A 57671-nucleotide genomic window follows, 5' to 3' on the forward strand; every position below is an offset into this window, starting at 1 on the left:
TTACAAAACTCGGTGATTGATTAGAGAATCTGTTTGATTTTCTAGCTATTTTTCGTTACAATAGTATTTGTGGAACTATGAAATTTTCTATCGTAAATAAACAAATGAGGTGTAAACATGGCAAATTTAGTATATAGTCCTAAAGACATTTTACAAAAAGAATTTAAAACGAAAATGATGAACGGGTATGACCCAATTGAAGTAGACGAATTTTTAGACAATGTTATTAAAGACTACGAAGCTTATAATAAAGAATTATTAAGCTTGCAAGAAGAAAACAGCCGCTTAATGGCAAAATTAGACCAATTATCAAAAGCCCAACCAACGCCTCGTGTTGCTCAAGAAGTACCAAAAAGTGCAGCAGTGACCAACTTTGATATTTTAAAACGTTTATCAAACTTAGAGCGTGAAGTTTTTGGTAAAAAGTTAGATGAAACACCTTCAACACCTGTAACGCCTTCTGCACCGTCAATGCCTGCAGAACCAGCGAATCATGATGTTGATAATGCACAAACACGTCAATTTTAGCAAGACAATTTAAGTCAAGTTTTCACGAGGAACAAAAAGCATTTGTTAGAATAGCGGACACTTGTTGTAGTGTGTAAATTTTTGCTGTTCGTTTAAACAGATTTGTAATTTTCGGGTGATCGCGGTTTGCTTATGCAAGCTGAGGAAAGTCCATGCTCGCACAAGCTGAGATGCTTGTAGTGTTCGTGCTTAGCGAAATCATAAGCTAAGGTACTCTTTTAGAGTAACGGCAGGAAAAATGACTAAGGTTTCGACTATGTCAAAGTATCCTTGAAAGTGCCACAGTGACGAAGCGATGTGGGAAACTCCATCGGTGGAACGCGGTAAACCCCTCGAGCGAGCAACCCAAACAATGGTAGGGGCGCTCTTCTAAAGGAAATGAACGAGTAGAAGAGGCAGAGTTTACTCTGCAGATAGATGATGACCGTCACCAATTTTTCCTGAAGAATTGGTGATACAGAACATGGCTTATAGAAAATTACAAGTAATTCAGGAAGACCTTCCAACGTAGTTGTGAAGGCTTTTTTTACGAAAAGAATAAAAAAATGTTAAAATAAAGAAACTGAGATAAAAGTAGTAAGCTGTCTGTTCTAAAGAGGCTGGGACAGGACCGTTTAGTTCAGAGAAAGCTGACAATTACAAAAAACAAGCGGAGCAGTAGTCGGCAGGACTGTTAGCTCCAGACAATAAAAAAGAGTCAAGAAGGAGTTTTTATGACGAAAGAAAAAACATTCAAACTTGTTGCAACGGCTGCTAGTGGCTTAGAAGCATTAGTTGGAAAAGAATTGCGTGATTTAGGGATTCCCTGTGAAGTAGAAAATGGCCGGGCCGTCTTTGAAGGAACAGTTGAAACAATTGCTACTGCCAATTTATGGCTACGAACAGCAGATCGGATTAAAATCGTCGTTGGCGAATTTAACGCCTATAGTTTTGATGAATTATTTGAAAAAGTTAAAGCACTTCCTTGGGAAGATTATTTGCCTTTAGATGCAGAATTTCCAGTTGCAGGTAAATCAATTAAGTCAAAATTGTATAGTGTTCCTGATTGCCAAGCCATCACCAAAAAAGCCATTGTTAACCGTTTAAGAGAAGTTTACCATCGTCCAGCGACGGTGCCTTTAACCGAAACAGGAGCTTTGTTTAAATTAGAAGTGGCTCTTCTAAAAGATAAAGTGACGTTGACGTTGGACACGACTGGACCAAGTTTATTTAAACGAGGCTATCGCATTGAAAAGGGGGGCGCACCTCTTAAGGAAAACATGGCAGCTGCTTTAGTGATGTTGACCAATTGGCGCAAAGATCGTCCTTTTTATGATCCAGTTTGTGGTTCTGGAACAATTTGTATTGAAGCAGCATTAATTGGCCATAACATTGCCCCTGGCTTTAATCGTAGTTTCACTTGTGAAACATGGGATTGGGTTGATCCAGCAATTTTTGAAAAAGTACGTAACGAAGCCGAGGCAAAGGCAGACTACGATGTTGAATTAGATATCTGTGGCTCAGATGTTGATGGGCGAATGATTGAAGTCGCACGAGCGAATGCTGAGGAAGTTGGTTTAGGTGATTCAATTACTTTTAAACAATTGGCATTAAAAGATTTTACAACCGAGAAGGAATATGGTGTAATGGTAGCTAACCCGCCTTATGGTGAGCGTTTAGGAGAAGAGGAAAGTGTTCGTCGTTTGTATAAAGAAATGGGCCATGTTTTCCGTCCGTTAACTACTTGGAGCAAGTATATACTGACGAGTGATCTTGCTTTTGAAGAATATTATGGTGCCAAAGCTACTAAAAAACGGAAGCTTTACAACGGAGCCTTACGAACAGATTTATTCCAATACTGGGGAACACGTCCACCAAGAAAACCACGGGAAGACTAAGAAAGCTGGTGTAAAAAAATGAAGGAAGCTGTATTTTTACAAGAAGTGAAAGAAATTCAATTACTAAAAAATGCCTTGACATTATTAGACTGGGATTCATCAACTGGGATGCCAGAAAAAAGTAGTCCTTTTCGAGGAGAAGTAGAAGGGTATTTAACCGGATTATATTTTGAACGAAGTATTGGCCCAGTTATTCAAGAAGCATTGGCCTATTTTGAGACACGCCCTGAAGAATTATCTGAATTAGGGAAACTGGTTTTTGAAAAAGTAAAAGAAGAATATGCTTTGAATAAAAATGTTCCAGCTGAACGTATGCAAGAATATGTTAAAGTATTAAACCAAGCACATACAGATTGGCTAAAAGCACGCGCTGCACAAGATTTCGGCTTGTTAGAAGAAACCTTAACGAAGGTCGTTGCGTTCCAAAAAGAGTTCATTCCTTATTGGCAAAAAGAAGAAAAAACTCCGTATGATGTGTTATTAAATCAATTTGAACCAGGGATGACGGTTGAGAAACTAGACCAAGTATTCGACCAAGTAAAACAAGGGATTCAAGAGATTCGGACCGTTTTAGCAGAAAAAGGTACGCCGCCTAGAACTGACTTTTTATCTAGAAAAATGACCAAAGAACAACAACGCCGTTTTGTGATTGGTGTGGTTGAACAATTAGGCTATGATTTTTCAAAAGGCCGATTAGATGATACAGTTCATCCATTTATGACAGCTCTAAATCGAAATGATGCGCGGATTACTACGCGCTGGGAAGAAAATAATTTCTCAATGGCAACATTTGGTGTGATTCATGAAGCGGGTCATGGGATGTACGAACAAAATTTTGATCCTAAATTTGACTTTACGCCGCTAAGCGAAGGTGCCTCTATGGGGATTCACGAATCACAATCGCTCTTTAATGAAATTATCATTGGTAGCAACCGGGCTTTTTGGCAAAAACAATACCCGTTTTTCCAAGAATGCGCAGAAGGCACTTTTGATGATATTGCTTTTGAAGATTTCTATGCTTCTTTAAAAGAAACGAAAGCAAGTTTGATACGGATTGATTCCGATAGTCTCACCTATCCTTTGCATATCATTATTCGTTATGAAATTGAGAAAATGTTGTTTAATGGTTCTTTGGAAGTCGCTGATTTGCCAAAAGTGTGGAACGAAAAATACCAAGAGTACTTAGGCGTATCACCTGAAAATGATTTAGAAGGCGTCCTTCAAGATGTTCATTGGTCTGGCGGTAGCTTTGGTTATTTCCCATCTTATGCCTTGGGTTATATGTACGCCGCACAACTATTTCACGCAATGAAACAAGAATTATCTGTTGATGAAATTTTAGCTTCGGAGGATTATTCTGATATCCGTAAATGGTTAACACAACATATTCATCAGTACGGCGCTTCACGTAAACCAAATCAATTAATTTATGATGCAACGGGAGAAGAATTGAATCCTAGTTATTTAATTGATTATATGAAAGCTATTTATTTTGATGTTTATCATGTGCAATAAGTGAAACAAGCAAGGGGAAGTGGACAACAACAATGTTATCAATTCGTGAATATTTAGAAGCTGGTGAAACAACAATCTCAAACTTACTATTTGATCATTACCAAAAAATTGGTTTGAAAGATGATGAATTTCTCTTTTTACTGCAACTTTTTCGTTCGCAAAATGCAGGCGATTTATTTCCAGACTTAATGGCGATTGCAGAGACGATGGGCAAAACGCCAGATACGATTTATAAGTTATTAAATCAATTGGTTTCTCGCGGATTTATTCGAATTGAAACACAACAAAACCAAAAAGGTCAAATGATGGATACGTATGATTTACTGCCTGTTTTTCAAAAGATTCAATTATTTTTACAAACGAGCAAAGAAAAACAAGTTGTCGCAAACCACGAAGATGAAATTAAACAGCTTTACCAAGGCTTTGAAAAAGAATTCGGACGTCCACTTTCACCCATTGAATTAGAAATGATTGGTCAGTGGTTGAACACGGACCATTATTCCCCTGAGTTAATCCGGTTAGCGTTGCGAGAAGCTGTTTTAAATCAGGCGTATAGTTTGAAATATATTGATCGTATTTTACTTGCGTGGGAGCGTAAAAATATTACCACCAAAGAACAAGTGGCTGCTGATCAGAAAAAACGAAAAGATTCTATGATTCAAAATGAGATTGAACAACAAGGTCAGACACAAGAATCGTTACCAAAGGTTACATTACACAATTGGTTAAATCCAGAAGACAGTGAATAAAAAGGAGGTGGGCCATGCTATCAAAAGAGAAAACGATGGAAGCTATTGAAATTATGTATGAGATGTTTCCAAATGCAGAATGTGAATTAAAACATAAGAATCCTTTTGAATTATTAATTGCTGTGATTTTAAGTGCGCAAGCAACCGATGTATCGGTAAATAAAGCGACTCCTGGTTTATTCGCAGCTTTTCCAACACCAGAAGCTTTAGCAGCTGCGCCGGTGGAGGAGATTATTGCTAAAATAAAAACCATTGGCTTATATCGCAATAAAGCAAAAAATATTAAAGCATGTGCACAACAACTTTTAGAACGTTTCAATGGAGAAGTTCCGCAAACCAGAGATGAACTGGTCAGTTTACCTGGCGTGGGGAGAAAAACAGCCAATGTAGTAATGGGAGATGCTTTCGGCGAACCGGCTTTTGCAGTAGATACACACGTGGAACGAGTGTCCAAGCGCCTTAGAATTTGTAAGCTAAATGCGAATGTTACTGAAGTTGAGCAGACCTTAATGCGTAAAGTTCCGAAAGAACTCTGGGTGAAAACGCACCATACCATGATTTTCTTTGGACGTTATCACTGCCTAGCAAGAGCGCCTAAATGTGAAGCCTGTCCGCTACTCTATATGTGTCAAGAAGGCAAAGAACGGATGAAAGGGAAATAACACATTTTTTCCTAAAAAAGCGAGCCACAAGTCCAACCGACTTGTGGCTCGCTTTCTTTTTTTGATTTTTAAGAAACGCAACAAATGATTGCGGTTTCTTAAAAATTGATTTAGTATAGACAGTGTGGTATATACTAGAAAATTTATTTTTTTGAAGAAAGATAGGCGATGAAATGACAGAAAATGCACCCAAATTTAAGCAAATTTCTGCAGAAATTGAAAAGAAGATTCGAGACGGTCTGTATGTAAGTGCACAAAAATTACCTTCAGAATATGATTTAGCTAAAGAATATAACTGCAGTCGCTTGACCATCCGTAAAGCGATTGATGATTTGATCCGCAAAAATATTTTGGTAAAACGACATGGTAAAGGTAGTTATGTGATGTCGCAAGCGAAAATTCAAAGTGGTCGCGCTGGCTTACAAGGTTTTACTGAGGCAGCCAAAGCTTACGGGAAAAAAAGCCAGACAGAAGTCATTTCCTTTGAAGAAGTAGTACATCCCGCTGAGAAAATTCGGGAGGCGCTCCAAGTGGGCAAAAATGAGGCGATTTATGAACTGATTCGCCGCCGAATGTTAGACGGCGAGCCAATGACAGTTGAAAAAATTTATTTGCCACAGGCATACGTACAAGGCCATACGAAGCAAGACTTTGAGGGCTCTCTTTTCTGCTTAATCGAGAAGAACGTCGAGATTGCTTATTCGCATCAAGAAATTGAAGCAATCTTAGTTGAAGCGGAAATTTCAGAATTATTGAATGTTCCTGTGGGCCAACCACTTTTACAAGTCCACTCTATCACCTATGCGCTTGATGCAACCCCCATTTTATATGATGTCTCTTTATATCGAGCAGATCGGTACACGTTTAAAAACACACTGACCCGCTATAGCCCGTCTGAAAACAACCAAGTGGAGCTAGGAGGTTCTTGGAACGAATGAAGATAAAAGAAGAAATAGCCGCTCAAAAAGATTTATTTTATGAAGACTTAAACAAAGTTATGGCGATTCGAAGTGTGAAAGGGTCGCCTAAAAAAGAGGCACCTTTTGGCGAAGGACCGAAAAGAGCCTTGGAAGAAACGCTGAAACTTGCAGAGCGTTATGGCTTTCAAACTGAGATTGTCAATGACGCAGTTGGCTATGCGCAATGGGGAACAGCGGAAGAATATCTGGGGATTATTGGTCATTTAGACGTAGTACCAGAAGGTTCTGGCTGGTCAGTGCCGCCCTTTCAATTAACGAAAAAAAATCAACGTTTGTATGGTAGAGGAATTCTAGATAATAAAGGTCCTATCTTGGCTTGCCTGTATGGAATGAAATTACTGAAAGAACTTGGTTACCAACCAAAGAAAACCATTCGCTTAATGTTTGGCACGGATGAAGAAAGTGGGAGTGGAGATATCCCTTTATATTTAGAGAAGGAAAACGCACCCGTTTTTGGATTTACTCCAGATTGTAAATATCCAGTAGTTTATGGGGAGCGAGGGATTGTTAATTATGAAATCACAACGACCATCCCAGATGATTCAAGTGAACAAATTGGTCAGATTATGGGTGATCAAGCAAAAGACCACGTACCTGATCAATTAAGTGTGGTGATTGCAGGAAAAACAACAGCAATCACGGGAAAACGTGCTCCTTCCAATGCGCCAGAACTAGGCAAGAACGCGATTACTTTATTGGCACAGAAAATTAGCGAGGAACAGTTAGTCAAAGGAAATTTATTACAGTATTTCGACTGGTTAACCGCTAGTTTTCACGAAAAGCACTATGGCGAAGGAGTAGCTCTGGACTTTAAGGATCAGGATAGCGGGCAATTGATTTTAACGCCCTATGCGTTGGAAAAACGAGGACAGCAATTGGTGTTATCATTGGCCGTGCGTTATCCTGTTTCTATTACAGAAAACGAAGTAACCACGCAGCTAACTAAGGCACTATTTCCAGAAAGTGAAGTGACCGTCATCCGCCGCCTCCCTAGTACGCTGTTTCCAAAAGATGAGCGCAATGTTCAAAAATTAACCAAGGTTTATGAACAAATTACTGGCTTAGATGGGACGCCAGTCACAACTACAGGTGCTACGTATGCTCGCTTTATGCCGAATATCGTTGCTTTTGGTCCATCATTTCCTGGTCAAAAAGGCATTGCGCATAACCAAGATGAATATATGGATGAAAAAGATTTACTGCTTAATCTGGAAATCTATATGCAAGCGATGATTGCATTAACAGAAGCGTAAAACCAATAGAAGATACACGTATGAGAAGAAGCCAATGTGTTTCGTAGAGGTCGCATACGTGTATCTTCTATTTTTCTGTATAAAATTTCATTTTCAGTATATACAAAACAGTATATACTAGTTTATAATGGTGGAGAAATGTAAGCGTTAACGAAAGGGCGGATGGAAAATGACTTGGGGTGCAATTGCGACATGGCGGATGGCACATGATGGGTTACTAAAAGCTACAGAAGAATTACAACAAGGAGGTGCTGCAGGCACGGCCGTGGAACAATTAATTAAAGAAGTAGAAGACTATCCTTTTTATAAGTCAGTGGGCTACGGCGGTTTACCTAATGAGGAAGGGATTTTAGAAATGGATGCTGCCTATATGGATGGAGACACATTTGCAATTGGTGCTGTGGCAGGAATTACAGATGTTAAAAATCCGATTTCAGTGGCTAAAGCATTAAGTAAAGAGAAGTTTAATAGTTTTCGTGTTGGCGCAGGTGCAACGAAATATTCAATGTTGCACGGTTTTGAAAGAAAGAATATGTTGACAGAACGCGCTAATCAATGGTGGCAAAAGCGTTTAAAAGAAATTCAGGAAAATCAGTTGAACCCCTATGATGGGCATGATACTGTCGGCGCTATTACGTTAGACCAAACAGGATCAATGGCAGCTGGCACTTCCAGTTCGGGACTCTTCATGAAAAAAGCAGGACGTGTTGGTGATTCACCACTGTCAGGTTCTGGTTTTTATGTTGATAGCGAAATTGGTGGTGCTGCGGCTACAGGATTAGGTGAAGATTTAATGAAAGGCTGTCTTTCTTATGAAATCGTCCGTTTAATGGGGGAAGGGTGCTCGCCACAACAAGCATGTGATCAAGCCGTCTATGCTTTTCATGAAAAATTGACCCAACGTTATGGGAAAGCAGGAGCTTTTTCACTGGTGGCCATGGACAAACAGGGAGACTGGGGCGTAGCTACGAATGTGGAATTTACTTTTACGGTTGGTACTGATATGCAGCAACCAGAAATCTATATTGCAAATCCAGGCAAGAATCATACCACAGAGATTCAGCCGATTTCACAAGAATGGTTAGCGGCCTATGAAAAAAGAATTAAAGCACCAATTGAATAGATGAGGAGAGTGAAGGAACATGAGTAAAAAACAAATTTATCTTTTTTGTGATGCAGGAATGTCTACAAGTATTATGGTGAATAAAATGATGGAAGTGGTTGAAAAACATCAAATGCCTTTAATGATTACTGCTTTTCCTATTGCAAGAGCACAAGAAGTGGTTGAAGCAGAGAAGCCTGTTGCTATTTTATTAGGACCACAAGTCCGTTTTTTATTAGAAAAAACAAAAGAACAATTTGCTCCGCAAGGGATTCCTGTCGCTGCAATTGCGCCAGAAATTTATGGCATGATGGATGGCGAAAAAGCATTGAAAGAAGCACTGCGGTTAATTAAGCAAAATAAAAAATAATAGATAGGAGTGACGACCGTGCAAAAATTTTTGGATTGGTTAGAGCGCGTATTGACCCCTTTGGCAAAAGTGATAGGAGAAAATAAGTATTTAGTAGCGATTCGTGATGGCTTCCTTTTATCAACGCCCTTGTTGATTGTTGGTTCGGTCTTCTTATTAATTGCTAATTTTCCTTTGCCGCAATGGGATACTTGGATGTCTCATTTGCTTGGTAAAGACTGGGCGACAATGATGTCTGTTCCAGCTAGTGCTAGTTTTGATGTAATGACCATTCTGGCCGTTGTCGGTATTGCCTATAGTTTAGGGAAACAATTCAATGTGGATGCAATGCAAGCAGGAATTATCGCATTGGTTTCATTTTTTATTGTAACGCCTTATCAAACATTATTTACACCGGAAAATAGTTCAAAGGTTTATGAAGTTACCAGTTTACCTTTAAAATGGATGGGTTCCAGTGGTTTGTTTTTAGGAATGATTGTCGCATTAATTGCGACTCGTTTATTTGTGGCCATTGTTCGTAAAGGGTGGACAATAAAAATGCCAGAAGGAGTGCCACCAACAGTGGTTAAGTCTTTTGAGGCCCTGATCCCGAGCTTTTTAGTTGTTACTCTCATGTTTTTAGTCAATTGGCTGGCTGCTTTAACTCCTTATGGTAATTTACAAGATGTTATTTTTGAATTTCTACAAACGCCCTTATTGAGTCTTGGTAATACCTTAGGTGCAATGAGCATTGCTTATTTGTTTTTACACTTCTTTTGGTTCTTTGGCATTAACGGAGGTAGCGTGGTTGGCGCAGTCTTTAATCCTGTTTTGCGGGCATTGTCTGTTGAAAATTTACAAGCATTTAAAGACGGTCATGAAATTCCCAACATCATCACTGGACAATTTCAAGATATGTTTGCAACATTTGGTGGCGCCGGTTCCACACTCTCATTAATCATTGTGATGGTCTTATTCTGTAAAAGTCAACGAATTAAAAAGCTTTCGCAACTTTCACTAATTCCTGGTGTTTTTGGGATTAACGAACCAATCATTTTTGGGTTGCCAATTGTTTTAAATCCAATCCTTTTAATTCCATTTGTCTTAGTACCCGCAATTAATATTATTATTGCCTATTTTGCTATGGATTGGGGCTTAGTTCCATTGACGAACGGTATTCAATTGCCGTGGACGACCCCACCAATTATCTCAGGATTTTTAGTCAGCGGTTGGCAAGGATCAATTCTGCAAGCTCTCTTATTGGTACTAGGAATGTTCATTTACTATCCTTTTATTCGAGTTATGGATGACCAATATTTACGTGAAGAATGGAAAGCACAAGAAGAAGAGAGTGAAGAAATTGATTTTGATTCCTTTGACTTCGATGATTTATAAATAAGGAGGAAATAGGCGTGAAAAAAATCCTTTTAGTCTTAAACCACAGTTTAGCAGGATTTGGCAGTGATGAACAAGCTCAGCTGAAACCAAGTGGTAAAAAAGCTCCCTTAGGCCCAGGGGTAACATTGCTACCATTTTTACAGAAGCAAGGAGCGGAAATTGTTGCGACACTTTATTGTGGAGACCAATATTATTTGGAAAACGAGGAAGAGGTAGCAAAGAAATTTATTGGCTTTGCAAAAAAGTTTCATGCCGATGCGGTTCTTTGCGGACCTGCCATGTATTATCCTAATTTTGGAGAAATGGCCGCTAGTCTAGCTTGTAAGTTTAATGCTGCGGGCATTCCTGCAATTGCAGCAATGGCAGAAGAAAATCCAGCAGTTAGTCACTATTATCAGCAAGTACCGATTGTGAAGATGCCCAAAAAGGGCGGCATTGGTTTAAATAATTCGTTTAAACAAATGGCGCAATTGGTCGTGGCAAAAGCAAATGGAAAAGAAACCAAACAGTTAGAAGAAACAAGTTGTTTTTAATTGTTGATAATCTAAAGAGAAATCCAGAATGAACGCATGATTGTGTTCGTTTTGGATTTTTTGCTTTTGTTTAGCGAATGTATGTTCTATAATAGGGAGGCAGATAGGTGGGATTACGTGAAATCAACGAGAAAAATTGCGGTGCGTCAAGTGGTCGAATTTATTTTAAGGCGGGGAAGTATCGATTCTCGCCATGTGAGTGAACATACACCACAAGAAGGTAGTCGCCTTCATCGAATGCTGCAAAAGGAAGCGGGGAGCCTTTATCAAAAGGAAGTATCTTTAAAAATTGAGGTGCCTTTAAATGGACATAATTATTGTGTAGAAGGTCGTGCAGACGGCATTTTTGTGAAAGAAACTGGGCAAGTGGTCATTGATGAAATTAAAACATCCGAGCCAGCGTTTGAAGAATTGCCGCCAGAAAAGGTCGAATTGTTTTGGTATCAAGCGATGTGTTATGGTCACATGTATTGCCAGCAAGAACAACTTTCTGAAATAATGCTGCAACTCACTTATTATCAGACCACTACAAAACAAATCACACGACAAGAACGCCATTTTACAGAAGCTGCATTAGCGGAGTTTTTTACTGATTTGATGAAGCGCTATGAACAGTGGGTAATTTTTAAAGAAGAGTGGCGTATTTTGAGAAATAAATCATTAAAAAATCTTAGTTTTCCTTACGGGGAGTATCGCAAAGGGCAACGAGAATTGGCGGTAGCCGTCTATAAAACAATTCTTAGTAAACAGCGGCTCTTCGTGGAAGCACCAACTGGAACAGGCAAGACAATGTCCACTCTTTTTCCAGCGATGAAAGCAATTGGTGAAGAAGAAGGTGAACGGATTTTTTATTTAACAGCTAAGACCATCACGCGGCAAGTGGCTGAAGATGCTGTCAAAGCGCTGTCCGAAAAACAAGCGCAAACTAAGAGTATTACGTTAACAGCAAAAGATAAAATTTGTTTTTTAACTGAACGAAATTGCACACCAGAACATTGCCCGTTTGCTGATGGCTATTATGATCGTTTAAATGAGGGACTGTGGGATTTATTGCAACATGAAAATCATTTAACGAGAGAGGTTATTGAACGGTATGCACAAAAGCACCAATTGTGTCCATTCGAGTTGTCGCTAGATGCAAGTCTTTGGTGTGATTTAATTATTGGCGATTACAATTATCTATTTGATCCAACGGTTTATTTGCGGCGCTTCTTTGAAGAACCCCAAAGTGCAGAAGAGAATATTTTTTTAGTGGATGAAACCCATAATTTGGTTAATCGTTCACGGGAGATGTATTCGGCCGCTATTTCTAGGAATGCGGTTTTGCAAATTCAAAAAAGATTGCAAAAAGAATCTGTTCAATTAAAAAGAGCTTGTCAAAAAGTCTTAACTACGTTTGATGATATTGAAGCAATCTGCGAAGAAAAAGACACGGATTTTTTTGCACAACGCGCGCCAATTGATTCATTAGTTAAACAGATACACCGATTAACAGAAGTAATTGCAGAATGGTTGCCAGAAAATCAACACATTGAGGAATTGGCGTCGATTCTCAGTTTTTATTTTGATTGTTTAAGTTATCTTCGAATCAGCGAGTATTATGACAACGGCTTTTATACGTCTATTTCTTTGCGAAACTATGACTGCGTTGTGAAACAATTTTGTGTCGATCCGGCTTATTTATTGTCACAACGATTAGATAAAGGGAAAGCGAGTATCTTATTTTCGGCAAGTTTAACACCTCTGAATTATTATCAAGAAGTGCTTGGTGGAGGTGAAGAAAGCCTACGTTATCGGATTCCGTATCCTTTTCCAGAAGAAAATCAATTGTTGATGATTGGTAGTTATCTTCAAACAACCTATAAAAACCGTGAAAAAAGTTATCCACAGATTAGTGAACTTTTAGGGAAGTTAAGTGAAACAAAAACAGGTAATTATTTAATTTTCTTCCCTTCTTATGCCTATATGGATGATGTCTATCAAGTATTTAGCCAACGCTACCCGCAAGTAAAAACTCAAATTCAGGGAACGGACTTAAACGAAAAAGAGCGAGAAGCATTTTTAGCTGAATTTAAAGAGAATCCTCAAGAAACTTTCATCGGTTTTTGTGTTTTAGGTGGTATATTTTCAGAAGGAATTGACTTGAAAGGTACCCGATTGATTGGTACGATAATTGTTAGTGTCGGGCTACCACAAATGAATCCGGAGCAAGAACTGATTCGCACTTTTTATCAAGAAGAGCGAGGGCAAGGGTTTCAATTTGCGTATCAAATTCCTGGCATGAATAAAGTCTTGCAAGCGGCTGGACGTGTCATTCGAGATGCGCAAGATAAAGGCTTTGTGTTGTTATTAGACGAACGATTTGAATTACCAAGTGTCCAGCGTTTCTTTCCGCCGCATTGGTTGGCGCATCGAAAGGCAAACACCAATGAACAACTCATTCAACAAGTGAAACAATTTTGGTTAAAAAATAAAGAAAATAAAGGAGGAAACAAATGAAGACCATTTTAGTCCTTCATACAGGTGGGACCATTTCCATGTCGAAAGTAGCAGGAGGAAGTGTTGCCCCGAATGAAAAAAATCCGTTGATGGAACAAGAAGCATTATTTTCTGGCAAGGTTCATTTAGTTGTTGAAGATATTTTTAATATTCCCTCACCACACATGACCTTAGAACGGATGTTTCAATTAAAAGAACGGATTCAAAAAGCTTATTCTGAACCAATTGATGGCGTGGTTATTACGCATGGAACAGATACATTAGAAGAAACAGCTTATTTTTTAGATATAACCTTAGAGAAAAAAATCCCCATTGTTTTAACAGGAGCAATGCGGTCAAGTAACGAAATCGGTAGTGATGGCTTGTATAATTTCATCAGTGCTATTTGGACTGCTTGTTCAGACGAATCGTACGATAAAGGTGTTTTAGTCGTGATGAATGATGAAATTCATACGGCGCGTTATGTGACAAAAACACATACAACGAACGTAGCAACATTTCGGACGCCAACTTTTGGACCAATTGGAACCATTGCGAAAGAACGTGCTTTTTTTGCGAAAGAGGTCTTACCACAAGAAGTTTGCGATGTTTCTTCTGTGAAAGGAAATGTTCACGTAGTGAAGGCCTATGCGGGGATGGGTGAACGGATGTTTGAATTATTAAACACCCCAGAAACGGATGGGTTAGTAATTGAAGCGCTAGGCGCGGGTAATTTACCGCCAGAAACGCTCCCAGCATTACAAAAGATGCTAGACAACGGGATTCCAGTCGTTTTAGTTTCTCGTTGTTCCAATGGCATTGCTGAAGATATCTATGATTATGCTGGTGGTGGCGTTGGCTTGAAAAAAATGGGGGTCGTTTTTGCCCGTGGTTTAAACGGACCGAAAGCGCGGATTCGTTTAATTGTTGGTTTAAACAGCGAAAAAAATCCTGCAGAGTTAAAAGAATTTTTGGAACAGTAACTAATTTTAAGGAGAAAATAAATGAAGCTGTTTGAACGCATTCATCAAGATACTGAAATTCGACAAATTTATGATGCAATTGGTCAAATGGAAGATGAAGAAGCTGGGTGGGCATACCACAATTGGTTTCATGTAACCAATGTCGTGGCCATGACGGAAATGATTTTGAAACAACTTGCTGTTTCAGAGGAGTATTTAGAAGCGGCAAAAATTGCGGCATTGCTCCATGATGTGGGTGCGCTACAAGGAAAAGCAGGACATGCGCTTCGGGGGAAACAATTTGCAGAAGCATATTTTCGTAAGCAAAAGATTTGTTTGCCTTATCAAGAAGAAATTTTATCTTCTATAGAAAATCATAGTAATGGCTTTGATTCGGAAGAGTTAATGACACTAGCGCTAATCATTAGTGATAAATTAGATATTACAACCTCTCGTGTTGCAAAGGCTGGTTATTTCGTGCCAGGAATGCGGCAATTTCAATTTTTAAAGAAAATTGAAATTATGCTTTCAGAACAAGAGGTTTGTGTCTCGTTTACGGCAGAAGAAGAACTGGATTTAGAAGAATTAAATGCGTTTTATTTTATGCCAAAGGTCTTCAAAGCAATTGACGCTTTTTCAGAAAAAATCCAACGCCGACCAATCGTTTTATTGAATAAACAAGAATGGCCGGTACCAAAACAAAAAAATCCTTCAACTGTTCATTAACAGTTGAAGGATTTTTTTAGCGATAATTATTAAACTCAAGAGCCATTGGTAAATCTAATTCTCGTAAAAGAGCCATGACTTTTTGTAAATCATCCCGACTTTTTCCAGTTACCCGAATTTTGTCTTCTTGGATTTGTGACTTAACTTTAATCCCAGAGTTTTTGATAGCTGTGTTGATTTTTTTTGCATTTTCTTTATCAATACCACTGATTAAATCACCATATTGGCGAGCGGTACCGCCTAAGGCTTTTTCACTTTCTGAGAAATGAATATTTTTAATCGGAACATTGCGTTTGACTAATTTTCCAAATAAAATATCCTTCACTTGCTCGACTTTATAATCATCTTCAGCTACGACTACTAATTTATCGTTTTCCAATTTAATATCAGCAATTGACCCTTTAAAGTCAAAACGATTTTTCAATTCTTTCAAGGCAATTTGAATCGCGTTTTTGACTTCCTCCATATTGACCTCTGAAACTACATCAAAACTTGCTTCTTTTGCAGCCATGTAAAAACCTCCTAAAATATTCTTTGCTTCATCATATCATGAAATAGTAAAAAAGGTTAGGCTAGAATCATTTTGAATAGAGAAATAAGAAGATCAATTTTTAGGGATATCTTCCCGCATTCTTTCATGGAAACGTTGCAAAAAAATTTTTTTCAATGTTCGCTTTTAGCCCCTTTTCTTTTAGGATAGAACCTGTTATTCTAAGTCAGAAGAATAGCGAAGGAGCGAAGAAAAATGAGTCGATTGGTTAGTACTTACCAAAGAAATGAATCGATAAAAAAAATAGCAGTGATGGCGATAACCGCTTTGACTTCTGCGGTCGGTTTGAATTTCTTTTTGATTCCGGCAAAAGTTTTTTCGGCAGGGATGAACGGAATTGCGCAAATCATTGCTACATTATTATATACAAATTTAGGAATCCATATTAATACAGGGATCTTCATTTTATTTTTAAACATTCCCGTCTTCATTCTAGGGTTTGTAAAATTAGGGAAACAATCAACGATTCTTAGTTTCATCAATGTTATTGGTATTTCCGTTGTCACTATGTTTGTGCCAATCGTAACAGTCACAACGAATCCTTTGATGAACGCAATTATGGGTGGTGTCTTAGTCGGCGTTGGCGCAGGGCTTTCATTGAAAATGGGCTTTAACACTGGCGGCATGGACATTATTTCACTGATTCTTTCAAAAACAACAGGGAAAACCGTTGGTAATTTTATGTTCTTATTAAATGGTATTATTGTGCTGTTGGCTGGTTTTGTATTTAACTGGGAAAGTGCGTTGTATACTATTATTTCTATTTACTGTTTGAGTCAGGTGGTCGACATGATTCATACCAGTCACCAAAAAGTCACAGCAATGATTGTCACCACGAGACCAGAAGCCGTTGCCTTAGAAGTTTCTCAACAAATCGCTCGTGGCATGACCTTGTTGCCTTCAATCGGCGGCTATTCAGGTGCAGAAGGTCGGATGATTATGATGGTCATTACTCGCTACGAACTCTATGATTTAGAACAAGCAGTTTACAGTATCGATGAGAATGCCTTTGTAAATATTTTACCAACACAATCGGTTTTAGGGCGTTTTGCCAATGAAGATGAACAACGGATTTTTCATAGTACAGGAACATTTCCTGAGCTTCAATCCTACAAGGTGAAACGTTATCCACCAAAGAAAAAATTAAAATAGCAAGTCGGCCTTCAGATCCCAAAGTGATAACGGGAAAACTGGAGGTTTTTTTATAAAAATGAAGGTTATGTGAAAGAATAGACAAAAATTTTCTGAAAAAGGGAATTTTACTAGAAAAGTGTCAGGAATTCTGCTAAAATAGAACCGTTGGTTAGGGAACACCTAACAAATAAAGTTTTTAAAAACTTAGGAGGAATTTTTTATGCCAGTAGTATCAGGAGCAGAATTCTTAAAAGCAGCACGTAAAGGCGGCTATGCAGTAGGTGGCTATAACACAAATAACTTAGAATGGACACAAGCGATTTTAGAAGCAGCAGAAGCTAAAAAAGCACCAGTTCTAATCCAAACATCAATGGGCGCTGCTAAATACATGGGCGGCTACAAAGTAGCTAAAGACATGATTACTAATTTAGTAGACTCAATGAATATCACAGTTCCAGTAGCAATTCACTTAGACCACGGTGACTACGAAGCTGCTTTAGAATGTATCGAAGTTGGCTATACTTCAATCATGTTTGATGGTTCTCACTTACCATTCGAAGAAAACTTAAAATTAGCGAAAGATGTAGTTGAAAAAGCTCACGCTAAAGGTATTTCTGTCGAATGTGAAGTTGGTTCAATCGGTGGTGAAGAAGACGGAATCATCGGTACTGGCGAATTAGCTGATATCGAAGAATGTAAACAAATGGTTGCTACAGGTATTGACTACTTAGCATGTGGTATCGGTAACATCCATGGTCAATATCCAGAAAACTGGAAAGGTTTAGCATTTGATCACTTACAAGCAATTGCTGAAGCTGTCGGTTCTGATGTACCTCTAGTATTACACGGAGGTTCTGGTATTCCTCAAGAACAAATTGAAAAAGCAATTTCAATGGGTATCTCAAAAGTTAACGTAAATACAGAATTCCAATTATCATTCGCTAAAGCAACGCGCGAATATATTGAAGCTGGTAAAGATTTAGAAGGTAAAGGATTTGACCCTCGTAAATTATTAGCACCAGGTAAAGCTGCAATCATCAAAGATGCAGAAGAACACATTGATTGGTTCGGTTCAGCTAACAAAGCTTAATCAACTAGTTACGTTAAAGACAGCCACAGCACGTGGCTGTCTTTTTTATTTTTTGTTATTTTTTCATTCTATTAAAATACCTGAGAAGTTTTCTTTTTTCTTAAGCTTGATTATGATAGAATGATTGGGTAGTTTATTTAGAAAACGTATATTACAGATAGGTGAGAATATAAATGAAAAAAATCGTAATCAATGGGAATCGTCCATTAAAGGGCGAAGTAACCATTAGCGGCGCCAAAAATAGTGTAGTCGCTTTAATTCCAGCTGCTATTTTAGCAGATTCGCCCGTGACTTTAGATGGCGTTCCTGACATTCAGGATGTTCACTCATTAATTGAAATTTTAGAAATTATGGGTGCTAAAATTACTTTTGAAAATAATACATTAATTATTGATCCAACAGAAGTTGTTTCTGTGCCAATGCCAAAAGGAAAAATCAATAGCTTACGTGCGTCCTATTATTTTATGGGCTCACTTCTTGGTCGATTTGGGGAAGGCGTTGTCGGCTTACCTGGCGGTTGTTACTTAGGACCTCGTCCAATTGATTTACATATCAAAGGATTTGAAGCATTAGGCGCTCATGTAACCAACGAACATGGGGCGATGTACTTGAGAACAGACGAAGCTGGCTTACAAGGAACCCGAATTTTTATGGATATGGTATCTATTGGCGCTACAATCAATGTCATGTTAGCCGCAGTTAAAGCCAAAGGCAAAACGATTATTGAAAATGCTGCGCGTGAGCCAGAAATTATTGATATTGCTACATTATTAAATAACATGGGTGCAAAAGTTCGAGGAGCTGGAACGGACGTTATTCGGATTGAAGGTGTCGAAGAATTACATGGTTGTCGTCACTCGATTATTCCAGATCGAATTGAAGCTGGGACTTATTTAGCTATGGCAGCAGCTATGGGTGAAGGAATCAAAGTTCGAAATGTTATTTATGAGCATTTAGAAAGCTTCATTGCGAAATTGCAAGAAATGGGCGTTAAGATGACAATTGAAGAAGACATGATTGAAGTTCATCCGTCACATGATCTGAAAATGACGACGGTGAAAACCTATCCGTATCCTGGTTTTGCCACAGACTTGCAACAACCGTTAACGCCATTACTTTTAAAAGCGCAAGGAACTGGTGAAATTATTGATACGATTTATGCTCAACGAAATAAGCATATCCCTGAGTTAGTGCGGATGGGGGCTGATGCTTCGGTTGAAGGCAATATGATTATTTTAAATGGTCCAAATCAATTGCACGGTGCAGAAGTAGTCGCCTCTGATTTACGGGCAGGCGCTTGCCTAGTCACTGCCGGCTTGATGGCTGAAGGTACGACCACGATTTATAATGTAGAATATATTTTACGTGGGTACGACCATATTATCGAAAAGTTAACTGCTTTGGGTGCTGATATTCAAATGCTAGAAACCGAAGAACAAGAAGGTCCGTTTGAGGTGGATCAATGAGCGACTATTTAACAATGGCTGAATTGGAAAACAGTACGTTAAAAGATATTTATGCGTACGCGAAAGAGTTTAAAATTCCTTATTATAGCCAAATGAACAAAAAAGAATTGTCTTTAGCTGTGATTCGTGCACAAGCTGAGAAGCAAGGGTTTTTCTTCATGGAAGGAATTTTAGATATTGTTTCTCAGGATGGTTATGGCTTTTTGCGACCAATTAATTATGGACCAAGTGCAGAAGACATTTATATTTCTTCTTCTCAAATTCGTCGTTTCGGATTGAGAAATGGGGACAAAGTAGCTGGCAAGGCGCGTCCGCCAAAGGAATCAGAACGTTATTATGGACTCATGCATGTTGAAAGTGTCAATGGGAAAGATCCTGAAGAAGCGAAAGAGCGGCCACATTTTCCAGCGCTAACACCATTGTATCCTGAAAAACAATTAACGTTAGAAACAACGGCTGGCAGATTATCAACACGAATGATTGATGTATTTGCACCAATTGGTTTTGGGCAACGTGGTTTAATTGTAGCGCCGCCAAAAGCCGGGAAAACAAGTGTTTTAAAGGAAATTGCTAATGGGATTACAGAAAATCATCCTGATGTGGAATTGATTCTGTTGTTAATTGACGAGCGTCCTGAAGAAGTGACTGATTTAGAGCGAAGCGTTAAAGGAGATGTGGTTTCTTCAACTTTTGATCAACAACCACAAAATCATACGCGAGTTGCTGAATTGGTTCTGGATCGAGCAATGCGCTTAGTTGAAGACAAACGGGACGTAGTTATTTTAATGGACAGCATCACTCGTTTAGCAAGGGCCTATAATTTAGTAGTCCCACCTAGTGGTCGAACCTTAAGTGGCGGAATAGATCCAGCTGCGTTTTTCAAACCTAAACGATTTTTTGGTGCTGCCAGAAATATCGAAGAAGGGGGCAGTCTGACTATTTTAGCCACGGCATTGGTGGATACAGGTAGCCGAATGGATGATGTCATCTATGAAGAATTCAAAGGTACAGGCAATATGGAGCTCCATTTATCTCGTGAATTAGCAGAGCGCCGTATTTTCCCAGCAATTGATATTAAAAAATCAAGTACGCGAAAAGAAGAGTTGCTAATGACACCAGAACAACTAGAAGAAACGTGGAAATTGAGAAATAATATGTCAGGAGACTCGCTGGAATATACGGATCAATTCATAAAAATGTTGAAACGGACCCAAAATAATCAACAATTATTTGAAGTTTTCCATGATGTTTCGTTTGGCAAACAAATTAAAAGAAATCCAAAAAGATAATTGCATACCAACTGAAAACATGGTAAGATAGCATTGTTGTATACCGACAAAATAACTCTGATACAGCAAATGGATCAGGGCAAAGGAGCGAAAAAACGTATGAAACAAGATATCCATCCAAATTACCAACCAGTAGTATTCATGGATTCAACAACAGGTTTCAAATTCCTTTCAGGTTCAACTAAAGGATCTTCAGAAACTGTTGAATGGGAAGATGGCAACACTTATCCATTATTACGTGTTGAGGTTACTTCAGACTCACACCCATTCTACACTGGTCGTCAAAAATTCACACAAGCCGACGGACGTGTGGACCGTTTCAACAAAAAATACGGTCTCAAAGACGAAAACGCAAATCCAGACGCATAGTCTTTCAAAACATTGTTATGACAAGGTTTATAGAGGTTTTCCACTGTGGTGGGAAACCTCTATTTTTGCGTTAAATATGTAGTTTTAATTCAGAGAAAAGAAATAAAGCAACTTACCAATCTTTTCTTCTTTCTTTTCAAGATTATCCTTCCCAAAAGTCAAAGATTGATCAGCATTGTTTCGCTGATTTGTTAGACTAGTAGGTACATTCAGCTTTATAAAGGAGATTTTGAAGAAATGAGTAGAAAAAAAGTCGGTGTTTTCTGTCTATTTCTGTTTTTCACATTTTTTATTATTGTTCCAAAAGTAGAAGCTACAGAAGAAATGAAGACTAAATTTACAGTAACGCCTGTTTTACCAGAAAATCAAGTGTCAGGAACATCTAGTTATTATGATTTAATTCTGGCACCAAAGCAATCTTCCACTATTGTCTTAGACATAAAAAATAAGACAGACGAAAAATTGTCCATCGTATTGACTCTAGCAAATGCATCAACAAATGATAATGGGTTGATTGTGTACAATGATTTTGATAAACCACTTGATTCATCGTTAAAGGTTCCGCTGACAGACTTGGTTACTTTAGAAAATGAGGAAGTGAGTGTGCCGCCTCATCAAACAGTATCAGCAAAGATGAAGGTGAAGGGACTTGATCAGCCTATCAAAGGAGTTGTTTTAGGCGGGGTTTACGCGCATCTCAAAGATGAAAAAGAGGAAGAGACCCAAACAACGGGATTAACCAGTCGCTACGGGTTTAATGTTGCGATTGCCATGAGGAGTGCTGAGAATGCTCCTTTAACAGAGGTGAACCAACTGAAATTAGCGAAAGTAACACCTACAATTGCTTTAGGGGCCAAATCGCTAAAGGCGGTCATTCAAAATCCGTATGCTGCTATTTTTCCAGAAGTTCGTTTAGAAGGTCAAGTGATAAAAAAAGGATCCTCTAAAAAAATTGCACAACGGACACTAAAAAATGTTCGCTTTGCCCCAAATAGTTCCATGAATTTTCATCTTGATTTGGGCAAACAACCGCTAGATGCTGGGACTTATATATTTACAGGACGTGCTATTTTACAACAAGATGAACAACAGTCTTGGCCTTTTCAACAAGAATTTACGATTAACACTCGTGAAGCAAAAAAATTGAATCAAGAAGCTACGGTCAAATGGGTCCTACCCACATGGTGGTTACCGACTTTCTACACGTTGTTAGTAATCACAATTGGGGCAATTTATAGTGTTATTTGGCGCAATAATTATCAAAAAACAAGCGAAAAGGAGAGTGAGAATAATGGCTAGTTGGTTTTGGTTGTCTGGCGGTTTAGCGGTCATTTGTTTTATGTTTTTCCTCTTTTCTTTGCTGACTAGTATGAGTTTTATTCAGCATGCAAAAGAACCCAGAAGTATTCTAAAAGAAACGCTTTTAAGTTGGTTAATGCTTTTACTTAGTGGTGGGTGGATTACAATCGGACTATTGTTATATTTTTCGCTAAAGAATCAATAAACAAAAAACGAGCATTCATTGTTAGATAACCGTGAATGCTCGTTTTTTTGTTTTAGAAAAATGCTCTTTAGCAACTTGCCAGATTTCATTGGGCAACCTGACTGAAATTGTTAAATTGTTCTGTCGAAACGACAAAAAAGTGGTAAACTAAACGTGTATGTTAGTTATTTAATCAAAAGTAATGTATCCGCTTACTTATAAAATGGAAACGAAGGAGCATATTGCAATGACAGAAAAACTTTTAGGAAGTATCGAAGCCGGTGGCACAAAATTTGTATGTGGCGTTGGGACAGATGATTTGACCATTGTGGAACGTGTCAGTTTTCCCACAACAACCCCAGAAGAAACAATGAAAAAAGTAATAGAATTTTTCCAACAATATCCTTTAAAAGCGATTGGGATTGGTTCGTTTGGTCCGATTGATATTCACGTTGATTCTCCTACGTATGGTTATATCACTTCTACACCAAAATTAGCTTGGCGTAACTTTGACTTGTTAGGAACTATGAAACAACATTTTGATGTGCCAATGGCTTGGACAACGGATGTGAATGCTGCGGCATATGGTGAGTATGTTGCTGGAAATGGGCAACATACATCTAGTTGTGTATATTATACAATTGGAACTGGTGTTGGCGCTGGAGCGATTCAAAACGGTGAGTTTATTGAAGGCTTTAGCCACCCAGAAATGGGGCATGCGTTAGTCCGTCGTCATCCTGAAGATACGTATGCAGGAAATTGTCCTTATCATGGAGATTGTTTAGAAGGGATTGCAGCAGGACCAGCAGTTGAAGGTCGTTCTGGTAAAAAAGGTCATTTATTGGAAGAGGATCATAAAACTTGGGAACTAGAAGCTTATTATTTAGCGCAAGCAGCGTACAATACTACTTTATTATTAGCGCCAGAAGTGATCATTTTAGGCGGCGGTGTCATGAAACAACGTCATTTGATGCCGAAAGTTCGTGAAAAATTTGCTGAATTAGTCAATGGATATGTGGAAACACCGCCTTTAGAAAAATACTTGGTGACGCCTCTTTTAGAAGATAATCCAGGAACAATTGGTTGCTTTGCCTTGGCAAAAAAAGCTTTAATGACTCAAAAATAACCATTTATTCGCAGTTCATGCATTATATTTGAAGGAAATGGCTAAGAATGATACTCTTATTATGTAATTAATTATTTAGGAGGGATTAGCATGGCAGATTTAAAAGGACGTTTTGACGATGCAAAAGACAAAGTAGAAGGTACTGCAAAAGAAGCGCAAGGCAAAGTTACGGATGATAAAGGCAAAGAACTTGAAGGAAAAGCTCAATCAACCTTTGCTGACGTAAAAGACAAAGCACGTGATGCCGGCGACGACCTTAAAGAAGGCGCTGAAAAATTAACTGATAAAGTTAAAGAAGGCTTTGAAGACTTAAAAGACAAATTTAGTAAAGATAAATAAAAATTAACAAAAGAGCGTGGGCTTACGTTATTTCAACGTAAGCCCACGCTCTTTTGTTTAGACATCAAATCCTTGTTTTTGCAAGAAAATTTTTACTTCTGGGCGACGATTATAAGAAAAATAGGACAAAGATTTCTGTGACCAATCCGCTGTTTGGGCGTTACTTGAGCGGCTGGCATAATAATCTTTTAATAATTCATCATATGTGTGCATATCTGTCAATTTGTCTGATTGGTAGTGATTTTCGCTTAAAATATTTTCAAAAGGCATCCGTGGTTTTACACCATTTAACGTTTCTGGTACACCGATTGTTAATCCGAAAAGTGGTACAGTTAATTCAGGCAAAGATAAGTGTTTGGCTACTGTGTCTAAGTCATTTCGAATGCCGCCAATATAACAAATCCCTAAATCCATAGATTCAGCCGCAATGGCCATGTTTTGCGCAGCAATCGTTGTATCAACGGCAGCTACTAATAATGATTCTGGTGTCTTTAAGGGTTCTAATGATTGCCCCTCTTTTGACAAAATCGTTGCATGACGATACAAATCAGCAACAAAAACATAGAACACACCAGTGTTAACGACATAGTCTTCACAATTTGCTAAACGTCCCAATTCTCTGCGTAGCTCAGGATCTTTGATTTCTATAATTGTATAAGCTTGTAAAAAATTGGAGCTTGATCCTGCTTGAGCTGCAGTAATTAACTGTTGTTTCTGCTTGTCCGTTAACGCTTGCTTTTTAAAATGACGAACGGAACGGTGACTTAGTAATTGTTCAATTGTTTGATTCATAAAAAACCTCCGTTTAAATTAAGAAAGAGAACAGAAAAACCCACAGCTTAATAGTGGGTTTCTCTGTCGTTAATTGCTAAAGATTACAGAATACGTTCAAATGGATCTAAACTAATTCCTTGGTCTAAAACGATTTTTGCGTATTCTTTCGCTGCAAATAAAGAATGATCTTTGTAGTTTCCACACTCTTTTGCAGAGACTGCTGGAACAACTTCTGTATTGATTACTTTGTTTAAAACGTTGACTAATGCATCACGGATTTCTTGTGGTGAATGTTGATCCCACATAATCATATAAAAACCAGTGCGGCAACCCATTGGCGAAATGTCAATGATTCCTTTTAATTCATCACGCATGTTAACTGCTAATAAATGTTCCAACGTGTGTAATGCGCCTGTTGGTAGGGCATCTTTGTTTGGTTGTAAGAAACGTAAGTCATATTTTTCGACTAACGCATCACCATTTTGTTCTGTGCCAGCAAGGCGAACATATGGTGCTTTTACTGTGTTGTGATCTAATTCAAAACTTTCTACGCGTGCCATGAAATTTCGCTCCCTTTATAATTAAATTCGTTTTAACTATAACAAATTTAAGTCAAAAGTCAATGGATAGTCCTTTGATGGGTAATAGTTTTAAAATATCATGGGAAAATAAAAAAATCATTTTTTTGACTATGTAGGTTTTTTCAATACTATGGTAAAATAGGACAAGTAGCTTTTACAAGAAGGTAAGAGGGGAGTATGAAAATATGGGAAAAGAATATCATGTTGCCGTGGTAGGAGCAACAGGTGCTGTCGGGACAAGAATGATTGAATTGTTAGCAGAAACAAGTTTGCCAATTGCCAGTGTGAGGTTATTGGCGTCTAAGCGTTCTGCCGGACAAGAGATTCAGTTTAAAGGGCAACCTCTTATCGTGGAAGAATTAGTCCCGGAATCATTTGAAGGAATCGATTTAGCATTATTTAGTGCTGGTGGGAGTATTTCCGAAAAGTTTGCACCAGAAGCAGTTAAGCGAGGAGCTGTTGTTGTTGACAACACTAGCCATTTTAGAATGGCAAAAGATGTTCCTTTAGTTGTTCCAGAAGTAAACCCGGAAGCCTTGAAAAATCATCAGGGAATCATCGCAAATCCCAATTGTTCTACGATTCAAATGATGGTGGCCTTGGAACCAATTCGGCAAGCGTTTGGCTTAGAACGAATCATCGTTTCAACGTATCAAGCTGTGAGTGGCGCAGGTATCCGTGCAATTAATGAGCTAAAAGAACAAGCCGAAGATTTTTTAGAGGGAAAACCTGTCAGTGAATGGTCAGCTGAAATTTTACCAGCTGGCAGTGACAAAAAACATTATCCAATTGCTTTTAATGCGTTGCCTCAAATTGATGTTTTTTCAGAAGCAGGGTATACCTACGAAGAATGGAAAATGATGAATGAAACAAAAAAAATCATGGGGGACAACAAGCTAAAAGTCGTTGCCACCTGTGTCCGTATTCCGGTAATTTCAGGACATTCTGAATCTGTTTATATAGAAGTGAAACAAGCAGATGCATCGGTCTCAGCCATCCAAGAATTAATGGCGCAAGCTCCAGGTGTAATTTTGCAAGATGAGCCAAGTGAACAACTATATCCACAAGCGCTAAATAGCGTCAACCAGAAAGAAACATTTGTCGGCCGTATTCGTCAAGACGTTGACGTGAAGAACGGTTTCCATTTATGGATTGTGTCAGACAACCTATTAAAAGGAGCTGCTTGGAACTCGGTCCAAATTGCTGAAACGCTACACGAAATGAATTTGCTTCGTGTACCTGAAAACGACTAGAAGGTTTGTATTGTATACTCGGGAGGGAATAGGATGGATTTAACGAATGCAACAATTATTACGGCAATGGTTACGCCGTTTCAAGAATCGGGAGAAATAGATTTTGATAAACTACCGCAATTGGTAGACTATTTATTGGCCAATCATACAGAAGGCGTTATTTTAGCAGGAACAACTGGTGAATCACCCACGTTAACTCATGAAGAAGAATTACAATTATTCCAGCGAATGATTGAACTGATCGATGGACGTATTCCGATTATTTGTGGTGTGGGTACGAATGATACACGTGACTCAGTCGCTTTTGTGAAAGAGTTAGCGACAATCGCTGGTATCGATGCTGTTTTGGCGGTTGTTCCTTATTATAATAAACCAAATCAAGAAGGTATGTATCAACATTTTAAAACCATCGCAGAAGCAAGTGAACTGCCAATTATTTTGTACAATGTTCCTGGTAGAACGGCTGCATGTCTAGAAGTGGAAACTACTTTGCGCTTAGCACAATTGGAAAAAATTGTGGCGATTAAAGAATGTGCAGGGTTAGATGCAATTACTGAGTTGATTGAAAGAGCGCCAAAAGACTTTCTAGTGTATACTGGAGAAGACGGGTTGGCTTTTGCCACCAAGGCACTTGGCGGACAAGGGGTTATTTCGGTAGCCAGTCATGTCTTCGGTTCGTCAATGTATAAGATGTATCAAGCGCTGGAGCAGGGGAACTTGCCGGAAGCGGCTAAAATTCAACGACAGTTATTACCAAAAATGAACGCATTGTTTTCAGTGCCTTCACCGGCACCCGTGAAAGCGGCCTTAAATCATTTAGGTATTCCTGTTGGAAATTTACGTTTACCTCTAGTTGCTTGTACACCAGAAGAAGAGCAAAGAATTATTCGCACGTTAGAGATTTAAAGAACGTGTAATCATAGAGAGGTGAAAAGAGTGAGTACAATAAAAATCGTTCCATTAGGCGGCGTTCGTGAAAATGGAAAAAATATGTACGTTGCTGAAGTGGAAGATGAAATTTTTGTACTGGATTGTGGATTACAATATCCAGAGAACGAACTTTTAGGAATTGACGTTGTCATTCCGGATTTTACGTATTTAGAAGAAAATAGTGAACGAATTGCAGGGGTCTTTTTAACACATGGCCATGCAGATGCAATTGGGGCCTTACCGTATTTGCTTTCAAAAATTCAAGTGCCTGTTTTTGGGACAGAATTAACGATTGAACTAGCAAAACTAAGTGTCAACAGTCATGCGGAAACGAAGAAATTTAAAGATTTCCATGTGATTGACCCGCATACAGAAATTGATTTTGGTCAAGCAACGGTGAGCTTCTTTAAAACAACGCACACCATTCCAGATTCGATTGGCGTTAGCATCAAAACTAAAGAAGGCAACATTGTTTATACTGGTGATTTTAAATTTGATCAAAGTGCGATTGAGATGTATCAAACCGATTACGGCCGCTTAGCTGAAATTGGGAAAGAAGGCGTCTTGGCGTTACTTAGTGATTCATCAAATGCTGAAAACCCAGCCCAAGTTGCATCGGAAGCCCAAATCGCTGATGAAGTGTTCGACACGATTCGCTATTGGGAAGGACGAATCATCGTGGCATGTGTGGCAAGTAATTTGCAACGGGTCCAACAAGTATTGAATGCAGCGGATCGTTCTGGTCGTAAAGTCGTTTTGACAGGCCAAGATTTTGAACGGATTATTCGGACGGCGATGAAATTGGAAAAATTACAATTGCCAAGCGAAGATCTATTAGTGAAACCAAAAGAAATGAAAAAATATGCACCCGAACAATTATTAATTTTAGAAACAGGCCGGATGGGAGAACCTATTAAGTCACTTCAAAAAATGGCTAATAATACACATGGTGTCGTTCGAATTGAAGAAGGCGATTTAGTTTATATTACGACAACGCCAACAACGGCCATGGAAACAACGGTTGCCAAAACAGAGGATATTGTCTATCGGGCCGGTGCTATGGTGAAGCAAATTTCCGACAATTTACGTGTGTCTGGTCACGCTAATCCGAATGACTTGCAATTGATGCTGAACTTAATGAAACCAAAATATTTCATTCCTGTCCAAGGTGAATACCGCCAGTTAGCTGCGCATGCGGACTTAGCACACGAAATTGGCATGCCTTATAAAGATATCTTTATTACAGGTCGTGGGGACATTCTAGAGTATACAAAAGGTAGAATGTCGGTAGCTGGCAGCACAACGGCCGAAAATATTATGATTGACGGGATTGGTGTCGGCGATATTGGTAATATCGTTTTACGAGATCGTCGTATTCTTTCCGAAGATGGTATTTTTGTGGCTGTTGTGACAATTAATCGCCGAGAAAAACGAATTGTTTCACCAGCTAAAATTACTTCTAGAGGTTTTGTTTACGTTAAAACAAGTAAAGACCTAATGAAAGAAAGTAGCAATATTGTTACAGAAATTGTTGAAAAACATTTAGAAAGTGACGATTTTGAATGGAGCAAACTGAAACAAGAAATCCGCGAAAACTTAAGCCGTTATTTATTTGAACAAACCAAACGTCGTCCTGTGATCTTACCAGTTATCATGGAAGCGACGCAACGCAAGCGTCCCAAAAATAATGCATAGTTCGTCCTGATAAAAGCAGGTGATTTTAGGAGAAATTCTTCTAAAGTCATCTGTTCTTTTTTGTAACTTTCTTCTATAAATATGGTACTATTAATCAGAGCGCTGAATAAAGGAGGCGATTTTAGTGGAAGAGATTGTGTTGTTCCATACCAATGATCTTCATTCTCACTTTGAAAATTGGCCCAAAATACGGCGTCTGGTTAAAGCCAAACGTTCGCTGTACCAAAAAGAGGGCAAAACAGTCGTAACCATTGATTTAGGTGACTTTTCAGATCGGTGTCATCCTTTGACCGAAGCAACAGATGGTCGAGCAAATGTAGCTATAATGAATACATTAGCGTATGACCTGGTTACAATTGGAAATAATGAAGGAATCGGCAATTCAAAGAAACAATTAGAGCATTTATATGATCAGGCAACATTTGAAGTGGTCTTAGCTAATTTAGAAGAACCAAAAACCCAAACGTTACCAGATTTTTGTCAAGCATATAAAATTATGACAACTAAAGAAGGCACAAAGTTAGGGTTTATTGGCTTAACCGCACCATTTCCTTTAACGTATAATCCCAATGGCTGGACAATCAAACAAGTGGAAGCAGTCCTTCCTCAACTGATTACAGAAGTTGCGCCTCAATGTGATGTTCTCATTTTGCTTAGTCACTTGGGGATAGATACTGATTTTATGATTGCGGCGAATTATCCTGAAATTCAAGTGATTTTAGGTTCCCATACACATCATTTATTTAAAGATGGTGAAAAAATTAATCATGTGCAACTAGCAGCTGCTGGCAAATATGGACAGTATATTGGTGAAGTGCATCTGTTTGTGGATGCCGACACGAAGCAAGTCACAAGTTATGCAAAAACGATTGAAACAGCAAGTTTAGAAGAGCAAGCAACTGATGCCAAGGAAATTGCGGGTTACTTAACGGAAGGTCATCGACTATTGCAAGCGCAGCAAATTGCACAAATCCCTGAAACCTTGTCAACGGACTTACGGCAACCGCATGCCTTTATAACTGTTGCCTTGAAGGCGTTAAAAGAAGCGGGGCAGACCGAAGCGGCTGTGTTAAACAACGGGTTATTTTTAGCAGATTTACCAGAAGGAATAATCAATGCAGACCAATTACATGAGGCCTTGCCTCATCCAATGCATTTAATCAAGGTTACCTTGAAAGGGTCAGACATGAGCCGTTTGATTCGTGAAATGGAAAAAAGTCGTCAATTTCTGCGGAAATTTCCGATTCGCGGGATGGGCTTCCGCGGGAAAATTTTTGGCGAATTATGTTATGATGGGATTCGTTTTGAGCGAAATAGCCAGACCGTTTTTTGGCAAGGGAAACCTATTCAGCCAGAGCAGAAGTATACGCTGACAACAGTGGATCACTTTCAATTTGTTCCGTTTTTCCCAACGATTGAGTTAGTTGGAGAAGTCGAATTTTTATTTCCAGACGTTTTAAGAACTGTCGTGGCGAACTATCTGCATGCCCACTATCCAATCAAATAAAAACAAGGTATAATAAAAACTAGGTGGTGAAAAAATGACAGACAAAAAGACAACCGAAAAAAAAGAAACAGAAACTGCTGCAACCTTTACAGAAGAACTAACAGCAGTTCTTGAAGAAATAAAAGAAGAACCTGTAAAAGAAAAGAAAAAAGGGGAAATTGTCACCATTGTGAATGAAACAGATATTCAAATTGGTGAAAGAGAGTACCGAATTGTTAAAAATCATCGTGATGCCTTTGATCCTGAACGCTTAGGTGAACGGTTTAGTGAAGTATTAGCGCGTTATGATTATATCGTAGGAGACTGGGGCTATGAACAGTTACGCTTGCGTGGCTTTTTTGATACTTCTAATCGTCGGGCAGCGCCGGATCAACGCATTGATACACTAGAAGACTATTTGTATGAATATTGTAATTTTGGCTGTGCCTATTTTGTAATTGAACGAACAGGGGAACGTAAAGAAAAAACAACGCATCGTCGTCGTCGCCATAAAAAGAATAATCGTTCTAACGCGTTTGTCGAGGAAAAGAGTGCGCCCGCTAATAAAAATAGCAAGCCAGTGATTCGTACGCGAAAAGAAGAAAATAAAAAAACGACTACACCCAAACAGCCTAGTCCCAAAAAATCTGGCAAAGGCTTTACGATTCGTCAACGTGAGGAGTAAACAGAGTGAAAAAAGACTATCAAGGATATTTAATTGATTTAGATGGAACGATTTATTTAGGAAAAGAACCAATTCCAGCCGGAAAACGTTTTGTCGAGCAGTTACAGGAAAAAGATTTGCCTTTTTTATTTGTAACGAATAATACCACTAAATCTCCTGAAACAGTGGCACAACGTTTAGCAAATGAATTTGATATTCATGTCCCAGCATCCCTTGTTTATACAGCGACTTTAGCGACGATTGATTACATGAAAGAAGCCAATCGGGGCAAGAAAGTCTTTGTCATCGGCGAGGCTGGTTTAATTGACTTAATTTTAGAAGCAGGTTTTGAATGGGATGAAACAAATCCTGATTATGTTGTCGTGGGACTTGATACAGAATTATCCTACGAAAAAGTGGTTTTAGCTACCTTAGCCATTCAAAAAGGGGCGTTGTTTATTGGGACCAATCCAGATAAGAACATTCCGACAGAAAGAGGCTTATTACCTGGTGCAGGTTCAGTTGTGACGTTTGTGGAGACAGCTACTCAAACAAAACCAGTTTATATTGGCAAACCAAAAGCGATTATTATGGAACGAGCGATTGCGCATTTAGGCGTGGAAAAAGAGCAAGTAATTATGGTTGGAGATAATTATGAAACCGATATTCAATCAGGGATTCAAAATGGTATTGATAGCTTGTTAGTTACATCAGGTTTTACCCCTAAGTCAGCTGTTCCAACTTTGCCAACGCCACCAACCTATGTTGTTGATTCCTTAGATGAATGGACTTTTTGAGTATGATGAGGTCGAAATTGCGTTTAAGGGAAACACTTGGACTCATTTGTTTGTTTTTAACGATTGTGGCTTTAAGTATCACGATCACGATTAATTTTCGTCCATTGTATCTTTTTGATATCCAACACTTAAATATTTTAAAAGACGTAGAGGTTGATCGTGTGACCTTGATTAAAAATTACGATCATTTAATGATGTACTTAAACAATCCTTTTGAAAAAACATTAGTATTTCCTGATTTTCCAATGTCTGATAGCGCGGCTTTTCATTTTTATGAAGTGAAAAAATTGTTTTTATTGTGCTATGGCGTATTACTAGTTACGTTGATGCCTAGTGTCCTTTATTTAAAATATTTGGTAAAAAATCAGCGTTTATGGACATTGATACGGCCATTTCAGTGGGGAATGTTTTTGCCTGTGCTTTTTGGCTTTTTCATGCTGATTGGCTTTGATCAATTTTTTATTGCGTTTCATGGATTATTTTTTAACAACGATGCTTGGTTATTTAATCCGCTGACTGATCCGATTATCAATGCCTTGCCTGAAGCCTACTTTATGCATTGTTTTATCTTGTTTTTTGTTTTATTAGAAGGCCTGTTTTTGATAGGTGTTTTAATCGGAAAACGTTCTTTAAAAAAATAAAGAGAGAAAAGTGAACAATTCCAAAATTGCTCGCTTTTCTTTTTTATTCAATCTAGTTTTAAAAACTAGATTGAATAATTGTCAAAAGTATGATATTCTTTTTTAGAAATGGTTAGGAGGGTTTTTATGGACGAGATAGAAAAATCACTACAAAATTGGGGCCAACAATTGGAAAACGTTCATTTGCCAAGATGGCATGAGTTACCAGACATTGAATTATATATGGATCAAGTGATTACTCTGATAGAAAAATACTTATCCCCATTGATTACACTGGAAAAACATACTTTGTTAACGTCCTCAATGGTTAATAATTATGTCAAACACGGGTTAATCCCGGCCCCAGTGAAAAAGCGCTACAATCAAAAGCATTTAGCGTTTTTAATTGCGATTACGTTGTTGAAACAAGTGTTAACATTGCCAGAAATTAAGCAAGGCATTTTATTCCAAGGAGCCACGGTTGGTATTCGTGAAGCGTACAATTTATTTTGTCAAGAACAGGAACGAGCGATTTATGTGATTGCTGCTCAAGCGCAAGAAAAAGAAGTTCAGGCCAAATCACAAGAACCTATGGGGATTGAATATTTGGCTGTAAAAGCAGCGACAATGTCTTTTGCTACTAAAATGTTTAGTGAAAAAGTGATTGAATTGGAACAAGAATACTTAAAAGAAATGGATGAGATGACACATGAATAAAGAAAAGATCGCACTACTGGTTGATTCTGGGACAGATGTTCCAGAGGCATTAGTCAAACAATACGGCATGTATGTCTTGCCTTTACAGATTATTTATCCTGAAAAAACCTATACAGATAAGGTAGATATTACACCAGAAGAAGTGTATCAACGTTTAGAGAAAGAAATCCCTAGTACTTCATTACCTGATGGTGCAACAATCCAAGCTATTTTTGACAAAATTAAAGAAGCGGGTTACGAAAAAGTCTTAGCGGTGACCATTTCTAGTGGTTTAAGTGGAACGTATAATGTGGTTCGCTTGCTTGGAGAACAAACCGAAGGACTAGATGTATTTGTTTTAGATACAAAGAACATTGGTATCGGGGCTGGCATTCAGGCGATACGAGCAGCAGAATTAATTGAAACAGGATTAGGATGGCAAGAATTACAACAAAAATTAACAGAAGAAGTAGCCAACGCAAAAGTATTTTTTAATGTAGCCACTTTAGAATATCTACAAAAAGGTGGACGAATTGGTTTAGTCACTTCTATTTTAGGGAATGCGCTAAAATTAAACCCCATTATTTCTTGTAATGAAGAAGGCATTTACTATACGGTGGCTAAGTCTCGCGGCCGTAAAAAAAGTCTTGATAAAACGTTTGAGTTGGTGACGAACTTTATAGGTGAGGCACCCCGTTTCCGTTTGGCAGTCGCTCACGGTGCGGCAGAGGAAGAAGCAAAAGCAATGATGGAACGCTTGAAAGCAGCTTTTCCACAAGCAGAAGAAATTTACTTTGGAACAATTAGTCCGGCATTAGTTGTTCATACAGGACCAGGACTTTTAGGTGTTGGTATACAGTTATTAAATGATTAATTAAATGAAAAATCCCCTCAAATTTTTTTGAGGGGATTTTTCATTTAAGATTTCTCTTTTTCATAGAAATATCATTTTGCTGGAAAAACAACGAAAATTATATTGAAAATTTCACGAATGTGTTACAATTTGTCTACAAAGGGGGAATTTTTTGTGAAAAAAGCAATAGCAGAATGTTTAGGAACATTTATTCTTGTCTTTTTTGGGACAGGAACAGCCGTTCTAGGAAATGGTATGGAAGGGATTGGAACAACGGGGATTGCCTTAGCATTTGGGTTAACAATCGTTGCTGCTGCCTATAGTATTGGCACAATTTCAGGTGCACATCTAAATCCAGCTGTTTCTATAGGAATGTGGCTTAATAAACGAATAACAACAATGGAACTAATCTACTATGTAGTGGGACAAATTGTTGGCGGCTTGATTGCCTCATTTGCATTATTAAGCATTCTAAAAGGTGCTGGTAAAAGTATTGAGAACTTAGGTCAAAATGGCGTAGGGGAATTAAGTGTTGCTGGTGCATTGACAGTCGAAATTATTTTAACATTTATTTTTGTTTTAGTTGTCATGACAGTTACAAGTGCTAAGAAAGGCAATGCTTCATTAGCAGGAATCGTAATTGGGTTAACACTAACAATGATTCACTTAGTTGGTATTCCTTTGACAGGTACTTCTGTCAACCCAGCTCGTAGCATCGCGCCAGCCGTTTTTGCGGGTGGTTCAGCGTTATCTGAGTTGTGGATTTTTATCGTTGCGCCATTAATTGGTGGATTATTAGCCGCTCTTGTAGCAAAATTCGTCTTAGATACGGAAGAATAGATTAGCGAAAGAAGAATCTTTGATAACAAGCGTCAATTGTTGTCAGAGATTCTTTTTTTGTTATACTAGGAGAACCTAAAGGCGCATTTTTAACCAAAGATGAAAACATCATCAAAATAAGGTATAATAGGAAAGTATCAAATAAGATTAGAAGGAAAAAGAGGTGTCTCTTTGTGAAGAAAATTTTAGTAGTTGATGACGAGAAGCCAATTTCAGAGATCGTTAAATATAATTTGGTTAAAGAAGGATATGAAGTATTTACTGCTTATGATGGAGAAGAAGCACTTGAAAAAGTGGAAGAAGTGGAACCAGACTTAATTATTTTAGACTTAATGCTCCCTAAAATGGATGGCTTAGAAGTCGCGCGAGAAGTGCGCAAAACACATGATATGCCAATCATTATGGTGACTGCCAAAGATTCTGAAATTGATAAGGTTTTAGGATTAGAATTAGGAGCCGATGACTATGTAACGAAACCATTTTCAAATCGTGAATTAGTTGCTCGTGTAAAAGCCAATTTACGGCGAGGTGCAACCAATGCGAAAGAAGCCGAGGTGACAACGCAATCTGAATTAACGATTGGTGATTTAACCATTCATCCTGATGCATACATGGTCTCAAAACGGGGTGAAAAAATTGAATTAACCCACCGTGAATTTGAGTTACTTTATTACTTAGCAAAACATATCGGACAAGTGATGACTCGTGAACATTTATTACAAACCGTTTGGGGTTATGATTATTTTGGTGATGTGCGGACAGTGGACGTAACCGTACGTCGTTTAAGAGAAAAAATTGAAGATAGTCCAAGTCATCCAACGTATTTAGTTACTCGTCGTGGGGTTGGTTATTATCTAAGAAATCCTGAACAGGAGTAATCAGGTATGAAGAAAAAAGTTCACTTTTTTCAATCTGTTAATTTTAAGATTGCTTTATCATTTATTCTGCTGTTACTAATCGCGATTCAAATCATTGGTGGCTATTTCATTCGTGAATTGGAAGCCACTACAATTTCCGATTTTAAGAAAAATATGGATTCCCAGGTTGTCCAATTGTCAAATACGTTAAGCACGCAGATGAGCAACAAAGATCTCGAACGTAGTGACGTTGATGCAAATTTGAAAAAAGCGTTATCTGATTTTTCAAATGCAGACATTTCTGAAGCGAGAATTGTCGATGATAAAGGGATTATTCGGGCAACCAATGATTTAAATCAACAAAATATTATTGGGAAAAAGAATGATTATCGTGATTTAAATGACTTTACGAGTAAAAAATATCAAGCTTTAGATAATGATAAACGCGTGTATGTGAATGTTCAGCCGATTCAATCGCCTACTGGAGAAACAGTGATTGGTGTCCTTTATGTGAAAAGTAATTTAGAAAATAAATACCAAGAAATTACCAACACAGCAAGTATCTTTTTCACTGCTTCTATTATTGCCGCAGCAATCTCGATTATTGTGACCTTACTGATTGCACGATCAATCACGAAGCCGATTGGGGAAATGCGCGAGCAAGCCATTCGAATCGCTCGTGGTGATTACGCTGGAAAAGTAGAAGTCCATGGAAAAGATGAATTAGGCCAATTAGCAGAAACATTTAATCAATTATCAGAACGGATTGAAGAAGCACAAGAAACAATGGAAGCAGAAAGAAATCGTTTAGATAGTGTCTTAACGCATATGACAGATGGTGTCATTGCGACGGATCGCCGCGGAAAGGTGATTACGATTAATGAGATGGCCCTTTCATTATTAAATGTAAAAAATGAAAATGTGATTGGGACCTCGTTATTAGAGTTGTTAGATATTGAAGAAGATTACACATTGCGGAAGCTGTTAGAAGAGCCAGATGAACTGCTGATTGATCGCTCAACGTCTGATCGTGAAGAAGACCAAATGATTATCCGGGTAGACTTTACAATGATTCGTCGGGAATCAGGATTTATTACTGGCTTAGTTTGCGTGCTTCATGACGTCACAGAACAGGAAAAAAACGAACGGGAAAGACGGGAATTTGTTTCCAATGTTTCTCATGAGTTGCGAACGCCTTTGACAAGTATGCGTAGTTATATAGAGGCTTTGAGTGAAGGAGCTTGGGAAAACCCTGAGATAGCGCCGAATTTCTTAAAAGTCACGTTAGAAGAAACCGACCGGATGATTCGTATGATTAATGATTTGTTGAATTTATCTCGGATGGACTCTGGAAATACACATCTTCAATTAGAATATGTGAATTTTAACGAATTGATTAATTTTGTCTTGGATCGCTTTGATATGATGATTGAAAATGAGCAAAAAAATTACAAAATTCGCCGTGAATTTACTAAACGCGATTTATGGGTAGAGTTAGATACAGACAAAGTAATTCAGGTTTTAGACAACATTTTGAACAATGCGATTAAGTATTCGCCAGATGGCGGCGTCATTACCTGCCGACTAGTTGAAACACATAATAATGTCGTCTTTAGTATCTCGGACCAAGGTTTGGGCATCCCTAAAAAAGATCTCGGGAAAGTCTTCGAGCGTTTTTATCGTGTGGATAAAGCACGTGCGCGAGCACAAGGTGGGACTGGTTTAGGTTTAGCAATTTCTAAAGAAGTAATTCGGGCCCATAACGGGAGTATTTGGGTGGAAAGTACAGAAGGTGAAGGATCGACTTTCTATATTTCACTACCATATGAACCTTATGAAGAGGATTGGTGGGAATGATGAAATTATCAGAATGGATTACAAGAATTGGCTTGATTTTGATGGTCATTTTAAGTATATATTTTTCAGTCAATATCTGGCTGAATTCTGCCAAAAAAATACCAGAAATGAAGTCGGGAAGCCAAGTCACAACAGCTGTCAATGAAAAAGCCATTGGCGATGTCTATTTACCTTTGCAATTGATTCGAATAGCCGATGGAAAAGCGATGCAAAGTAATCGTGAAACATTAATTAGTAATGTTCAAAATGATATTAAAATGGCTACGTTTGGTAAATTGACACAAGTTGTGACAAAAAATGCAGAGCAACTTAAGCGCTACAACCAAATGGAACAAGGCATTGAACTTCTTTATCAAGGTCCCTTTTTAATCTCGGACTATGCTTCGATTTATAATCTATCCATTAATTTTACTAACTTTAATGACTTGACGGACCAGTATTTTACGAAAATTCAATTGGATTTTAACGAAAATAAGATACGTTTTTTAGATTATGATCAAGCCAACGTCTATGAAGCGCCCATGACTGTCAATAAGGCGCGCTTAATGGGAATTATCAATAAAGAGGGATTGCAATATCAAGACGTTTCCGAAAATACGCTAACCAAACAAGGACAATGTTATTTAACCAATGATATGAAGTTGAAAAAGTACAGTTATATCTTAGCTTCGCAACCAGTTACTCGTTTTAGGAATGCTTTTTTCAATGAAACGGAAGATATCCAAACCAATGAAGACAGTCAAGACTTAACCTACACGAGTAAAGAAGAACGATTGTTTGCAGAAGAAAAACTGGGGAAAATCGATTTTAAAGGGACCTTGCCAGAAGAGAATAAACGGGATTCAATCTATAATCAAAGCTTTTCTTATGTAAAACGTTTAGGAACCAATATGGGGAATTTACGTTACTTTGATCGAACGAAAGATAGTGTCAATTATCGGACTTTTGTGGAAGGTTTCCCAGTGTTCAGTAATGATTTAAAAGGCCAAGTGGATATTCGCATCACGAACAACGATGGTGCTGCGCCAAGCGTAACCATTAACACAAGTGTGAATACAATCCAAGTGCCGATTCCTTCAGAAGAAGAAGTGACGCTGGAAAGCACGGAAAAATTGATTAAGCGTTTAGAAACAGCTGGTGCTAAAAAGGAAAAAATCCAATCGGCTGTTATCGGTTATACGTGGCAGACAATTGAAGAAGTCAAACAAGTCGTTGATTTAAGTCCGGAATGGTATGTCCTTTATAACAACAATTGGTACACTGCAACGGACTTGGTAAAACAATTACCAAGCTTGGAGGTGGGCTAATGGATTTTAAACGAATTGAGTGGATTTTCTTCTTAGCATTTTTAGGATTAAATATCTTTTTATTTGGAATTTATCGGGAAGGTCAACAAGAGGAGAGCAACGTCTCTTCTTCCAGCCAAACAGAATCGATTGAAAGTCGGTTGGAAAAAGATAACATCTCGTATAAAGGGACACTTTCTTCAGAACGATTGGAAGGTTATTATTTAAGTGGCGAACAAACCAATTTTTCTGCTGCTTTAAAAATCCAACGTGAAAAGAATAAAAATTTTTTGAGAAATGGGCTGCAAATTGCGGATAATACTTTAACGAGTGTACCTAGTAAAAACTATTTTATTGATCCTAAGAAAATTGATAAAGATTTAAGTACCTTTTTAAATGAAAAAAATGCTTTATTATTCGGAGACGAATATCAATACTTACCAGAATTTTCTCATTTAAAAGAGCCGACGGCAGAGATTGTGGCTGCACAATCGTATAAAGGAATTCCCTTTAGAGATGACACGGCAAAATTAAGTATTTTAGCAGATACGTCAGGTGAATTATGGAAAATTAGTAAATATTCGCAAACGCACATTGAAAATATTGAAGAGTTACGAGACAAAACGGATTTATATTCCAATCGTGATGCGATAGACACGCTCTATATGAATAACCGGATTCCTAGTAATTCCAAAATAACATTCATTAAATTGGCCTATTCAAGAATTTATAAAATTCGTGAGAAAAATGTATACGTTCCAGTCTGGTTTGTAGGAATTTCTACTGGTGAAGATTCAGTTGAAATTGAACAGGTGAATGCCGTAAGTAATACCATCATCACAAATAATACTGTGCCAAAGGTGGAAAAACATTAAGGTCCGTTGTATAATGAAACACGTTAATGTTGTAATGTAGAAGGGAAGAGTTTTAAATGGATTCAGAGTTTGCTTTTAATATCAGTGTTCTTGCCAGTGGCAGTACAGGCAATTCCCTTTTTATTGAAACCAACCAAAAGAAAGTATTAGTAGATGCGGGTTTAAGTGGCAAAAAAATCACTTCACTGTTAGCAGAAGTCAATCGCAAACCAGAAGATTTAGATGCGATTTTAGTTACACATGAACATCGGGATCACATTCATGGCGTTGGCGTGTTAGCGCGAAAATATAAGTTAGATGTCTATGCCAATGAAAAAACGTGGCAAGCGATGGATCCCATGATTGGCAAAGTCGATGTCGCTCAAAAACATATTTTTGAAATGGGCAAAGTTTTGACCTTGGGAGATATGGACATTGAAAGTTTTGGTGTCTCACATGATGCGATTGCGCCTCAATTTTATCGTTTTCATCGCAATAATCGTTCCTTTGTTGTTCTAACGGATACAGGTTATTGTAGCGATCATATTCGTGGTACGATTGAAAATGCAGATGCTTATTTAGTCGAAAGCAATCATGAAATTGAAATTTTGCGAGCAGGACCTTATCCATGGAGTCTTAAACAACGGATTTTAGGAGATAAAGGGCATTTATCCAATGATGATGGTGCTCTTGTGATGGCGGATGTATTAGGTGATAAAACAAAACGCATTTATTTAGGTCATCTTAGCAAAGAAAATAATACGAAACTTCATGCGCGAATGGCAATGGAGTCTACTTTGAAGCAAAAGGATTTAGGCGTCGGGGAAGCATTTAAGGTATATGATACAGACCCCGATTCAGCCTCAGAGTTATTTCAAATTTAGAATAATGGTGGTCTATCAGTTTTTGAGTGTGGAGCAAAAATCCAAAGTGATTTTTGTCCCATGCTCATTTTTTGTTCTTTTATCCAGCTGGTTTGACAGAGACATCGGTGATAATACTTTTAAACTCTTAGTTAATTTTTTGACAAATACTTGTTTTTGTCTGGTGTTAGGAGTATAGTTAACTAGATTTTTACTAGTGGGAGGTCTATAATGTTTCAATTTTTACCAAACTCTGTTTTACAGATGAGCACTATTTTTCTTTCGATTATTATCGAAGCATTGCCTTTTGTCATGTTAGGTTGCTTGATTTCAGGCGCTTTACATGTTTTTTTAACACCAGAACGAGTAAAAAAAGTGTTACCTAAAAATAAATTTTTATCAATTTGTGTAGGGAGTTTCCTAGGTTTTTTCTTCCCTTCTTGTGAATGCGGGATCGTCCCAATTGTGCATCAATTTGTTAAAAAAGATGTACCAACACATACCGCTTTTGCTTTTATGTTAACGGCACCAATCATTAATCCAATTGTGCTATTCTCAACATACGTAGCCTTTAGTGGCGCAACAAAATTTGTGATTTGGCGAGTTTTAGGCAGTATGATTGTCGCGTGGGTTATCGGCATTTGGTTAGCTTATTTTCGAAAAGAATCAGTTTTAACAGAAAAAGAGTTAGCGCAGATTAAAGAAGAGCAGGTTGCTCATACGCATGAACACGTTGATGAAGTTCGTTCATTTTGGAAAAACGGCTGGTCAGCGTTAACCCATAGTATTGATGAATTTTTTGATACGGGTCGTTATTTAATTTTTGGTTCTTTGTTGGCAGCAATCATGCAAACCTATATTCCAACTGGTGCGCTTATGCAATTGGGCCATTCAAAGATTTTAGCGATTCTAGTCATGTTAGTCATCGCTGCCACTCTATCACTTTGTTCAGAAGCAGATGCATTTATTGGTTCTTCTCTTTTGAGTTTGTTTGGAACAGGACCAATTGTCGCCTTCCTAGTTTTTGGTCCAATGGTAGATATTAAAAATTTATTGATGATGAAACGTTATTTTAAGATGTCATTCATTGTACAATTTGTTTTGATAGTGGCGCTTGTCGTAACTATTTATGCGGCAGTAGTTTAGAAAGGAGGCCTACAATCGATGATACGATTTATTATTTTAATTGGATATATGGGGTTGATGATGTATCTTCAAATTTCAGGTGAACTGAACCAATATATCAATATTCATTATAATTACTTAGCTGTTTTATCAATGGTTTTAGCTTTTATTATGGCGATTGTCCAATTGATTTTGTGGAACCAAGCAGATCCATCAATGCAAAAAAAACATGAAGACATGCACCAACATGGGGGACATGAACATCATGGCCATCAGCATAATTTGGAAAAACCCAGCCAAAGAGGGCTTGCCTATTTACTACTTTCTTTACCATTGATTGTTGGCTTATTATTTCCGACAGTTAGTTTAGACACAACAATTGTTGAAGCAAAAGGATTTAACTTTCCAGTAAGTAAAGAATCAGTAGGGGATCCTGATATGCAAACGCAATATTTGAAACCTGATACAAGTATGTATTTCAATAAGACGGATTATGACAAGCAGATGGCAAAAGCCATGAAACAATATGATGGCCAATCTGTGATTTCAATTACGGATGAAAACTATTTGGAAATTATGGAACTAATCTATAATTATCCAAGTCAATTTGCAGGAAAAAGGATTTCTTATAAAGGCTTTGTCTATAATTCAAAACGAGAAGAAAGTGTTGACCAATTTGTTTTCCGTTTTGGGATTATTCATTGTGTTGCTGATTCTGGCGTTTTTGGCTTGTTGGTTCATTTTCCTGAACATACTCAATTTCAAAACAATGATTGGGTAACGATTACCGGAACCGTTGAGTTGTCCTATTATCCACCATTTAAACGACAAATACCAACTGTGCAAGTGGAGAAAGTCAAAGCAGATCAAGCACCAAAAAATCAATATGTCTATCGTTCCTTTTAAAAAAAGTTGGTTGCTTCCTTATCAAATGGAAGCAACCAACTTTTTTGCTGTCTATTTTTTAATTTTGTTGCGCTTACGACGAATAAAACCCAAAGATTCTCTTTTTTCCCGAAAGCTGCGGATATTCTGATTGAAAACCTCAGAAGCGACTAAGCCTAACGCAATTGCCCCAGCAATCATTACAGCTTGCACGGTAAAATAGGCGCCTTTTTCATAATTGCCAATTACGATATTCCGAACAGCTTGATAAGCTAAGCCACCAGGTACCAATGGAACAATACCAGGAATATTAAAAATCGTGACAGGCATTTTCAATATTTTTGAGAATAGGTAGCTTACTGCCGCAACACCGACAGCACCGATGAGGGAACCTAATGCCGCATTTCCACTAAAAACTTCAACGATTACCCAATAAAGCATCCAGCTTACACTACCAGTTAGACCACAAGCCACCAGTGATCGTCGAGGAACATTAATAATAATCGCAAACGCCGCAGAAGCTAAAAAACTAAAGATAAATTGTACCAAAACGATTCCTAGCAAATAAGTCACTCCTTTTAATAGAAAAGTTGAAAGACAAAAGCAATGCCAAAACCAATCATTCCTGAAGTCATTAATGCTTCAGTCCCACGAGAAACACCCGATAAGTAGTGTCCGGCTAGCAAATCGCGAAGAGCATTGGTAATTTGCACACCAGGCACTAAAGGCATGACACAACCAATGATGATTAAATCTTGTGATTGTCCGAGTCCCAATTTGACTGAAAGGATAGCGGCTGCACCAATGAACAGCGAAGCTAAAAATTCAGATAAAAATTTAATCTTGAGAAACTTTAAACTAAAATAATAAAGACTATAGCCGCAACCACCAATCAGAAAAGTCAAGAACAAATCGGACCAGACACCACCAAAAAGAATCATAATTGTAGCGCTGACAACAGCCGCACTAACAATGCGTGCGCTAATTGGAAAATGTCGGTGTTCACTATCTATCACTTTTAGTTTATTCAGTAATTCCTCTAAAGAAAAATCACCAGCCACATAAGCACGAGACAGCTGATTCACACGAGAGATTTTTTCTAAATCAATGCCACGTTTCATTACTTGAACCATACGAATCGTGGAGGTTCCATCTATGCCAACAAATAACCCGGTTTGTGTCACATAGCTAACCATTCGATAGTTGCCAGAAGCAAGCGCAATTCGGCTCATTGTATCTTCAACACGGTACATTTCTGCATCGCTTTCTATCATAATTTTACCAGCTAACAAACAGGTTTCTAAAAGTAAATCCAAATGAGCAGGAGTCATTGAGCAAGCCTCACTTTATGTATTTTCTTCTAGTGTACTACAAACGAACCAAAAAGAGGAAATAAATAACAGCTGCAATCGAAAATTTACATCGTAAACAGATTGTTAGCGAATTGTAACATTAAAAGGCTGATATTATTTAATCATAAATATTTAAAAGTTTTCAAAAGAAAAACGTCGATTTTTTCGCAAAATGAATTGAAGGGAAAGGTGATATTCTGGCGATTTAGCAGAGCTTTATTCTTGTTTTATAAAGTTGTGTATTTGTTTTTATAATTTTAAAATTATCGATGGCTGTCATTTTTTTACGAAGCCTTTATTAATAAAAGACTAAGAAATAACAAAAAAGAGAGAAGGAGAAGAAATTTTGTTTGTAGTTTCGGTTCTTTTCTAGTAAAATGAAATTGTATAAAAGTAGAAGTGAGGTGTAGTAAAATGGGTTTTACAGACGAAACAGTACGCTTTGATTTTGATGATAATCGAAAAAAAGCAATCAGTGAAACGTTAGAAACCGTATATCGGGCATTAGAAGAAAAGGGATACAATCCTATTAACCAAATAGTAGGGTATTTACTTTCTGGGGACCCGGCTTACATTCCTCGTTATCAAGATGCTCGAAACTTAATTCGTCGTCATGAACGTGATGAAATCATGGAAGAATTAACCAAATATTACTTAGCGAACCACGGAATCGATATCAAATGAGGATCATGGGGCTAGATGTAGGTTCACGGACAGTCGGTGTGGCTGTTAGTGATTTATTAGGTTGGACAGCACAAGGCATCGAAATTATTCGCATCAATGAAGAGGAAGAGAACTTCGGTTTTGAGCGATTAGGTGAATTGGTGAAAGAATACGAAGTCACGAAATTTGTCGTAGGTTTACCGAAAAACATGAATAATTCCATCGGTCCTAGAGCTGAAGCATCCATGGCATATGGTGATAAGATTCAAGAATTATTTCAATTACCTGTTGACTATCAAGATGAACGATTAACAACTGTCCAAGCAGAGCGTTTCTTGGTGGAGCAAGCAGATGCTTCAAGAGCCAAAAGAAAAAAAGTCATTGATAAACTAGCGGCAGTAATGATTCTACAAAATTATTTAGATGCACATAGCCGATAATTATCGAGCTTTGAATACATCAAGGGAGAGAAGAAGAATGACAGAACACAACCACGATCATGATCACGAAGGACATGAACATATTACTTTAGTAGACGAACAAGGAAATGAAACATTATACGAGATCTTACTAACTGTTGACGGTCAAGAAGAATTCGGTAAAAATTATGTTTTATTATATCCAGCAGGAATTCCTGAGGATGAAGATGTTGAATTGCAAGCTTACTCATATGTGGAAAACGCAGAAGGTACAGAAGGCGATTTACAGCAAATCGAAACAGATGCTGAATGGGATATGATTGAAGAAGTTTTCAATACATTCATGGCTGAAGAAGAAGAGTAAAACTGTAACGAGAGAAGCGCTACTTCTCCTATTGAGAAGTAGCTTTCTTAATAATAATTGTTATAATGTGCATGTTGTTTCTATCATAAGATACTATCGCTATCATTGAGTGTGATGGATAAAGAAGGACAGCATTGTCTAGTTTTACAAGATGTTGTAAAAACGTAACATCCTTGTAATGACGTTAATTTGGTAACTATCTAGCATAATTTATAATTTGTGTTATACTAAGTGTGAGGTTTTAGAAATACTGTTAATTTTATAATGTTAAATAAAAAAATGGCTCCACCTACTGGCATAGGTAGAGCCGTCAGAAATTCAGTTAAACAAACAGGTAATTATTGGTGTGGTGCATTGCCACGAACTGAAATTCCAGTTAATAAAGCAAGTAAATCAAACATATATTTCACCTCCTTTATTATGATAGCTTCATTATAACATTATCTGTAAAATGATGGTATGTTTAATACAAAAAAATAGAAAGATTGGAGTTTTGACTGTGAGAGTAGCGGGAGAAAAAATCAAAACAGCGCGTAAAAAGAAAAAATTATCGCAAGCTGAATTGGCAAAAGGAATTTGTACACAAGCAACAATTAGTAACATTGAAAACAAAAATGTGTGTGACAGTTTAGACATTTTCTCATCTGTATGTCTACGTTTAGACTTACAAGTGGAAGAATGTATCGAAGGTTCTAGTGAGAAAAAACTCGAAAGCTTATTAAATAAAGTAGAAGAATTATGCTTTTACTTTAAGCACGATGAAGCCTATGATTTGTTGAAAGACTATCCAGATGATATCGAAAGTTCAAACAGAATTTTAGAAACAAAATTTTTCTATTATAAAGGAATTACGAGTTTATTAGGTAAGAAAAATAATAGCGAAGCATTGTTCTATTTACATCGTGGTTCTGAAATTAGTCGTGATATTAATATTTATAATATTTTGAGTATGAATGCGATCGGTATTTTATATGAATTAGAAGATGATATTGAAAAAGCAAAAGTTTATTACGATAAATCTTTACAATTGCTAAGCGAATTCAAATTAGATTATCCATTAGAGCAATGCCGTATTTATTATAATACCGCAAAATTCTATTCATTAATTAAAGACTATGCAAAGAGTATTGAATTAAGTGATAAAGGAATCGAAATTAATCGGACGCACAGTTCTATTTACTCTTTAGATTGCTTATTATACGAAAAAGCTTTTAATAAACAAATGCTAGGACTAGATGCTGTTGAAGATTATCGTATTGCGTACTACTTTACACGTTTCTTCGAAAATAAAAAATTACTTACTTATATTGAAAAAGATATGCAAGAGTTTAATATCAGTTTTAAATAATAAATAATTGTTTCAGATTTTAAAAAGAACAACCTAACTCCTCTTGAGTTAGGTTGTTCTTTTTTCTCTTTTTAATTTGTTTCTTTGACAGCGTTACGGACGCTTTCGGCGACGACTTTTGCGACTCCTTCTTGGAATGGATCGGGAATAATATTGGTCGGCGTGAGTTCATTATCGGGAATCAATTTTGCAATACCTTTGGCAGCGGCAATTTGCATTTCAATCGTAATCTTTTTCGCCCGAGCATCTAAGGCACCGCGGAAGATACCAGGGAAGGCCAACACATTATTAATTTGATTCGGAAAGTCACTACGACCAGTTCCGACAATATAAGCGCCTGCCGCTAAAGCTTCATCAGGAAAAATTTCAGGAACTGGGTTAGCCATTGCAAAAATAACTGGCTGCTCATTCATCTGTTGAATCCACTCAGGTTTTAAAACACCTGGTGCCGAAACACCAACAAAGACATCAGCGCCTTCAAGAGCAGTAGCTAAATCACCGGTACGGTGTTCCCGATTGGTTAGCTTCGCAATTTCTGCGTGGTGTGGTGGCAGAGCTGTATCTGTTTCGCTCAGAATCCCTGTACGGTCAACAATGATAATATGTTTTACGCCAGCAGCTAAAAATTTTCTTGTGATCGAAAGACCAGCGGAGCCACCGCCGTTGATTACCACATGAATGTCCTCTATTTTCTTGTTGATTAATTTTAAGCTGTTGTACAAAGCCGCTAGAACAACAATCGCTGTCCCGTGTTGATCATCATGGAAAACGGGAATATCTAGTTCATCGATTAAACGCTGTTCAATTTCAAAACAACGAGGAGCGCTGATATCTTCCAAGTTAATTCCCCCAAAGGTTGGAGCCAAAAATTTCACCGTTTGAATAATTTCTTCGGTATCTTGTGTATCTAAAACAAGGGGAATCGAATCCACACCAGCAAAGCGTTTAAACAATGCAGCTTTTCCTTCCATGACAGGCATCGCTGCTTCAGGACCAATGTTACCTAAACCTAAAACTGCTGAACCATCACTGATAACGGCGACGGTGTTTTTCTTTGTCGTTAATTCGTAAGCGCGTTCTTTTTTTTCATGTATGGCAGAAGAAACAGCCGCAACACCTGGTGTGTAGGCAATTCCTAAATCTGCTTTTGTTTCAATCGGAACTTTAGGGCAGACTTCTAATTTCCCCCCAAATTTTTTTGCTTGCTCAATCGCTAATTCTTTTACATCTTTTGTTGACATATCATTTTCCTCCTAAATAATTCACTTATAGTTAAAAAAGCATTCTAAAAATAGCAGTCATTGTTATTACTGTAATGGCACCGCCTAAACGTGTCGCAACTTGTGCAAACGGCATTAAGTTCATTCGATTGGCTGTACTTAAAATAGCCACATCGCCAGTCCCACCCATACCACTCTGGCAAGCGGAGACAATGGCAGCCTCAACGGGATTCATATTCATGAAGCGTGAAACGAAAAATCCTGTAGCAATAACAGTGAAAACGACACTAATTACCACAACAAAATATTGCCAGCTAAGCATTCCTACGACATCTTTTAAAGGAATATATAACATACCTAAGCCGACCATTAACGGGAACGTAAAATTGCCAGAGATAAATTTATAAAGCTGTTTTGATCCGCGTTGGGTTTCTTTCGGTACTACGTTTAAGTATTTTAAAAAGGCTGCGACAACAATCATCAAAACAGGACCAGGAAAGCCTGTTAAGTGTTGCAATAAACCGCCTGTAATAAATAAGGTACACGCAATTAAAACACCAGCGCCCATTAATTTTACATCAATTGGTGCTTTGTCTTCTTCTAAAGCATCACTTAAATCATCTGAATTAGTAATTTTGATCAACTGACCTTGTCCAGAAAGTTCAGGGCGTTTTTCTCCTAAACGACTAAGTAAACCAGAACACATAATAGCAAAAAAATTACCAATAATGGTTGCGGGAATTAATTGCCCCACTAATTGTTCACTTGGCAATCCAGTAATGGCACTATAACCAAGGGATAAAGGAAGAATGCCTTCACCGATTCCACCAGCTAAAACAGGAGTGACAATATAGAAAAGGCTATGTTTCCAACCGAGACCTAACAGCGTTCCAACTAGGGTCCCAACACCCATTGCTAAAATCATTCCTAATGCCATCGGGACAATCATGCGCATTAAACCTTGGACTAAAATTTTGCGGTTCATTCCAAGGATACTTCCACAAACTAAACAAGCAATATAGAAATAGAGAAAGTTTGCTTGTTTCATTAAAATATCTGTTGAGTCTAAGACATTTTGGTTGAGTAAATTGAAAAAGACCATAATTGATGGTACTAATAAAGATAAAATTGCGGGACCGCCAAAATGTTTCAAAATAGGAATATTTCCACCAATTGTTCCAAGTAACCAACCCATTGTTAAAATTACGGCAAAACCACCTAACATATTGACTGGTAGTTGTTCTAATAGAGCCGTAACAAGAATAATGCTAGCTGTTACAAGATAAACAGGTAACGTAACCGAACCAATCCTCGTTTTGGTTAATTTGTTGCGCCAATCTGTTTCATTAGCAGCTGTTGCGTGTAATTTCTTTTCCATGCTATTTCCTCCTATAACTTTAATCTATATTCATCATAATGTAAACGTTTTCTGTAGAGTAGATTATTTAATTAATTTAACTAAAGAAAAGTTTTTTAACCAAATCTTCCTATGCTATACTTTATTTGAAGAGAAAAGAGGGATGGAATGAAGCGTGGCGGGAAATTATGGTGCTTCTTATCAGTGATTTTTATTGCAACATTAATTATTATGATTACTTTCTTTTACGGAGTAACGACGGTCCAAACAATTAAAGAAGTTCGTAAAAACCAAGAGCAAGCACTTTTAGCCGTCGGGGAACAGTTGGCTATTGAACCGAATGTTATTGAAGCCTTAAAGAATGATCACTATTCAGATGAATTGGAAGCGTATACGGTTCGTTTAGGTGAAATTCATCAGTTGGATTTTATCGTGATTATGAATATGCAGGGGATTCGTTTAACACATCCTGATCGCCAAAAAATAGGTAAGCATTTTGAAGGTGGCGATGAAGTGCGAGCATTAAAAGGGGAGGAACATTTATCTGTTAGTCAAGGGAGTTTAGGAGAATCATTACGAGGTTTTGTCCCAGTCTATGATCAAGGAAAACAAATTGGGGTTGTGGCAATGGGCATTAAAATGACCTCGCTTTCACAATTGATTGAACGAACAAAAAATGATTACACAGTGAGTGTCCTTTTAAGTGTTGGTTTTGGCTTTATATTAGCCATCGTGGTTTCTTATTATTTAAAAAAACAACTTCACGATTTAGAGCCAAGAGAGATTGCTCGTCTATTAGAAGAGCGAAACGCCATGCTTGAGGAAACGAAAGATGCAATCCTTGTGATTGATACCGATCAAAATATTTTATTAGCAAATATTGAAGCAACTAAAATGTATCATAATATAACAAATAGTGAAGAAAATTTACTAGGAAAGAAACTTTCAGCATTGGTTTTATCTCCTGAAAAATTAATCGTACATTCAAAAACAGAGCAATTCTATCGTCAAAATGGCCAGGATTATTTCGTCTCAATCGCCCCGATTAATGTCCGTAAAAAAACAATTGGGCATGTTATCTTTCTGAAAAATGCGACGGAAACGTTTATTGTCGCAGAACAGCTTGTCAGCACAACGACATATGCTTCGGCATTACAAAGTCAATCACACGAATTTATGAATAAGATGCATGTCATTTATGGCTTAGTCGATTTAGAAGATTATGAGGCGCTAAAACATTATCTAGCCGATTTATTGAAACCAGAAAAGGAATTTGCACAGCGCTTAGCTATTTTGGTTAGGAATCCTATTCTAGCAGGTTTTTTAAGTGGGGAAAGAATCAAGTTTGCAGAAATTAAAACACAATTAGCTATTGAAATTTATCCAGAAATTCCACCAAATAAACGAGATGAAGATACGCAAAATTTGATTGCTATCTACCGTTATATTCATCGTTTCCTGATGGAACAACCGTTACCAGAAGAGATCATTGAAACCATTGATTATCAGCCAGGAAGTTTGACGACGACTTATTCGTTTGCTTATCCAAAAGAACAACTGGAACGCTTTGAGCAAGAGTTTTTCACTTCTTATTTGGCAAGATTATTAGAGAATGCGGAAGCGACATTGACTTGGGAAAACCAACAAAATAATTGGCTTGTCCTTCGCATAAATGTTCATTACGAAGGAGCAGAGGAAAATGAACCTATTGATTATTGAAGACGATCCTATGGTTGCATATATACATCAAAAATATCTTGAAAAATTAATTCACCAACCGACTATTTTTGCGGCGGCAACAATTGCTGAAGGTCTACAACTAACGAAAGAAAAACAACCAGCACTTGTTTTATTAGATGTTCATTTGAAAGATGGCAACGGCTTGACCTATCTGGCAACAATTAGAGATGAAAAAATTGATACAGAAGTCATCCTGATTACGGCTGCCAACGAGTTGGAAAATGTTAAACGAAGCTTACATTTAGGCGTTTTAGACTATTTAGTTAAACCCTTCTCTTTTGAACGATTTCAACAAAGTATCGAAAACTATCAGAAAAAAACTGCTCAATTCACGCTGGAAACGAAGGAGCTTTCGCAAACAAAAGTGGACCAATTGTTTCATTCTTCACAGACAAACGCACGTAAAAATGAACAAGATCTTCAAAACATGTCCTTAGAAAAAGGACTAACACAAGCAACATTACAATTATTGTTAAAAAAAATAGACGAATTTACCGACTATTTTACGATTCAAGAATTATCAGAAGCGAGTCAGCTTTCACATGTTTCTGTTCGCAAATATGTGTTGTTTCTAGAAAAAAATAACCTTTTAGAAAGTAAAAATAGCTATTTAAAAGTGGGGCGTCCCTATCAATCGTATCGGAGAATTTAGTATTTTTTATTTTTTAGTAAATAAAAAAAGTAATTGAAAAGTGGCGAAATACAGAGGATACTCCTTTTTATTCTCATTTAAAGAACTTAATTGAGAATGGAAAAGAGGATATTATTTGTTATTTTTTGAGAATATATGATATTCTTTATTATGTAAGAAATAATATTATATGGGAGGAACGAGCGATGAAAGTTATTGTTTTAGGATCATCACATGGAGGTTATGAAGCGGTAGAGGAATTACTAAATCTTCATCCTGATGCAGAAATTCAATGGTATGAGAAAGGTGATTTTATCTCATTCTTGTCTTGTGGCATGCAGTTGTACCTAGAAGGAAAAGTGAAAGATGTTAATTCTGTTCGCTATATGACTGGCGAAAAAATGGAGAGTCGTGGTGTGAATGTCTTTTCTAATACTGAAATTACAGCGATTCAACCAAAAGAACATCAAGTGACAGTGAAAGATTTAGTGTCAGGTGAAGAACGTGTTGAAAATTATGATAAATTAATCATCAGTCCCGGAGCTGTCCCATTTGAATTAGATATTCCAGGTAAAGATTTGGATAATATTTACTTGATGCGTGGTCGTCAATGGGCCATTAAATTAAAACAAAAAACAGTAGATCCAGAAGTCAATAATGTGGTTGTGATTGGTAGTGGTTATATTGGGATTGAAGCTGCCGAAGCATTTGCAAAAGCCGGTAAAAAGGTTACCGTTATTGACATTTTAGATCGTCCATTAGGGGTATATCTAGATAAAGAATTTACAGATGTTTTAACAGAAGAGATGGAAGCCAATAACATTACCATTTCAACTGGTGAAACAGTTGAACGTTACGAAGGCGACGGTCGTGTGCAAAAAGTCGTTACAGATAAAAATGCGTACGATGCTGATTTGGTCGTTGTAGCGGTTGGTGTCCGTCCAAACACTGCTTGGTTAAAAGGTACCTTGGAATTACATCCGAATGGCCTGATCAAGACGGATGAATACATGCGGACAAGTGAGCCAGATGTATTTGCAGTAGGGGATGCTACGTTAATTAAATACAATCCTGCAGACACAGAAGTAAATATTGCCTTAGCAACGAATGCTCGTAAACAAGGTCGCTTTGCTGTGAAAAACCTAGAGGAACCAGTTAAACCTTTCCCTGGTGTTCAAGGATCTTCTGGCTTGGCCGTCTTTGATTATAAATTTGCTTCAACAGGGATTAACGAAGTCATGGCTCAAAAATTAGGAAAAGAAACAAAAGCGGTGACAGTAGTAGAAGACTACTTGATGGACTTTAATCCAGACAAACAAAAAGCTTGGTTTAAATTAGTGTATGATCCTGAAACAACACAAATTTTAGGCGCTCAATTAATGTCGAAAGCAGATTTAACTGCAAACATTAATGCTATTTCATTAGCGATTCAAGCCAAAATGACGATTGAAGACTTAGCCTATGCGGACTTCTTCTTCCAACCAGCGTTTGACAAACCTTGGAACATTATTAATACAGCGGCTTTAGAAGCGGTGAAACAAGAACGTTAATAAAAACAGACAAGAACGATGCTGAAAAATAGTATCGTTCTTTTTGTATATTTTCAAAAAAATAACAACGCACTTTTACTTTTTTTCTAAAACAAAGAATTTTTTTACTCTTACTAAAATTTCAAAATGATGTAAAAATAAAAGCAGGTCGCAAGTGACCAAGAAATTTTAGGAGGAATTTTAGAATGAAAAAACAAATTTTAGCAAGTGTTGCATTAAGTGCATTAACATTAAGTATTGCAGGACAAGCAGTTTATGCAAATGAAGCAAACTTACAAGACACGCAAGCTGATGTAACTTTAAAAGCAGGTTCTGGGAAAGATGTCAAACCTGTCGTTGATCCAACAGGCGATACAGATGAAGATCCAGCTACGGGCGCAGAAGGCGCGTTATCAATCCCGTACGCTTCAAGTATTAGCTTTGGTGAACAAGAAATCCAACAAGGGGATGCCACTTACTTTGCACAAAATGAAAAACCATTTGTCCAAGTTAATGATACTCGTGGAGGTGCAGAAGGCTGGGCTTTATCCGCATCCATATCAGAATTTAAAGGTGTAACAAATCAAAACGTCTTAAAAGGTGCACAATTAACCTTGGCAAATGGTCAAGTAACTACAGAAAGTAACCAATCAGAAGCACCAACAATTGCATCAAATAGTTTAACACTAAATGATTCACTACAACCAGTAATGTCAGCTGAAAAAGGCAAAGGTGCAGGCGCCTGGGCTGCCTTATTCCAAGGGGAAAAAGGTAAAAATGAAAATGTAAAACTTTTTGTACCACGTGCAGGTGTTGAAGCACAAGCCTACACAGCAACGATTACATGGGGTTTATCTGATGCGCCAGCGTAAGACTTTAAAAAGATGGGGAACTTTTATTCCCATCTTTTTTCTTAGTTTAGTTAGCTGGTTGGTTCTGTGGTCTGCACCGGCTTCTGCTGAGGAAAATCAGATTAATTTTGAAGCAGAAGCTATTTTACCAGAAAACCAGCAATCTTCCGTCAGTTATTACGATTTGAAAGTCTCCCCTGGAAGCACACAAGAGTTTAAATTACGCTTGAAAAATGTAAGTGATCAACCGATTAAAGTGCGTGTCGATGCAAATAATGGGCTGACCAATAAAAATGGCGCTTTAGACTATTCGCAACATGGAAAAAAATTATTAGGTAGTCCTACATTTGAAGAATTGATTTCGCCGTCACAAACAGTCGAATTACAAGGAAAAGAAACAAAAGAAGTTTCATTTCAATTAAATGTCCCTAAAAATGGTTTTGAAGGAACGATTTTAGGTGGATTTTATTGTTATGAATTAACAGATGGAAAAGAGAAGGAAATAAAAGGATTTAGTTTAACGAATAAATTTGCTTACACAATCGGAGCAAAACTTGTTGTTGAAAATAAAAAAATGGAACCAGCATTTCAGTTAACAAAGGTGAAACCAGGTTTAGAAAATGGTTATTTAACACTGTTCGCGACAATTGAAAATCCAGAACCAGTTTTAATAAGCCAATTGAAAATGAACGCCTTTGTTACTAAAAAAGGAAAAAGTGAGAAAATTCGTGAGTTATCAAAACAAATTTCTGTGGCACCACGTAGTCAATTTGAACTTCCAATTAGTTGGAATGATGAAGCCTTAAAAAAAGGTTTATATGAGTTGACGATTCAGTTGGAAGATCAAAACAGTAAAAAGTGGACATTGAAAAAAGCGTTTGAAATTAAAGGTGAAGATGAAAAATTGAATGAGGAGGCAGTCAAAGTCACCCGACCTGCTTCGAATATTCTTCTGTATCTTGTGATAGGAAGCTGTATCTTAATTATTTTGGCGTTATTTATTTATATTTTAAAACTACGCCAAAATAAATCATAAATAGGGAGGCTTTAAAATGAAAAAAAGAAGTGGGTATCTTGTGTTCATGCTAGCACTCTTTTTTTTAGCAAGTGCTAATAGTGTACATGCGCAGCAAGTAGATTCCGAAGTAGGCATAACATTTTATCAGAAAAATTATAAGGATCAGGTAGTGCCTTTTGAAAAAATAACCCCAGTTAATGAAGCCAAACAACCCAATCGAGAAACGATTAACTCTGATAAAGGATTAATCAATCAACTTTTACCCAATACGGGAGAAAAACAGCAATTGGAATTACTAACTATCGGTTTACTTCTTATAAGCATCATCCTGTTTGTAGTGGCTCGAAGACGAAAGAAAGGATGGAAAGCAGATGAATAAGATTGCTAAAACCTCATTCGTTTTTATAATCACGTTGATTGGGTTTGCTTTAGGACCGCAAATTGGTGAAGCAACTGAGTTAGTCAAGAAAATTTCAAATCACACAAAATTGTCTGATTATGGTTACTTTAAGGCCTTGCCAGGTGTCTATACGCCAGCTTCCCATACTTTTGTCATGCAATCTGGGGCAGAAACAGAAGTCATTCCACTTGAAGGCAATGTGAACAGTAGTCAATTAACAGTTGATGAAAATTCTCTTGCAGGGAGTGCCATGATTCGTAATGTGGGATGGTATCAAGGGAAAAAGGTCAGCATTAAAGTTTCACTGTTGAAAAATTTGTCAAATCGAGCGGGGGGAACAATCTTTTTTGAAAAAGAACGTTTCTTAACACTATCTCTCCTTGGAGATGTGAAAGTGACATATGAATTTTTTGACGAAGAAAATCAACCGATACAAGTAACAACAGCAGTAAATACTTATGACTTGAGTAAAAAATACTATTTTGGCGTACAATTTCCTATTCAATCACTCTATTCATCTAATCCAACCAATATTTTTTCTAGAACATGGAATGATGAAAGTGGTGGTTATTGGGTAACTTATCATAACGAAACGGAAACCGATGCCATCAATAGTCAAAAGCAACAGCTACAAATTTTAACTCGACCAAAAGAAAAATTAACCTTTATTTATCGAAATTGGAATAACAATCAGCCATTAGAAATTCCTTATCGTACAGACTTTGTGGCAAAACCTGAGTTTGGCGGGGCCTTAGCAAATTCTTTAACGTTAGAGAAGCCGCAACCTGTTAGTGAATTAAAGGCCCAACAAATCATGCCGAATGTTGCAGAGGATCGTAAATTAAGTAATTTAGAAGTACGTTTTAACTTAACAAATCTCTTGCAATCACAGCAATACGAGCCAGGTAATATCAACATTCAAAACTTTAATGGTGAAGATGTAACGGCTTTGTTCTCACAAGAGATGCAAGGCGAAGAATTAGTATTGACTGCCTTACAACCACAAGATAGCCGGTTAACTGCCACGACTTTACTTTATACAGTCGTCGTGAAATGGCGTGAAGATGCCCCAGCAGTCGATAATCGTTTCATTGATACAGAAGGAAATCTGACATTACCTTATACAATCCAAACAAAGGCCACCAATAGAGATAAAGTGTTTAATCAAGCGACCGAAGGCATGTTAAAAGTGAATTATAACAGCAAAGTGAATCTTCTTTTTGTCGACGAAAATAATCAACCATTGAAAGAGCCAATGAGTCAGCCAGGTATTTTAACACAAGCATTTGATGTATCATCTGAGTATCCTGAAATCCCTGGATATTATCCAGTTAAAAATCCAGTGGAACAAGATCAAGGAACGTTTAAACAAGAAGAACAAACAATCGTTCATCGGTATCGTAAAAATTTGGAATTTCAATTGAAAAATTCAGGAGAGGCAATACCGGTTTCTCGCTTTACTAAAGAAGCTGAGGTGGCGTATTCTTTAAAACACGAAGCAGGAAAAACGATTCGCGTAATGGCACGTTTCGGTGGAGAGGAACAATTAGTAAAAGAGTATCCAACAGCACCAGAGACTGTTGACGATCAAGTGAAAATGAAGATACCAGATAATTGGCTTGACCAAGAAGTTGAATTTTACGCAATGAATGAAACTGGACAAGTTTCAAATAATGAAAAAAAGATAGTCAGTCTGGAAAAGGGGCCGCAATTAAAATTACCTGACGTTCTTTCTTTTGGACAACAAGAAATCCCTGTAAAAGATAGCTATGTCAAGTTGCCACAAGAAGCAGAACTGGCTATCACTGATGAAAGCCAGTTAGATAAAAGTCAATGGAAAGTCAAAGTTAAAATGCAACAAATGATGAAAAATCAAAATAATCAAACATTGTCAAAAGGTTTAAG

General features: G+C 37.6%; 59 protein-coding genes and 1 other RNA gene (2 of these 60 only partly in view). 53 read left to right on the forward strand and 7 right to left on the reverse strand.

Annotation, left to right across the window (positions count from 1 at the left end):
• From IGL48_RS04720 to IGL48_RS04795, 16 genes are all read left to right on the forward strand, one after another.
• On the forward strand, positions 1–24 hold the final stretch of the coding sequence (locus IGL48_RS04720) for a DUF1273 domain-containing protein (protein WP_002360568.1). Its footprint begins 519 nt before the window's first position; the window shows 24 of its 543 coding nt (coding positions 520–543); its start codon lies beyond the left edge, outside the window; the stop codon is at positions 22–24.
• A gap of 93 nt (positions 25–117) precedes the next feature.
• On the forward strand, positions 118–528 hold the full coding sequence (gpsB, locus tag IGL48_RS04725; protein ID WP_002363721.1) for a cell division regulator GpsB: 411 nt from the start codon (positions 118–120) through the stop codon (positions 526–528).
• A gap of 107 nt (positions 529–635) precedes the next feature.
• An RNA gene (rnpB, locus tag IGL48_RS04730) (RNase P RNA component class B) lies at positions 636–1004 on the forward strand.
• A 237-nt stretch (positions 1005–1241) separates the two neighbouring features.
• Positions 1242–2405 (forward strand): THUMP domain-containing class I SAM-dependent RNA methyltransferase, encoded by a 1164-nt coding sequence (locus tag IGL48_RS04735; RefSeq protein ID WP_002357989.1) that lies wholly within the window; start codon positions 1242–1244, stop codon positions 2403–2405.
• Positions 2406–2423: 18 nt separating this feature from the next.
• Positions 2424–3920, forward strand: coding sequence for a carboxypeptidase M32 (locus IGL48_RS04740; protein ID WP_002360566.1), 1497 nt, complete (start codon positions 2424–2426; stop codon positions 3918–3920).
• Between the two features lie 32 nt (positions 3921–3952).
• Positions 3953–4669, forward strand: coding sequence for a DnaD domain protein (locus IGL48_RS04745; RefSeq protein ID WP_002357986.1), 717 nt, complete (start codon positions 3953–3955; stop codon positions 4667–4669).
• Between the two features lie 14 nt (positions 4670–4683).
• Entirely contained in the window at positions 4684–5331 is a 648-nt protein-coding gene (gene nth, locus IGL48_RS04750) for an endonuclease III (protein ID WP_002357985.1), read from the forward strand.
• A 173-nt stretch (positions 5332–5504) separates the two neighbouring features.
• The gene (locus IGL48_RS04755; protein ID WP_002357984.1) at positions 5505–6269 is read left to right on the forward strand and encodes a GntR family transcriptional regulator, LSA1692 subfamily; all 765 of its coding nucleotides are present in this window, start codon (positions 5505–5507) and stop codon (positions 6267–6269) included.
• Positions 6266–7564 (forward strand): Sapep family Mn(2+)-dependent dipeptidase, encoded by a 1299-nt coding sequence (locus tag IGL48_RS04760; protein ID WP_010824540.1) that lies wholly within the window; start codon positions 6266–6268, stop codon positions 7562–7564. The genes IGL48_RS04755 and IGL48_RS04760 overlap by 4 nt, the downstream gene beginning before the upstream one ends.
• Before the next feature lie 169 nt (positions 7565–7733).
• Entirely contained in the window at positions 7734–8687 is a 954-nt protein-coding gene (locus IGL48_RS04765) for a N(4)-(beta-N-acetylglucosaminyl)-L-asparaginase (protein WP_002377824.1), read from the forward strand.
• 19 nt (positions 8688–8706) lie between these two features.
• A complete protein-coding gene (locus IGL48_RS04770; RefSeq protein ID WP_002357981.1) occupies positions 8707–9036 on the forward strand; it encodes a PTS sugar transporter subunit IIB in 330 nt (109 codons plus the stop codon).
• Positions 9037–9054: 18 nt separating this feature from the next.
• Complete coding sequence (gene celB, locus IGL48_RS04775) at positions 9055–10410, forward strand: PTS cellobiose transporter subunit IIC (protein WP_002384702.1); 1356 nt, start codon at positions 9055–9057, stop codon at positions 10408–10410.
• A 17-nt stretch (positions 10411–10427) separates the two neighbouring features.
• Entirely contained in the window at positions 10428–10946 is a 519-nt protein-coding gene (locus IGL48_RS04780; protein ID WP_010712305.1) for a GrdB-related putative oxidoreductase, read from the forward strand.
• Positions 10947–10982: 36 nt separating this feature from the next.
• Positions 10983–13445: a helicase C-terminal domain-containing protein gene (locus IGL48_RS04785; protein WP_025189353.1), complete on the forward strand. Its 2463-nt coding sequence runs from the start codon at positions 10983–10985 to the stop codon at positions 13443–13445.
• Positions 13442–14407 (forward strand): asparaginase, encoded by a 966-nt coding sequence (locus IGL48_RS04790; protein WP_002357976.1) that lies wholly within the window; start codon positions 13442–13444, stop codon positions 14405–14407. Before IGL48_RS04785 ends, IGL48_RS04790 begins: the two co-directional genes overlap by 4 nt.
• A gap of 21 nt (positions 14408–14428) precedes the next feature.
• Positions 14429–15112, forward strand: a complete 684-nt coding sequence (locus IGL48_RS04795) for an HD domain-containing protein (RefSeq protein ID WP_010712307.1) — start codon at positions 14429–14431, stop codon at positions 15110–15112.
• Positions 15113–15128: 16 nt separating this feature from the next.
• Here the strand turns inward: IGL48_RS04795 and IGL48_RS04800 are convergent, their stop codons facing one another.
• Complete coding sequence (locus tag IGL48_RS04800) at positions 15129–15623, reverse strand: YajQ family cyclic di-GMP-binding protein (protein WP_002357974.1); 495 nt, start codon at positions 15621–15623, stop codon at positions 15129–15131.
• Between the two features lie 234 nt (positions 15624–15857).
• On the opposite strand from IGL48_RS04800, the gene IGL48_RS04805 reads away from it, so the two are divergent.
• The 9 genes from IGL48_RS04805 (at position 15858) to IGL48_RS04845 (ending at position 23958) form a co-directional block, all read left to right on the forward strand.
• Positions 15858–16814, forward strand: a complete 957-nt coding sequence (locus IGL48_RS04805) for a YitT family protein (protein ID WP_002381974.1) — start codon at positions 15858–15860, stop codon at positions 16812–16814.
• Positions 16815–17016: 202 nt separating this feature from the next.
• Complete coding sequence (locus IGL48_RS04810; RefSeq protein ID WP_002357972.1) at positions 17017–17886, forward strand: class II fructose-bisphosphate aldolase; 870 nt, start codon at positions 17017–17019, stop codon at positions 17884–17886.
• 173 nt (positions 17887–18059) lie between these two features.
• Positions 18060–19352: a UDP-N-acetylglucosamine 1-carboxyvinyltransferase gene (locus IGL48_RS04815; RefSeq protein WP_002357969.1), complete on the forward strand. Its 1293-nt coding sequence runs from the start codon at positions 18060–18062 to the stop codon at positions 19350–19352.
• Complete coding sequence (gene rho, locus IGL48_RS04820; RefSeq protein ID WP_002357968.1) at positions 19349–20641, forward strand: transcription termination factor Rho; 1293 nt, start codon at positions 19349–19351, stop codon at positions 20639–20641. The genes IGL48_RS04815 and rho overlap by 4 nt, the downstream gene beginning before the upstream one ends.
• Before the next feature lie 99 nt (positions 20642–20740).
• Positions 20741–21010, forward strand: a complete 270-nt coding sequence (locus IGL48_RS04825) for a type B 50S ribosomal protein L31 (RefSeq protein ID WP_002357967.1) — start codon at positions 20741–20743, stop codon at positions 21008–21010.
• A 237-nt stretch (positions 21011–21247) separates the two neighbouring features.
• Positions 21248–22309: a DUF916 and DUF3324 domain-containing protein gene (locus IGL48_RS04830; protein ID WP_016626423.1), complete on the forward strand. Its 1062-nt coding sequence runs from the start codon at positions 21248–21250 to the stop codon at positions 22307–22309.
• On the forward strand, positions 22302–22514 hold the full coding sequence (locus IGL48_RS04835) for a hypothetical protein (protein ID WP_002357965.1): 213 nt from the start codon (positions 22302–22304) through the stop codon (positions 22512–22514). Before IGL48_RS04830 ends, IGL48_RS04835 begins: the two co-directional genes overlap by 8 nt.
• A gap of 226 nt (positions 22515–22740) precedes the next feature.
• Entirely contained in the window at positions 22741–23619 is an 879-nt protein-coding gene (gene scrK, locus IGL48_RS04840; protein WP_002363736.1) for a fructokinase ScrK, read from the forward strand.
• 90 nt (positions 23620–23709) lie between these two features.
• A complete protein-coding gene (locus tag IGL48_RS04845; RefSeq protein WP_002357962.1) occupies positions 23710–23958 on the forward strand; it encodes a YtxH domain-containing protein in 249 nt (82 codons plus the stop codon).
• 57 nt (positions 23959–24015) lie between these two features.
• Here IGL48_RS04845 and nfsA read toward each other — a convergent pair whose 3' ends face one another.
• Both nfsA and IGL48_RS04855 read right to left on the reverse strand, forming a co-directional pair.
• Positions 24016–24750, reverse strand: coding sequence for an oxygen-insensitive NADPH nitroreductase (gene nfsA / locus IGL48_RS04850; RefSeq protein WP_048949593.1), 735 nt, complete (start codon positions 24748–24750; stop codon positions 24016–24018).
• Between the two features lie 83 nt (positions 24751–24833).
• Positions 24834–25292, reverse strand: a complete 459-nt coding sequence (locus IGL48_RS04855; RefSeq protein WP_002357960.1) for an S-ribosylhomocysteine lyase — start codon at positions 25290–25292, stop codon at positions 24834–24836.
• Positions 25293–25498: 206 nt separating this feature from the next.
• Between IGL48_RS04855 and IGL48_RS04860 the strand changes: the two genes are divergently transcribed.
• The 17 genes from IGL48_RS04860 (at position 25499) to IGL48_RS04940 (ending at position 42895) form a co-directional block, all read left to right on the forward strand.
• Positions 25499–26566 carry an aspartate-semialdehyde dehydrogenase gene (locus IGL48_RS04860; RefSeq protein WP_002403231.1) on the forward strand — a complete coding sequence of 356 codons (1068 nt, stop codon included), beginning with the start codon at positions 25499–25501 and terminating at the stop codon, positions 26564–26566.
• A 33-nt stretch (positions 26567–26599) separates the two neighbouring features.
• A complete protein-coding gene (dapA, locus tag IGL48_RS04865) occupies positions 26600–27472 on the forward strand; it encodes a 4-hydroxy-tetrahydrodipicolinate synthase (protein WP_010707688.1) in 873 nt (290 codons plus the stop codon).
• 30 nt (positions 27473–27502) lie between these two features.
• Positions 27503–29191 (forward strand): ribonuclease J, encoded by a 1689-nt coding sequence (locus tag IGL48_RS04870; protein ID WP_010824545.1) that lies wholly within the window; start codon positions 27503–27505, stop codon positions 29189–29191.
• A 124-nt stretch (positions 29192–29315) separates the two neighbouring features.
• Positions 29316–30698 (forward strand): bifunctional metallophosphatase/5'-nucleotidase, encoded by a 1383-nt coding sequence (locus IGL48_RS04875; RefSeq protein WP_002365512.1) that lies wholly within the window; start codon positions 29316–29318, stop codon positions 30696–30698.
• A 34-nt stretch (positions 30699–30732) separates the two neighbouring features.
• Positions 30733–31362: a YutD family protein gene (locus IGL48_RS04880; protein ID WP_002357954.1), complete on the forward strand. Its 630-nt coding sequence runs from the start codon at positions 30733–30735 to the stop codon at positions 31360–31362.
• A gap of 5 nt (positions 31363–31367) precedes the next feature.
• Positions 31368–32138, forward strand: coding sequence for a TIGR01457 family HAD-type hydrolase (locus IGL48_RS04885; protein ID WP_002366490.1), 771 nt, complete (start codon positions 31368–31370; stop codon positions 32136–32138).
• Positions 32126–32779 (forward strand): TIGR01906 family membrane protein, encoded by a 654-nt coding sequence (locus IGL48_RS04890; protein WP_002381967.1) that lies wholly within the window; start codon positions 32126–32128, stop codon positions 32777–32779. Before IGL48_RS04885 ends, IGL48_RS04890 begins: the two co-directional genes overlap by 13 nt.
• A 126-nt stretch (positions 32780–32905) precedes the next feature.
• Complete coding sequence (locus tag IGL48_RS04895) at positions 32906–33475, forward strand: DUF1836 domain-containing protein (RefSeq protein ID WP_002357951.1); 570 nt, start codon at positions 32906–32908, stop codon at positions 33473–33475.
• Positions 33468–34328 carry a DegV family protein gene (locus tag IGL48_RS04900; protein ID WP_002357950.1) on the forward strand — a complete coding sequence of 287 codons (861 nt, stop codon included), beginning with the start codon at positions 33468–33470 and terminating at the stop codon, positions 34326–34328. The genes IGL48_RS04895 and IGL48_RS04900 overlap by 8 nt, the downstream gene beginning before the upstream one ends.
• Before the next feature lie 117 nt (positions 34329–34445).
• Positions 34446–35147, forward strand: a complete 702-nt coding sequence (locus IGL48_RS04905) for an MIP/aquaporin family protein (protein ID WP_002390101.1) — start codon at positions 34446–34448, stop codon at positions 35145–35147.
• Positions 35148–35320: 173 nt separating this feature from the next.
• Positions 35321–36025, forward strand: a complete 705-nt coding sequence (gene yycF / locus IGL48_RS04910; protein ID WP_002357947.1) for a response regulator YycF — start codon at positions 35321–35323, stop codon at positions 36023–36025.
• Positions 36026–36031: 6 nt separating this feature from the next.
• Complete coding sequence (gene walK / locus IGL48_RS04915; RefSeq protein WP_002357946.1) at positions 36032–37861, forward strand: cell wall metabolism sensor histidine kinase WalK; 1830 nt, start codon at positions 36032–36034, stop codon at positions 37859–37861.
• On the forward strand, positions 37858–39168 hold the full coding sequence (locus tag IGL48_RS04920; protein WP_010824546.1) for a YycH family regulatory protein: 1311 nt from the start codon (positions 37858–37860) through the stop codon (positions 39166–39168). The genes walK and IGL48_RS04920 overlap by 4 nt, the downstream gene beginning before the upstream one ends.
• Positions 39168–40022, forward strand: coding sequence for a two-component system regulatory protein YycI (locus IGL48_RS04925; RefSeq protein ID WP_002365516.1), 855 nt, complete (start codon positions 39168–39170; stop codon positions 40020–40022). Before IGL48_RS04920 ends, IGL48_RS04925 begins: the two co-directional genes overlap by 1 nt.
• A gap of 56 nt (positions 40023–40078) precedes the next feature.
• A complete protein-coding gene (locus IGL48_RS04930; protein ID WP_002357943.1) occupies positions 40079–40885 on the forward strand; it encodes an MBL fold metallo-hydrolase in 807 nt (268 codons plus the stop codon).
• A gap of 210 nt (positions 40886–41095) precedes the next feature.
• Entirely contained in the window at positions 41096–42010 is a 915-nt protein-coding gene (locus tag IGL48_RS04935; protein ID WP_048949594.1) for a permease, read from the forward strand.
• Positions 42011–42028: 18 nt separating this feature from the next.
• On the forward strand, positions 42029–42895 hold the full coding sequence (locus tag IGL48_RS04940; protein ID WP_002357940.1) for a TIGR03943 family putative permease subunit: 867 nt from the start codon (positions 42029–42031) through the stop codon (positions 42893–42895).
• A gap of 51 nt (positions 42896–42946) precedes the next feature.
• Here the strand turns inward: IGL48_RS04940 and IGL48_RS04945 are convergent, their stop codons facing one another.
• Positions 42947–43447, reverse strand: a complete 501-nt coding sequence (locus IGL48_RS04945; RefSeq protein WP_002382172.1) for a threonine/serine exporter family protein — start codon at positions 43445–43447, stop codon at positions 42947–42949.
• Positions 43448–43452: 5 nt separating this feature from the next.
• Positions 43453–44205, reverse strand: a complete 753-nt coding sequence (locus IGL48_RS04950; RefSeq protein WP_002357938.1) for a threonine/serine exporter family protein — start codon at positions 44203–44205, stop codon at positions 43453–43455.
• A gap of 435 nt (positions 44206–44640) precedes the next feature.
• Between IGL48_RS04950 and ireB the strand changes: the two genes are divergently transcribed.
• The 4 genes from ireB to IGL48_RS04970 all read left to right on the forward strand — a co-directional run bounded on the left by ireB (position 44641) and on the right by IGL48_RS04970 (position 47020).
• Complete coding sequence (gene ireB / locus IGL48_RS04955) at positions 44641–44910, forward strand: regulatory phosphoprotein IreB (protein WP_002357937.1); 270 nt, start codon at positions 44641–44643, stop codon at positions 44908–44910.
• Positions 44907–45329 (forward strand): Holliday junction resolvase RuvX, encoded by a 423-nt coding sequence (ruvX, locus tag IGL48_RS04960; RefSeq protein WP_002357936.1) that lies wholly within the window; start codon positions 44907–44909, stop codon positions 45327–45329. The genes ireB and ruvX overlap by 4 nt, the downstream gene beginning before the upstream one ends.
• A gap of 37 nt (positions 45330–45366) precedes the next feature.
• Entirely contained in the window at positions 45367–45672 is a 306-nt protein-coding gene (locus tag IGL48_RS04965) for a DUF1292 domain-containing protein (RefSeq protein WP_002357933.1), read from the forward strand.
• A 499-nt stretch (positions 45673–46171) separates the two neighbouring features.
• Positions 46172–47020 carry a helix-turn-helix domain-containing protein gene (locus IGL48_RS04970; RefSeq protein ID WP_002385984.1) on the forward strand — a complete coding sequence of 283 codons (849 nt, stop codon included), beginning with the start codon at positions 46172–46174 and terminating at the stop codon, positions 47018–47020.
• A gap of 71 nt (positions 47021–47091) precedes the next feature.
• On the opposite strand, the gene IGL48_RS04975 is transcribed toward IGL48_RS04970, so the two are convergent.
• Both IGL48_RS04975 and IGL48_RS04980 read right to left on the reverse strand, forming a co-directional pair.
• Positions 47092–48261 carry an NAD(P)-dependent malic enzyme gene (locus IGL48_RS04975; RefSeq protein WP_002361648.1) on the reverse strand — a complete coding sequence of 390 codons (1170 nt, stop codon included), beginning with the start codon at positions 48259–48261 and terminating at the stop codon, positions 47092–47094.
• 31 nt (positions 48262–48292) lie between these two features.
• Positions 48293–49618 carry a 2-hydroxycarboxylate transporter family protein gene (locus IGL48_RS04980; RefSeq protein WP_002357930.1) on the reverse strand — a complete coding sequence of 442 codons (1326 nt, stop codon included), beginning with the start codon at positions 49616–49618 and terminating at the stop codon, positions 48293–48295.
• A gap of 147 nt (positions 49619–49765) precedes the next feature.
• Between IGL48_RS04980 and IGL48_RS04985 the strand changes: the two genes are divergently transcribed.
• The 7 genes from IGL48_RS04985 to IGL48_RS05015 form a co-directional block, all read left to right on the forward strand.
• A complete protein-coding gene (locus tag IGL48_RS04985) occupies positions 49766–51316 on the forward strand; it encodes a Spo0B domain-containing protein (RefSeq protein ID WP_048949595.1) in 1551 nt (516 codons plus the stop codon).
• Positions 51297–51989 (forward strand): response regulator, encoded by a 693-nt coding sequence (locus IGL48_RS04990; protein ID WP_048949596.1) that lies wholly within the window; start codon positions 51297–51299, stop codon positions 51987–51989. Before IGL48_RS04985 ends, IGL48_RS04990 begins: the two co-directional genes overlap by 20 nt.
• Positions 51990–52174: 185 nt before the next feature.
• On the forward strand, positions 52175–53518 hold the full coding sequence (locus IGL48_RS04995; protein WP_010824549.1) for an NADH peroxidase: 1344 nt from the start codon (positions 52175–52177) through the stop codon (positions 53516–53518).
• Between the two features lie 185 nt (positions 53519–53703).
• Positions 53704–54369, forward strand: coding sequence for a WxL domain-containing protein (locus IGL48_RS05000; protein WP_002366498.1), 666 nt, complete (start codon positions 53704–53706; stop codon positions 54367–54369).
• Positions 54356–55384, forward strand: a complete 1029-nt coding sequence (locus IGL48_RS05005) for a DUF916 and DUF3324 domain-containing protein (protein ID WP_048949597.1) — start codon at positions 54356–54358, stop codon at positions 55382–55384. The genes IGL48_RS05000 and IGL48_RS05005 overlap by 14 nt, the downstream gene beginning before the upstream one ends.
• A 16-nt stretch (positions 55385–55400) precedes the next feature.
• A complete protein-coding gene (locus IGL48_RS05010) occupies positions 55401–55745 on the forward strand; it encodes an LPXTG cell wall anchor domain-containing protein (RefSeq protein ID WP_002366500.1) in 345 nt (114 codons plus the stop codon).
• Positions 55738–57671: the 5' portion of a MucBP domain-containing protein gene (locus IGL48_RS05015; protein ID WP_010824550.1), read on the forward strand. The gene runs 178 nt beyond the window's last position; the window shows 1934 of its 2112 coding nt (coding positions 1–1934); its start codon is at positions 55738–55740; its stop codon lies off the right edge, out of view. The genes IGL48_RS05010 and IGL48_RS05015 overlap by 8 nt, the downstream gene beginning before the upstream one ends.

Source organism: Enterococcus sp. DIV1090 (assembly GCF_050537975.1).
GTDB lineage: Bacteria > Bacillota > Bacilli > Lactobacillales > Enterococcaceae > Enterococcus > Enterococcus faecalis.

Excerpts from the sequence above, each read along its gene's own strand:
- IGL48_RS04740 (WP_002360566.1), top strand. The coding sequence starts at position 2,424 with ATGAAGGAAGCTGTATTTTTACAAGAAGTGAAAGAAATTCAATTACTA.
- IGL48_RS05010 (WP_002366500.1), top strand. The coding sequence starts at position 55,401 with ATGAAAAAAAGAAGTGGGTATCTTGTGTTCATGCTAGCACTCTTTTTT.
- IGL48_RS04760 (WP_010824540.1), top strand. The coding sequence starts at position 6,266 with ATGAAGATAAAAGAAGAAATAGCCGCTCAAAAAGATTTATTTTATGAA.
- ruvX (WP_002357936.1), top strand. The coding sequence starts at position 44,907 with ATGAGGATCATGGGGCTAGATGTAGGTTCACGGACAGTCGGTGTGGCT.
- IGL48_RS04965 (WP_002357933.1), top strand. The coding sequence starts at position 45,367 with ATGACAGAACACAACCACGATCATGATCACGAAGGACATGAACATATT.
- nfsA (WP_048949593.1), bottom strand. The coding sequence starts at position 24,750 with ATGAATCAAACAATTGAACAATTACTAAGTCACCGTTCCGTTCGTCAT.
- IGL48_RS04770 (WP_002357981.1), top strand. The coding sequence starts at position 8,707 with ATGAGTAAAAAACAAATTTATCTTTTTTGTGATGCAGGAATGTCTACA.
- IGL48_RS04950 (WP_002357938.1), bottom strand. The coding sequence starts at position 44,205 with ATGACTCCTGCTCATTTGGATTTACTTTTAGAAACCTGTTTGTTAGCT.
- IGL48_RS04930 (WP_002357943.1), top strand. The coding sequence starts at position 40,079 with ATGGATTCAGAGTTTGCTTTTAATATCAGTGTTCTTGCCAGTGGCAGT.
- gpsB (WP_002363721.1), top strand. The coding sequence starts at position 118 with ATGGCAAATTTAGTATATAGTCCTAAAGACATTTTACAAAAAGAATTT.
- IGL48_RS04890 (WP_002381967.1), top strand. The coding sequence starts at position 32,126 with ATGGACTTTTTGAGTATGATGAGGTCGAAATTGCGTTTAAGGGAAACA.
- IGL48_RS04785 (WP_025189353.1), top strand. The coding sequence starts at position 10,983 with ATGATTGTGTTCGTTTTGGATTTTTTGCTTTTGTTTAGCGAATGTATG.
- IGL48_RS04830 (WP_016626423.1), top strand. The coding sequence starts at position 21,248 with ATGAGTAGAAAAAAAGTCGGTGTTTTCTGTCTATTTCTGTTTTTCACA.
- IGL48_RS04745 (WP_002357986.1), top strand. The coding sequence starts at position 3,953 with ATGTTATCAATTCGTGAATATTTAGAAGCTGGTGAAACAACAATCTCA.
- walK (WP_002357946.1), top strand. The coding sequence starts at position 36,032 with ATGAAGAAAAAAGTTCACTTTTTTCAATCTGTTAATTTTAAGATTGCT.
- IGL48_RS04755 (WP_002357984.1), top strand. The coding sequence starts at position 5,505 with ATGACAGAAAATGCACCCAAATTTAAGCAAATTTCTGCAGAAATTGAA.
- IGL48_RS04920 (WP_010824546.1), top strand. The coding sequence starts at position 37,858 with ATGATGAAATTATCAGAATGGATTACAAGAATTGGCTTGATTTTGATG.
- IGL48_RS04935 (WP_048949594.1), top strand. The coding sequence starts at position 41,096 with ATGTTTCAATTTTTACCAAACTCTGTTTTACAGATGAGCACTATTTTT.
- IGL48_RS04765 (WP_002377824.1), top strand. The coding sequence starts at position 7,734 with ATGACTTGGGGTGCAATTGCGACATGGCGGATGGCACATGATGGGTTA.
- IGL48_RS04835 (WP_002357965.1), top strand. The coding sequence starts at position 22,302 with ATGGCTAGTTGGTTTTGGTTGTCTGGCGGTTTAGCGGTCATTTGTTTT.
- IGL48_RS04985 (WP_048949595.1), top strand. The coding sequence starts at position 49,766 with ATGAAGCGTGGCGGGAAATTATGGTGCTTCTTATCAGTGATTTTTATT.
- IGL48_RS04805 (WP_002381974.1), top strand. The coding sequence starts at position 15,858 with ATGAGTCGATTGGTTAGTACTTACCAAAGAAATGAATCGATAAAAAAA.
- IGL48_RS04895 (WP_002357951.1), top strand. The coding sequence starts at position 32,906 with ATGGACGAGATAGAAAAATCACTACAAAATTGGGGCCAACAATTGGAA.
- IGL48_RS04925 (WP_002365516.1), top strand. The coding sequence starts at position 39,168 with ATGGATTTTAAACGAATTGAGTGGATTTTCTTCTTAGCATTTTTAGGA.
- IGL48_RS04735 (WP_002357989.1), top strand. The coding sequence starts at position 1,242 with ATGACGAAAGAAAAAACATTCAAACTTGTTGCAACGGCTGCTAGTGGC.
- IGL48_RS04860 (WP_002403231.1), top strand. The coding sequence starts at position 25,499 with ATGGGAAAAGAATATCATGTTGCCGTGGTAGGAGCAACAGGTGCTGTC.
- IGL48_RS04815 (WP_002357969.1), top strand. The coding sequence starts at position 18,060 with ATGAAAAAAATCGTAATCAATGGGAATCGTCCATTAAAGGGCGAAGTA.
- IGL48_RS04905 (WP_002390101.1), top strand. The coding sequence starts at position 34,446 with ATGTGTTACAATTTGTCTACAAAGGGGGAATTTTTTGTGAAAAAAGCA.
- scrK (WP_002363736.1), top strand. The coding sequence starts at position 22,741 with ATGACAGAAAAACTTTTAGGAAGTATCGAAGCCGGTGGCACAAAATTT.
- IGL48_RS04845 (WP_002357962.1), top strand. The coding sequence starts at position 23,710 with ATGGCAGATTTAAAAGGACGTTTTGACGATGCAAAAGACAAAGTAGAA.
- rho (WP_002357968.1), top strand. The coding sequence starts at position 19,349 with ATGAGCGACTATTTAACAATGGCTGAATTGGAAAACAGTACGTTAAAA.
- IGL48_RS04800 (WP_002357974.1), bottom strand. The coding sequence starts at position 15,623 with ATGGCTGCAAAAGAAGCAAGTTTTGATGTAGTTTCAGAGGTCAATATG.
- IGL48_RS04975 (WP_002361648.1), bottom strand. The coding sequence starts at position 48,261 with ATGTCAACAAAAGATGTAAAAGAATTAGCGATTGAGCAAGCAAAAAAA.
- IGL48_RS05000 (WP_002366498.1), top strand. The coding sequence starts at position 53,704 with ATGAAAAAACAAATTTTAGCAAGTGTTGCATTAAGTGCATTAACATTA.
- nth (WP_002357985.1), top strand. The coding sequence starts at position 4,684 with ATGCTATCAAAAGAGAAAACGATGGAAGCTATTGAAATTATGTATGAG.
- IGL48_RS04990 (WP_048949596.1), top strand. The coding sequence starts at position 51,297 with ATGAACCTATTGATTATTGAAGACGATCCTATGGTTGCATATATACAT.
- IGL48_RS04995 (WP_010824549.1), top strand. The coding sequence starts at position 52,175 with ATGAAAGTTATTGTTTTAGGATCATCACATGGAGGTTATGAAGCGGTA.
- IGL48_RS04855 (WP_002357960.1), bottom strand. The coding sequence starts at position 25,292 with ATGGCACGCGTAGAAAGTTTTGAATTAGATCACAACACAGTAAAAGCA.
- IGL48_RS04795 (WP_010712307.1), top strand. The coding sequence starts at position 14,429 with ATGAAGCTGTTTGAACGCATTCATCAAGATACTGAAATTCGACAAATT.
- IGL48_RS05005 (WP_048949597.1), top strand. The coding sequence starts at position 54,356 with ATGCGCCAGCGTAAGACTTTAAAAAGATGGGGAACTTTTATTCCCATC.
- IGL48_RS04825 (WP_002357967.1), top strand. The coding sequence starts at position 20,741 with ATGAAACAAGATATCCATCCAAATTACCAACCAGTAGTATTCATGGAT.
- IGL48_RS04980 (WP_002357930.1), bottom strand. The coding sequence starts at position 49,618 with ATGGAAAAGAAATTACACGCAACAGCTGCTAATGAAACAGATTGGCGC.
- IGL48_RS04880 (WP_002357954.1), top strand. The coding sequence starts at position 30,733 with ATGACAGACAAAAAGACAACCGAAAAAAAAGAAACAGAAACTGCTGCA.
- IGL48_RS04940 (WP_002357940.1), top strand. The coding sequence starts at position 42,029 with ATGATACGATTTATTATTTTAATTGGATATATGGGGTTGATGATGTAT.
- ireB (WP_002357937.1), top strand. The coding sequence starts at position 44,641 with ATGGGTTTTACAGACGAAACAGTACGCTTTGATTTTGATGATAATCGA.
- IGL48_RS04900 (WP_002357950.1), top strand. The coding sequence starts at position 33,468 with ATGAATAAAGAAAAGATCGCACTACTGGTTGATTCTGGGACAGATGTT.
- IGL48_RS04810 (WP_002357972.1), top strand. The coding sequence starts at position 17,017 with ATGCCAGTAGTATCAGGAGCAGAATTCTTAAAAGCAGCACGTAAAGGC.
- IGL48_RS04790 (WP_002357976.1), top strand. The coding sequence starts at position 13,442 with ATGAAGACCATTTTAGTCCTTCATACAGGTGGGACCATTTCCATGTCG.
- dapA (WP_010707688.1), top strand. The coding sequence starts at position 26,600 with ATGGATTTAACGAATGCAACAATTATTACGGCAATGGTTACGCCGTTT.